The organism is Fibrobacter sp. UBA3718, from assembly GCF_002371935.1.
GTDB lineage: Bacteria > Fibrobacterota > Fibrobacteria > Fibrobacterales > Fibrobacteraceae > Fibrobacter.
On sequence record NZ_DFHR01000009.1, the window covers coordinates 57,672 to 115,342 of the forward strand.

Sequence of the window (57,671 nt, forward strand, 5' to 3'; positions counted from 1 at the left end):
CCATTTTAAGAAGCCTGACGAATGGCCCGCTTCTTTCTATGTGACCATGCAGAACAAGTCTGCACTAGTTACGGCGGCGAACAAGAACCCCACGACGGGTTATTATGATTACGACTTGTCGAACGCCCTTGGCGAAGCCCAGGAAACGGCTTTCGGCTTGGCAAACTCTTCGACTAACCCGCTCGACTACATCCTTGCTGCCCAGTGGAATGGCCATTCTGCTTATGATGCAAGCCTTCCGAGGAACAACCGCGATATCGCATGCCCGAGCACCAAGGGCACGACGGATGTCTGGGTTCTGGAAAACCCGAAGCAGGCGGGCAAGACCCTAGTTTCCTATACCGAACCGAATATCAAGTACATGTATGTGCTCGTGCCGGACGAAGCGGAGTGGAAGGCGACCGTCCCGATGTGGTCTCCCGATGGAACCTACGCGAGCCGCCAGCCGTTCAAGGTCGCGCCGGGTATGTGCGGATGGTACTACGCCGTGTGGATGGACGAACCCCTGCCGACATCCTTCATCTTCTTCAAGGACGATGACGCAGACTTGGAAGATGCCATTGGCTTGGACGGTTGGGAAGCGGATGTGCTTATCCCGATTCCGATGGAAGTCATCTATAACCAATATAATACTAACAAGGTTTACTTCATTGCCGATGTTGACTTGGCCGCAGAAAGCGCCGTCGACCAGATTTCGATTACGGACCCGGGCCTTGATGGAAACTGCTCCTACAACCTGGCCGCAATCCTCTACGATACCGATGCTAGCTTGCACGGCGCCTTTACCTGTGACGCTTACCCGCAAGCTGGTGCTAACAAGTGCTATGTTGCTACGGCGCCTTATGGTTATGGTGGCAACGGGGGGGCCAACACGGTTCCTTGTATCGGCGTGACTCCGGGAATAGTTGCTGACTTGCTTGACCCGCAGACGAAAAAACCGACCTACAATCCGGCGAGTGGCTGCTTCGTGAGCCAGCAAGCCTTTGACGTGATGTTCAAGCCCACTCCGGGCGTGAACTACCAGCACTGCCGCGACGTCACCTTCAAACTCACCAAGGATGGCCTGTGGGAATACGACAGCTATAACGAACCGACTGGCGCCTTTACCATCTTGAATGATGTGACTTGTGCTGCGAATGATCCCAATTATGCTACTTGTGTGGCTGCGTCTACACGCCGTGATGGTCTCGGAAACGTCGGTTACGGCGACGGTGGTGGTGCCAACAACCCAGATAGGAACATTTCTACAAAGGCTCTGCAGACGTTGGGCGTCGTGGCGGACTGGTCCGCTATCGAACCGACGACCGGCCTTCCGTACATTGACCTTTACCCTGTCTCTGCCGGTGAATTCGGCGATGGTACCCATCCTAACGTTTACGACAACAGCACCTGGGATACCCGAATCAAGGGCAGCAACAACCAGATGTTCTGCTTCGAATCCCATGCCAAGTTCACTTACCGTCCGGGAATGCAGTTCTCGTTCCGTGGTGACGATGACATCTGGGTGTTTATCGACAACAAGCTTGCCGTGGACCTTGGCGGTACGCACTTGGCCGCTCCGGGCTACGTTAACCTGGATCAGTTTACAGGAGCTAGCGGCGCCCTCGTGGCCGGAACGGACTACGAAATCGACATCTTCTTCTGTGACCGCCGTACCGACATGAGTAACGTGCGTATCAAGACGAACATGTACATCAAGCAGTCGACCGGTATCACGATTGACCCCAAACCGCAGGGCGATGGAGGCCTCGAACTTGATGTCTGCGTGCTCACGAGCGGCGGTGGCGACTGTGCCTCCGTGCTTGCCGGTACCGATGAAGGTTCCGAAGAATGTGGAGATAGTATTAAAACTGAGATTGCCTTCAAGATTGTCACCCGCAAGAAGGAGCCGGTGCAGGGCTGTGGCGACTGTGCCGCTTTGACTCCGGGAACCATCAACCATGGCGGTATCGACCTCACGAACCCGAAGGTGCCGAAGTTCAACCAGGAAAAGATGAACGGGCTTCCTCCCGGAACCTACTACCTCGCCATTACCGTGGATGGCAAGACTGCCTACCATAAGTTCAAAATCAAGGGTAACCTGGATATCGTGACGCAGGATGTCGAATTCCCGAATACCGACGGGGATGTCAACATCTACCCGGCCGGAACCAAGTGGAAGTTCGAGGGCATGGGCCTTGCCGGCACGCGCCTCCCGATCTATGTATCCGCTCCGGACGATCAGGGCACGGTCGACCTCGCTTCTGCAGCGAACCAGACCTACACGCTCACGCTTTCTGCGGGTGCCACTCTCTACAAGAACAAGGAAGATACGACTCCGCTCTCTGTGCCCTACAATGGCAAGATTGACGAGAACGGTATCGATACCCTCTGGGTGGAAGTTCCGCTCGCTGGTTTGACTGCCGCCGAAACGAAGGTTACGGCTTCCGTGCGCAACGCTGTCGCGACACTCTCGTTCTTCGCCCCGCAGCTGTCGTTTGCCAAGCCCAAGACGACCGACTCCCTCGGCAACGTCACGGAATGGACTACGATGGATCAGGATCCCGATGTGGATGAGGATGGCGATGAATACTTCCACTGGGTGAATGCCGACGTGGACTTCTACCTCATTGTCCGTAACCCGGCGACGGGAGCCCTCTGCACGGAATGTAATTTTGCCTTGGATATCCTGGATGCCTCCAGCGGAGTTTCGGGTGCTGTCAGCGCTCTGGTAGACGGTGTCGCCTTGGTGCGTATCCGTTCGAGCCAGGTCTACGATGACCCGAGTCAGCCCGCGGCGACCATGCTTGTGGGTGCTGTCGCGAACAACGCAGTCGCGGCTCCCTATGGCAACATGCATTTCTACAAACCGCCTGCACCGATGCCGCTCATTGTCGACATGTTCGACGTGAAGGGCGCTCCCACGGGCGAAATGAACATCTCGTCTAAGTTCTACAAGGAATCGGCGGACTACTTGGATGGTAGGGCGGACTCCATGGCGGTTATCTATGACCGTGCCATTCATCCGGACTCCATCCCGTTCTTCCTGTGCCTCAACTTCGACGAAAAGCACCTGGTGAAGATCAATCCTTATGATTTGGGTTATTCTACTAACCCGAAGGACAAGGAAATGTTCTGCTCCACGCAGTTCAGTGCTGCCGAAATCAAGGAAGCCTATGACAAGAGCCCGGATAACGGCCAGACGCTCGTGTTTGCTGTCGACGATCCGTTCACTGCCGATGTGAAGACTTTGGTACTGAACGAAGACAGGATTGCATCGTTTACGACCTACAAGTGGAAGGGCGATACCGTGAAATCGTTCTTCGAAGGTCACCTGACCGACCGTATGGCTCCGATTATCCTTTCGGCTCGCGCTTCGGCAGAAACAGACGGTGGCGTGTATGACCAGGTGAAGATTGTCGCTTCCGAACCGGTGATGGTTCTGGATGGCTCCGTGGCAACCTCGGCATTCAGCTATTATCTGAACTCTGCTGTCGATGAAGCGTTCAAGGAAGAAGAAGCCAAGTATATCCATGTGGAATCCCAGAACTCTCCCCAGAACAAGAGGGATACGCTTACGCTCCGTTACTACAACGATGACAAGCTGAAGCCGACTCCGCACGTGGGTGACTACATCCGTTTCCGTGCCGATAACGTTGTGTGGGCCGACTCCTCGAATGGGGCCGCTCCGGGTGCCGATACGCTCAGGCCTGCCGACGATGCTTCTTGGCACTGGAATTCTCCGACGAACTACAATGCTACGGACCGCTTGCCGTCTCCGTGGGTGCAGGTTGTGGGTGATGCGAAGATCGACGTGACCACGATTCCGTATAACGTTGCGGATCCGTCGGCCGTGGACGAAAATACCCCGGTGGGCGAAGTCTTCCCGGTCAAGACGAGCGAGAATATGGACGATGTCAAGTCGGCCCACCCGAATACGCTCGGCCACTTCGTGCAGTCTGACATGGGTTCCATCATCGGTGCCGATACATCTTTCACGAGGGTGTACCAGAACAATCCGCATGACATCTACTTCTTCTACGAAGTTGACTACTACACGAACCTCGGCTCGTTCGTTGCTCACCAGAGCGGAAAGATCTACTGTGACGATGCGTTCTTCTCGGCCGACCCGACCCAGGAAGGCGCCGTGGGCGACTGCGTGAAGAACCCGCGCAACTTCTTCGTCGCATGGAACATGCTCTCTGACAAGCACCGCCTCGTGGGTACTGGTGCCTACATCACCAAGTACTCGTCCTACGTGAAGCTCGGTTCCGTCGGAACCAAGGGCAAGAAGGAAAAGACCGAGGTCTGGGGCGTAAAACGCGGCACGGGCGTTGTTAAGAAGTAATAGCGCTTCTTCGGTCTAAAATGAACTTGCATCCCCGCCCTCAGGGCGGGGATTTTTCTACATTTGGACCATGCAAAAGATTAGCCTCCTGATTTGCCTCGCTGCGATAGCCTTGTCGTGGGCGGGTGACCCTACGGATATCGACTCCCTTTTCCGCGGCAAGGAATACAAGCCCGAACTGAGCTCTTCGCTGCGCGACACGACTGACATTTCGGCTCTCGCCGTATCGAAGGGTTCCGGAAAGGAATCCAAGGGAAATGGCTATTACGTTCTGCAGTTCGAGGCCGTGGGCGATTTCGATGCCGCCCAGCGTCGTAAGGCGCAGATTTCTGCATCGACGGGCTACAACATCCAGGTGGTGTTCGATGCCCCGTTCTACAAGCTGCGTGGCGGTGGATGGACATCGAGGAAGGCGGCCGAGGATAAGGCTCGCGAGCTTTCCATCTACAACATCAACGCGCTTGTCGTGAAGCTCAAGTAGCTTTTTAGCTGTTTCGCTGAATTCCGCGTAATGGGCGGGTCCCTAGTCTAGGAGCCCGAGTGCTTGCTTTTGCGCAAACTCGTCCATGGATGCCGGAAGCAGGGCCCTCTCCTCGGGAGAGACGTAGATGAACTTGCGTTCGTTTTGCGGACGCATGCTCCTGTCCCGCAACACTACGGGCGGGTTCTTCGTGGAGTAGAAGAACTTGCCTGTCTTGATGAACTTGTGGCGCTGGAAACCCTGCTTGATGGCGTCGTTCAGAGCCTGGAGGATCATCGGGCCTGCGCGATCGACATGGTGCAGTTCCAGCAGGCGCGACAATAGCACTTCCTCGTGGATGGGAGCTTCGTGATCTACATAGAATTTGAGCTGCACGATGAGCGACAGCGCGGAGAGTTCCGCGATGGGCTTGTCGTGGGCGGTTCCTTCGATTTTCGGGTGGACCACCTGGTAGGGCTTCGTCTGGATTTCGGCGACCGCGGAATCGTTCTCGGCTGTTCCCACTTCGGTCTCGGGTTCTTCGGGAGGCGGCGGTGCGACGCTCTGTTCGATGGCGATGGTCGTGATGATATGGCTCGCTTCGTCTGCGTTGGAAATGTACCAGAAGGGAGTCCAGATGTTGAGGACCTTCCAGCCTAGCTGGCGCAGGAGCACGGGGCGCACGTATTCGCGGTCTTCGATGGATTCGCGGAAGCGTTCCGTGGTGCAGTCGTCTTCGATGACGGCGAGGAACCTCTTGGGGTTGTTCGCGTCCACGACGACAGGGCCGACGGGTATGGCTCCGGAAGCGAAACTGGGCAAGACGTTGATGCCCTCGTTTTGCAGGAGCGCGATGACCTGGGAGCGGAGTGCCGAATCTGCCGGCTTGATTTCGAAGTCGGAAGGTTTCGCCTTGCGAAGCAGATGGGCCATCCAGTCACGCAGCATGGCAGACTTGGCGGTGGTCATCTTTTGCTTGTCGGTTTCGGTCATGAAAATCTTGAGTTTGTGGCGTGCGAGTGTCGCGCTGATGGCGATTTTCCCTTCGCTGGAGCTCTTGTCCATGGCTTCGGGCTCTGCGCAGACGAATATGACGTCACGGTATTTTTCGGTAGCCCTTTCTGGAGTCTTGATATAGAATCCGGTCGAGAGGTCGCTGTTTGCAAAGAATCTGGCGCAGGGGGCATCCTTGGTGAGAAGCGCCTTGATGGTCGACTCGATTTCGTGACATGTCACCTGGTGGAACGCGATGATTCCGAGAGTCTGCCCCGGATGCGTCTCGGCATGGTGAATGGCCGCCTTTGCAATGTCGATGACTTTGTCTGCAACCGTCTGGATGGAATCGCTCTTGCCGGAATCGCGAACCGGGGGCGGCAGCTGGCGGATGCCGTGGTTGTAGATGTGCTCGTTCGCAAATTCTACAAGGGACGGATCGGAATAGCTGTCCGAGAACCAGAGTTCGCGGGTCGGGATGCCGCGGCGCAACGAGGCCGTCATGATGCTTTCCTGGAAGAACGCCGTGTGTACGGGATCGATGTCGAGGTAGGCGTCAAAAGGCAACGGCTCTAGGGCCGGTGCGTGCGGGTTGCCGATGAGGATGACCTTGTTTGCTTTTAATGCAAGCGGGATGGATTCGGCTACGGAGATGCTGCCTGCGTCCAGAAGGACGATGGTGTCGAATTTCTTTTCGCAGACAAGGGCGTCTTCGATGCTCAATACCGAAAGTTTCTCGGTTGCGGTGGCGTGCGCTTCGCGGAAGTTCGCGTTGCAGAATTCGTCCAGCAGCAGACGGTATTTTTTGCCGAGCTGGGAATGGACTTTCGGGGCGCAGGAGAATACTTCGGGGAATTCCTTGCTGAAGCGCTGGACTTGGGAGGCCGCCCAGTAATATGCGGTGGCCTGGGGCAGTTCGCTGTTGACAGCCGCCGGATTCTGGACAAAGCGCAGGAGTGTCTTGCAACCGGTGCTCTCGAGTTCGCGGAACAGCGAGGAAAGCTTAAGGTGCGTGTTGAGGACGTTCCAGTTGTCTTTCCAGAGGTTGATTTCTTCGAGGCTCTTGTCGAGGTCGAGACTGTCGAGCGGAATGTCGAGAACAAGTTCCTTGGAGAGCACCCGCATGCCCGAAAGCAGTTCCTGCACGGCCTTGTCGAATTCCTCGAACCGCGGGAGCATCGGCTTAATCTGGTGCCAGTGCTCGAGAACCGTGAGCATCAGGTTGAACTGCGGGCTGTTCGCATGCTTTTCGCGGAAGTCGTAGATGTAGGTAATCTTCTTGTTCAGGTTGACCCAGTTCGATTTTTCGTAGAGCCAGTCGCGACCCAGCAGATGGTTGCCGAGAACGGCCGTGTCCTTGTAGGCGCGCTTGTTTTCTTGCAGCTCCAGGAGGGTATCGATGAGGTCGAGCAGGTGCGCATCCGAAGAAACTTCTTTTGGATGCTTGAGCACCTTCATGAGGCGCTTGCGCGAATTGCGGTAGCGGTCGGAAAGGCCCTTGAGCGTGACCTTGAGGCTGTCGGCAAATTCCTCGCGGGCGGCGAGGATGTTCTCGTCGACGGCGTCGTCCGTGTATATGTCGGAGGTCTGCCTGCGGTAGCGGACCCACTTGTCGCCTGCTTCGGGCAGTTCCTTGAGGGAATCCTGGTAGGCGCTCCAGCTGTTGGAACAGAGATCCCAGCCTTCGAATTCGGGCGTGTTTTCGTCGAAGTTCTTGCGGATAAGCGAAATGATTTCGGATAGCGCGGGCAGGTAGATGCCGGTGGGGAAGAACCCTTCTTCCTTGAACAGGTCGACAAGCGGCCTTATGACTTCGACTTTTTGGATGGTATCGTCAATGTTCTTGGCGATTTCGGCCTTCGCTTCTTGGGTGAGGCTTTCGGCCTTGATGTTTTCGAGGAGCTTGCGCGCTGCGATTCCGCCCTTGTTGAAATAGAGGTCGGAAATTTCTTGCAGGAGCCGCTGCAGGTTCGAAAATTCCTTGAAGGGGAGATTGTTCGATTCCTGGAAGATGGATTCGACGAATTTCGCCTTCGGCTTGGGCGCCTGCGCAAAGAACTGCAGGATGTCGGTCAGGCTCGTGCTGTCGGAGGGAGACTTCCCGTTGACCGCCTTGTAGTAGTTGATAAAGAATTGCCGCGTCTTGTTGATATCGGCGGCGACTTCTGCGCGCGGACGGCCGCTGTAGGAGCGGAAGTCGGATTTCCATGCCTGCGTAAAAGTCTGCCTGGAGATGGCGCGCCGCGTGACCACTAGCGTGTCATGTCCCTTCGCGAGGGCCTCGGCGACGATGTTAGTTGCGACCTTTACTTTCTGGGTGCCGGGCAGCGCCTGGATGGCGTAGCCGTGCGCATTTTCGTCGAGCGCGTCGATGGTCACCTTGGTCGTGTGCGAGTCCGTGGTGTAGAGGAAATGGTGGTCGGCCGGGTTGTAGATTTGGTCGAAGTCCGCTTCCTCGAATACGGATTCCCGAACCTGGAATCCATCTTCGCCGAAGAGCGAGGAGAGGAAGGGGTTGCTGTCGATTTTCTTTTCGCTTCCGAGGTTTCGCATCGCCATCTTGAGGCGGAGCCTGCTGCTATTTAAAAAGGCAAGGCAGATGCCATGGCGCGTGAACTTCCAGTTCTTTTCGGCGGCGATGGCCTTTTCGAACAGGGAAAAGTAAAGTTGGATGCTGAACTGTCCGTCGAGCGTTGCGTCTTCGATGCGCGGAAGCTGGACTCCGGCAAGCCTCTCGGAGAGGACCGTGTTCTCGATGGGAGGCCTGTTCGAAAGGTTTATGGAGTTCCCGTCTGCACTGGGCTCGAGCGGGATGAGCAGGCTCGGTGCAAGCGCGTTGCCGTCCCACTTGAGGAATCCGGCAAGCAGGTAAAGGTCTGGCGTACCGAAGTCCTCGGCTTTCTCCTTGAATACCGTCTTGAAGAGAGTCTCGCACTGTTTCTTCTGCTGAGGCGTGAAGCTTGCAGATACCGGGATAAAAGAGTCGAGCGGGATAGCGTTGGCGGATTGCTTCCATTTTTCGTAGAAAGTGTCGCTCGCTTCGCGCAGGAGCGGAGTCTGAAATTCGTTCTTCGTCGAAAAGAGCAGCAGCCTGTCCTTGGAATCAAAAAGGGCAGCCTCCTGTCGGACTTTCATGACGGTGGATGACGGTGTATTGTGCGCCATGCCTAGAATATACGTTATTTTTTTGTTTTTTAGTATTTACAGTTTGCCGGCTACGACTGAAATCGCCTCTTCTAGCGAGAGGGAGGTGTCTTGGGCTACAAGCGAGGCCCTGTAGCATACCCGGCCCAGCAGTTTTTCGGCTGACACTCCGGCGTCGCGGTCCTGACGCAGGCTGTGGGCGCGTTCGCGTTTCGAGAGTTTTTTGCCTGCGGCATCCACGATGAGCGGATGGTGCAGGTATATCGGTGGAACGTCGCGGCCGAGCAGGCGCATGAGGGCGATTTGCCTTGCGGTGGAATTTCGGATGTCCTCGCCGCGAACCACGTGCGTGATTCCTTCGTCGATATCGTCGACGCACACGGCGAACTGGTATGTCCACTGTCCGTCGCGGTCGCGGATCGGGAAGTCCCCGCATTGCTGTTGCGGATTTTCATCGAAATCTCCGAGAAACTTGTCGTGCCAGTGCACGACTTTGTTCGGAATGGAGACGCGGAGGCAATGGGGCTGGTCCGACATTGCCTCCGGGTTTGCCTGCTGTCGACATTTGCCCTGGTAGATTACTTCGCCGGTGGAACTTTTGGGGTTCTCTGCTTCCAGCTGTTTGCGGCTGCAGTAGCAGGGGTAGACCAAACCCTGGGATTGCAGCTTTTGGAGCGCCTCTTCGAAACGCTCCGGGTGCTTACTTTGTATGCTATCGCTGTCGAATCGGAATCCGAACCATTCCAGGTCTTCGTAGATGCTATCGATGTATTCGGGGCGTGCACGGCTTTGGTCGTGATCCTCGATGCGCAGGTGTATTTGCAGGTTCCACTTGCGGGCCGCGGCCCAAACGTAAAGCGCCGAAAGCAGGTGGCCTTCGTGAAGGTAGCCCGTGGGGCTTGGCGCAAAGCGGATTTTACCGTCCATGCGCAAAAATGTAATAAAAGCAGGGGGTGCGTGCGCTGTTTTTGGTGAATTTGGGGATTGAAAGCTCCTAAAATGAGGCTTTTTATCCCCTTTTTTGCGTGTAAATTAACATGTTTTGACGCTGATGGAGTACAAAATCACCCGTTGTTGGCGGAGGTTGGGGATTAAACTGGGCTAAAAAATGGTTTTTATCCCCACTGTGCGGGCTTTTTTCACGCATACGTTGCGTACAAAGTAATAAAATGGGAATTGGATGGGGTGAAAAAAGACTGTTTAATCCCCAATTTTCGGCTTTTGGTGTTTTTTTTGACGCAGAATCCGCTTTTTTTATTTATATTCAGGGCGTGAGGGCTTTCTGGCCCGCAAACAGGATTTTGGGTTATGCAAATGAATTTTAAGCGCGCTTTTAAGTTGGCCTTCGTCGCAATGGCGGTCTGTACGGCGTTCTCCTTCGCTGAAGATATTGTCGCGACGACCTCCAACGGTTCGACGGTCATCCTTCACGACAATGGCCGCTGGGAATACTATCAGAACAACGCGAATATCAGGGACGTGCGCGAATCCGCCGTGCCGAAGGATGCCCGTTTCGAGGTTTCCGTGCTTTATGAGAGTCCGGACAAGGTGAAGAAGAATGTGCGCATGGCGCTTGAGGCCGATTTCGCGACCGAGGAAGAAATCAGGGATAGCCTCCGCAAGGTGCCGAAGGGCGGCTATGTCTACTTCCAGGTGCCGACGAAGCAGATTAAACCCGGCCTTGTGCGCGAACTTACGTATTCTATTTACGATACGGGCAAGAACGCCATCTTTACGAAGACGGTTCGCGATTCGGAAGCGACGGCGAGTGAAGATGCCGGCATCTCGAATCTGTTGGTGGTCCCTATCTACGGTCGCCCGAAGGCAAAGGTCATGAAGGCCAGAGTCGAAGACCGCAAGAACCATGCCACGCTCGATATCGATATCCCGATTCGCTGATGACCGCCCCGCAAGAGGATATGCTGAAATTCGCCGTCGTCGATGTAGAAACGACTGGCGGTGCGGGTGAATCGAACCGCATTACCGAAATCGGGATTGTCCTGCTCGATGGCATGGAACAGGTGGGACAGTTCCACAGCCTGGTGGATCCGGGCGTGCCGATTACGCCGTTTGTCAAGAACCTTACGGGCATTACCGACGAGATGGTGAACGGGGCTCCGCAGTTTTCGAAAATAGCGGAAGAAGTGTCCGCGATGCTTGAGGGCAGAATCTTTGTCGCGCACAATGTGCAGTTCGATTGCCGCATGATTCTGACGGAACTCAAGCGCAGCTGCGTGAAGTTTGACCCGCCGAGGCTCTGCACCGTAAAGATATCGCGAAAATTTTTTCCGGGACTGCCGAGCTACAGCCTGCACAACCTGACGGATTCTCTTGGCCTCAGCGACTTTAGGCATCACCGTGCGATGGATGATACGCTTGCCTGTGCAGAAATCCTGAAACTGGCCTACAACAAGGTCGGGCCGGGAAAGATATTGAAAGAGGTGAAGAACCTCACGAAAGCGAAAAAAGCGAACGTTGTGAGATGACTGACGCTATTAGGGCGAGAGCAGCCCTGCGCGAAGTTTCATCTTTAGAATGCGGACGACGGATTTCTCGATTCTTGCAAGGAATGCCTTGTCGTTCATGGCGCGATCGAGAATGAATTTCTTGATATCAACCGCCTTGGCGGGGTAGGTGATGATGAACATGTCGTTGCCGGCATCGAGGGCGGCTGTCACGACTTTCTTGAATTCGGATGCGGGGTAGGGGTCGTTGAGCGGAGTTCCGGGGCCGCTGATCCAGCCGCGCAGGGAGCTTCCCCAGAGGTCGTCGGTGAGGACCACGATGTCGTCGTCGAGGTCGTGGGCCATCTTCACGAGTTTCTTCTCGAATACGGCGGGAGCGTTTGAAATTTTCGTGTAGCGGACGCTGCTCATCATGACGATAGGAATATCCGGGGAGAGAGCCCTGAAGAACTTGACGTATTCCTTGATTCTAGATTCGCTCGCATCGCTTTCGGCCATCTGCAAGTCGCTGTTCTTGTCGCTGTCATAGCCGGGAAAGTGCTTCGATGCGCTGATGATGCCGGAAGCCCGCATTCCCTTCACGAATGCGCGGACCTTCTCTGCATTCTCGATGCCGTTCCATGAGCGGTTCCAGTGCTCTATGAAGGTCTCCTTGCCGTGGGAATCGAATGCGGGGTCGAGGGTGGGGGCGAGGTTCAGGTTGAAGCCCGCGTCGTGAAGCGTCTTGCCGACTTCACGTGCCGTGCGCTCGATTGCTGCGGGCTCCGATTCTCGCATTTCTTTTGCGCTAGGGGTCTTTTCCCACTTGCGGTCGATGTTCACGGCCCGGTTCACGGTGCCGCCTTCCTGGTCGATGGTGACGAGCAGCGGGACCTTGATGCGCGAAGAAATCTTTTCGAGGTTCTTCCGGAACAGGTTCATGTTCGAAAGGTGCGGCTTCATTACGAGAATTCCGCCAAAGTTGTTTGTAACGGTGAAATTCGGCGGTGCCATGTAGACCATGATCATCTGCCCGATTTTCTCTTCGAGCGTGAGCGAATTCCAGAGCGGCAGGAGCTCCTTGGGAAGCCCGCGGGGGGCTTCCGCGGCGAAAGAACAGGCGAATGCGGCAAGCAAACCGAAAAAGAAAATCCGCAGGCGCATGCTGGCCTCGTGATGCTAGCCTTCGCTCTTGGCGGGAGCTTTCTTGAAGAACCGTCTGCCCTTGCTGAAGTCGCGCGGCGGGAAGTCGAACTTGATCTTGCCCTTTTCGAGCGTGAGGTAGGCGTCGAAGAGCCTGCGCGTCTTGTTGCTGCGGAAGCCCTTGATGAGCGCCGTTTTCTTGCCTGCAAGGAGGTTCTTGATTTCTTCGAGCGGGATTTCCTTTCCGAGGAGCACCTTGGGCAGGTTGAGACCCGAAGGCTGCTTGTCGATGTAGCTCTGGCTCACGTAGCCGGTGAGCGTTTCGAACACGTTGGTCCCGTCGACGGGGGATACCCCTATCTTTTCGCCGATTTCAATCTCTTCGGGCTTTTCTTCGAATACGAATTCGATCTTGTTCTGGTCGTTGATGATGAGCACCGCGGTGAATTCCGCACCGCGCTTGCTGCGGAACCCGGACAAGGGGCCAATCTTACGCTTGGTGAGGAGTTCCACGATTTCTTCGTCGGAGAGGTGTTTACCGCCAATTATCTTGCGGATGACGATGCCGTCCTCGGTGGTGTAGCGGCTCACGGTCTCGAACACCTTCTTGCCGTTCACGGGGCTGAACTTCGCCTCGCCGGTGGTGTTCTCTTCCTTGAATCCCTTGATGTTCTTCACCATGTTCTTCGTCATGTCGACGATGCCCTTCATGAAGTTTTCGCGGGATTCCTTGCCCTTGCTGATGAGGTCCATCTTGTATTCCCACTCGCCGGTGAGTTCCGGGCTCGTGAGCGCCTCGCAGTTCATGGCCGAGAGGACCTTGATAAGGTCGAATGCCTTCGCCGTCGGGATCATATCCTTCCCGTCACGGACAACATACTTGTCGCTTACCAGTTTCTCGATAATGGCGGCGCGTGTCGCAGGCGTACCAAGCCCGCGCTCCTTCATTGCGTCGCGCAGCTCGTCGTCCTCGACGAGCTTGCCTGCGCTTTCCATCATGGAAAGGAGCGTGCTTTCGGTGTAGTGCGCAGGCGGCTTGGTAAAGTCCTCGTTACTGCGCATGTCAAGCGTCTTCGCATTGTTGCCCTTCAGGGGCGGCACGTTTGATTCGTCGTCGCTGTCCTTGCCGTAGACCGCCTTGAAACCTGGGTCCACAAGAATCTTGCCTTCGGTAATGAACGTCTCGCCCTCAACGGTCGTGATGCGCGTCGTGTTCAGGTACTGTGCCGGCGGGAAGAATACCGCGATAAAGCGCTGGCACACCATCGTGTAGATTTTCTCTTCGGCTTCGGTAAGGCCCTTCGGGGTGACGCCCGTAGGGATGATGGCGAAGTGGTCCGAAATCTTCGTGTTGTCAAAGACCTTCGGGGTGCGCTTCACGTAGTTCTTGTCGAGTGCCTCCTGCGCGAACTTGGCGAGCGGGCCTTCGATTTTTGCGAGGGTAGCCTTCACGGGTGCCACGTAGTCTTCGGGTAGGCAGCGACTGTCAGTACGCGGGTAGGTCGTTGCTTTGTGGCGTTCGTACAGGGCCTGCGCAATCGAGAGCGTAGTCTTAGCGCTAAAGCCGAAGCGGTTGTTCGCCTCGCGCTGGAGCGTGGTGAGGTCGTAGAGCTGCCCGCACTTCTGCTGGCTTGGCGCGGTCGATTCCTCAATCTTGCCGGGCTTGCCCTTGCACTTCTTGAGAATCTCGTTCGCCTTCTTCTCGTCAAAAATCTGCTTCTTGCGGTCCTTGCCGTCGCCCTCGAACCATTTGCCCTGGTAGTTCACGCCGCCGTTGTCGAAGTCCGCATCGATGGTCCAGAACTTTTCGGGCTTGAACTGCTGGCGTTCTTCTTCGCGCTTCACGATGATGGCGAGCGTCGGGGTCTGCACGCGCCCGCACGGCGTAATCTGGAACCCGCCCATGCTGCTGTTGTAGGCGGTGAGCCCGCGACTCCCGTTCATGCCCACGAGCCAGTCGGCCTCGCTGCGGCAGAGGGCCGCGTTTTTCAGGTTTTCCATCTCTTCGGCGGTGCGCAGGTGCTCGAACGCGTCCTTGATGGCGGTAGGGGTCATGCTCTGCATCCACAGGCGCTTGATGGTCTTGCCCGTGAACTTGCCCTTGAGTACGTAGTCGAGGATGTAGAAGAAAATCAGTTCACCTTCGCGGCCCGCATCGCATGCGTTCACGATGGTCGTCACGTCCTTCCTCTTGATGAGCTTGCTGACGATGGAAAGCTGTGCCTTCGTGGAGGGGGTGGCAACGAGCGGGAATTTTTCGGGGAGCATTGGGAGAGTCTTCATGTCCCATGCCTTGTAGCGCTCGTCGATATCTTTCGGGTCGGCGATGGTTACCAGGTGGCCGATGGCGTGGCTCACGATGGTCGTGTCGCTTTCGTAGTATCCGTTGTTCTTCTTGAACGACTTGGCGCCGAGTACCTTCACGAGGTCGGCCGCAACGCTCGGTTTTTCTGCGATGATGAGGGTTATGCCCTCGCTGGCGGGTTTTGTCGCCTTCTTTGTCGCCGTGGTCTTGGCGGAGGCCTTTGCCGTTGTCTTTGCGGTGGATTCTGTCTTAGTCGTTTTCTTGGTCGTAGTTGCCATCGTTATTTCCATTTAAAGCGTCCGAACAGGCCGAAGAGCACGGCCAGCACGGTGAAGGGGGCGTGGATGAATTCAACGGGGATGCACCACTTGAGCAGGTGCTCCTGCCGGAAAATCCGGAGCCCGCGGAGTATTAATACCAGGTCGCCTATGCACTTGGCGACCGATGCGACGATTGTCGCGATGAGAATTTCGAAGCTGAAGGGCGACAGTGCCGCCGAGACGCACTGCATCACGAGGAACAGGAATACCATGCTGAGCACGAATACGATTTTCGGCGTATAGTATATGGTTGCCGAAGCCCAGCGCTTGCGCTGTTCCCACAGTTCCTTGAGGGTCTCTTTGCCGCTCGTGGTGACGAAGGTCGATTCGGCAACGCAGTAGCGCATGGCCCAGGGACGGTCGTCAGCGATTTTCTGCATCAGGAGGTCATCGTCGCCGCTCTGGATCTTGAGGACGTTCTCGAATCCGTGGACGCTCTTGAAGAAGCTCTTGCGGTAGGCGAAGTTGTTGCCGGTGCTCGTGAGCGGAAGGTGCATCGCGATGCCGGCAGTCCCCGCCACGCGGTAGATGAGCGTCTCGACCGCCTGCATGCATATGAGCACGCTCGATTTGCCGGGAACGGTCGGGATGTAGGAATGCCCAGCCACAAGTTCGATTCCCGGTTCGAATTCGCGCACGATTCCGGCAATCCAGGTGGGTTTCACGATACAGTCGGCGTCGGTAAGGCAGAGGATGTCGCCGTCGCAGATGTCGACGAGTTTCGAAAGGGCCTGCTTTTTGGGGCTGACGCCGTCGGGAATGTCGTTGATGGTGAGAATGTGAAGCCGCGGGTAGCGTGCCGCGTAATCCGCGAGGATTTTCGGGGTGTCATCGTCGCTGCGGTCGTCGGCGACCCATACGTCCCATTCGCCGTCATATTCCTGTGCGAGGACGGAATCGAGTGTCGCGCGGATGCCCGCCGACTCGTTCCTCGCCGAAATCAGGATGCTTACGCGCGGTTTGGGTTCCACGTCGGACTGCCCGTCGCGCACCGTGCCCAGGGCGCGGAAAAGCCGCACTTCGAGGGCTATGTAGAGTAGCGCCGATACGGACAAAAGGCCGATGACCAGGTATGTGAGCACTGTCCAGAACATTTTTTCGGGCAAAATTTAGTTCATCGCACCCTGATTTGGGACTGCGGGTGCCGGAACGGGACGTCGATTTCTCGATACATATATATATGTTATTGTGTCGGACGAAAGCGAAAATCCGCGAATTCGGTGAAAAAACGCGTTTTTTTGGGGGTGGACGTTATTCTTTCACGAGTTCGGGGTGCTTGTCGGCGATGCGCCGTGCGAGGTACACGAACGGTGTATCCATCAGGGAGGTTACGATGAAGATACCGTACCCGAAGACGAGGATTTCGCCGATGGTGTTCCATGGGAACACGCCCGCGAAGGCAAGCAGGTTGAACACCACCACGTTGATAAGCTGGCTTACGAGGGTGGAACCGTTGTTGCGGAGCCACAGGAACCCGCGCTTGTCACCGAACTTCTTTTCGGTCCATTTCCACCAGGCATGGTAGGCCCACACGTCGAACATCTCGCAGACGGCATAGGCGAACAGGCTTGCGAGCATCACGCGCGGGGTGTTCGCGAATACGGTGCGGATAGGGCCAGCCATCGTGTCGCCGTCGGCCGGAATGTAGAGGAACCAGCTCTGCGAAATCAGGATGAAGGTGATGTTTGCGAGGATTCCGATTTTCACGCAGCGGTTGGCTTCTTTTTTACCGAAGATTTCGCTCATGATGTCGGTCGCGAGGAACGAGGAGGCGAAGATGACGTTGCCGAGCGTGGTATCGAGCCCGAAGGCGTGCACCAGGATGAGCACCTCGATGTTTGCCGCGATGGTGCAGATGACGGTCCACGCGAAAAGGCCCTGCTTGCCGAAAAAGCGGAAGAAGGCGACGAGCCCTCCGAAAAACGCGAAGACGGAGGCGACAAGGATGATCTCGTTCTGGAACGGCACTTTACTTTCTCCGGTCGATGGCCGCAAACAGGCGGGTCTTGGCGATAGATTCGAATTCGGTGCCCGGCTTGCCGTAGTTCGCGAACGGGTAGAGCGAGATGCCGCCGCGGGGCATGAAGATTCCTTCGACTTCGATGTATTTCGGGTCCAAAAGCTTCACCAAGTCCTTCATGATGATGTTCACGCAGTCCTCGTGGAAATCCCCGTGGTTGCGGAACGAGAACATGTAGAGCTTGAGCGACTTCGATTCCACCAGGTACTGGTCCGGGATGTAGTTGATCTTGATTTCGGCAAAATCGGGCTGGCCGGTTTTCGGGCAGAGGCTCGTGAATTCCGGGCAGTTGAACGTGACCATGTAGTCGTTGCCCGGATGCTTGTTCGGGAACTTTTCGAGCACTTCGGGGCTGTAGGTGGTTTTGTACTGGGTCTTGTTGTTGCCAAGCAGCGTGACGCCTTCGAGTTCTGCTTCTGAACGCATGGAAGTCTCCTAGTTTTGTTTTAAGTCAGGATGGGTCTCGAACTGACTGGCGTAAAGATAAAAAAATCCGGGCTTTTTTCAAAGCCCGGATGAAGCGGGAAAATTCGGCTACAGCATCACCGTGATGTTATAGCTCGGTGGGGTGCGTTGAGTCCCGCCTTCCAAGCATCCACTGCCGCACTCGATGTGTCGAGCGCCCAGTCCGCTTCGAAGCTCTTGCTCTGGTTGAACCACATGATGGCGAAAATCCTCGGAAATTCCACGGGCAGTACCTTGAACATGTCGGCTATCCATTCGGCCTTGTTCCCGCCCGATTCCGTGCACGATGTCTCGGCGATAAAGATGGGCTTGTCGATGCCCGCGAGCGCATTGTACGACTTCCGGAAGACTTCCGAGAAGCTTTTCCAACGGGACCAGCATTTCTTGTCGCCCCAGTTGTAGCCGTCGATGGAGATGTAGTCCACGAAATCGTCGCCGGGGTAGGTGCCCGTGAAGGTCGTGTTTTCGCCCACGTTCGAAGAATTGGTCGTCCAGACCCACTTGACGTTTCCGACGGATTCCTCGCGGAAAATCCTTACGATGTGCCGGAAGGCTTCGGCAACGTTCTCGTCGGTGTTGCCGGCGCCATGCTTGCCGACTCCCCAGTCGTACCAGTCGCCGTTCGCTTCGTGGAGCGGACGGAGCCAAATTTCGTGTCCGTATTCCTTGACGCTTTTTGCAAAGTGCCGTATGAAGGAATCTGCCTCGCCCTCGTTTATCCTTCTTGCGTTGTAGCCGTTGGGCATCCACGTGACAACGAGCGTGGAACCGTTCTCGCGAGCCGTTTCGGCGAAGGGCTCTACCCAGTTCCAGGTGTTGATATCGAATAGCGCAAACAGGCTCACGAGATCGACATTCCTTCCCTGAAGAGCCTGGAAAGCTTGAATGTTTTCTTTCGTGGGCTGCGGGTGCAGTTCGTTGCCGCCGACCCATGCCCCTATGCGGAATTCTTTTTGCATGAAACCTCCAGTCAAAAACAAAGATATTTCATTGGGAGCCGGTGACGAAGCCTTTGTTTTTTAGTATTTTCCAAAGTGTATCTAGTGTTTTAAACGAGTGTGATTTGGAACACTAAAAAAATGAGTTTGTGCGTATCGAACGAAGGAGGATTTGATGACTGTGGAAGAAATTTGTAAGTGGCTGGAGGCTTCGAAATTCAGGGAAGGCGACAGGCTCCCTTCGGTCAGGAGTGTTTCGGAGCGTCTTTCTACATCGACTTGCACGGTGTTTCGCGCCTACCGCAAGCTGATTGACGCGAAGAAGGTTTATGGGGAACAGGGCAACGGCTATTTCTGGGGTGCGGCCAAGGTCGCCATGCCGGAACCTCCCGTGCGAGAACAGGTGGTTGAACGGCTGGAACGATTGCTCCAGGAAGACTGGAAATCCGGCAGGCTTTCGGCGGATGCCCCGCTCCCGACCATCAAGGAACTTTGTTTGCAATACGAGACGTCGGTCGGTTCCATGAGGCGCACGCTCGAAAAGCTGCAGGCGTTGGGAATCCTTTCACGCCGGGGCAGAGGGCGTTTCTATTTTCGCACGGCGCAAGCCCCGAAGGCGAAGGAAATCCTCCTGGTGATGCGTTCGAATCCGACGGGGGATTTTTATTGCCTAGGGGAGCGTGAACTGGAATTTATGCAGAAGGTTTACGCCGAGGCCGAAAAGCGCGAGCTGCGCGTGCATGTGCTGGGTTTCCACGAGGATTCAGGCAAGTTCTTGGATTCGGCGGGCAATGCCGTGTTGCCGGAGACATTCTGCGATGCGTTCGGCGCAATCCTTTCGACGATGCTCGTCTTTAAACCCCAGCGCCTATTCTCGCTGTTCGCGAGGACCCGATTCCCGATATCGGTGTGGTGGGAACATCCGCTTTCTGAAATCCCGCGTGCCCTCAAGAAGGAACCGCGGTACGCCTTCTTCAACCTCGCCTTCGGCGAGTTTCCGGGCCGTGCCGTGGGACGCTTTCTCCGGGAACGGGGCTGCAAGAACATCGTCTACATTTCGCCGTATCATTTGAGTTCCTGGTCCATCGACCGCCTGAATGGCCTCAAAAAGTCGGGACTGCATGTCTTCGAAGCGGTGGATGCCGAACGCGCGAGCCCGTTCGAGTTCAGCAAGGAACCTCCGGCTTTTTTTGAAAAAGTGGTCGCGCGCCTTGCGGGGAGTGTCCCGCAAGACACCGATGCCTGGGTCGTAGTGAACGACGAAGTGGGCTGCGCACTCCACCGGATGTTTGTACAACATAAAATCAAGCGCCCGCCTTACATGGTGTCGTTCGACAATACGGTGGACAGTTACCGCATCCGTCTGGATTCCTTCAAATTCAATCTTGATACGCTAGCCGAACAGTCGGTATTCCACATCGTGTCGCCCGGGGTCACGCTCTACAAGAAGGACGACTTCCGCGAACTTTCGGGCAACGTCGTGGAAAAGTAGCGGTTTGCCGCCCGATTCTGCGGTCCTGGCCTACCCCTGGGACCAGCCCGACCCGAGCAAGTAGAACGGCTAAAACTCCGAGCTGTCCGCCCTCCCGCATATAGTTTAAGCCTGAATATTGAAATCAAGTCTAGTTTTTATTAAATTTGGGCCACTTTGAGAATCGATATCGCACAGAAACTTACTGAACCCGAAGACCGCCGAGCAGTCTGGTCCCATGCCGACGCTCCCGAAATCTTCGACGAACTGCACCTCAAGGGCGATCTGGTAGCCGAGGTGCTGGTGAGCCCCGAAGGCCCCGGTAAGTGTCTCGTGACCGGTACGCTCTCCGGAGTGCAAACTCTGACCTGTTCCAGGACGCTGGACTTGTTCGACCGCCCGTTTACGACCGAAATCGTGGCGGAGGTCGAGAGGCTCCCCATCGCAAAGCAGGAGCTGGACGAGGACGATGCAGATGTCTTCGCCTACAAGATTCCCCAGGGGCAGGACTTCGTAGATGTATCCGAGTGCATCCGACAGCTGGTTTTACTGCAAGAACCGGTCGCGCCCGTGAAAAATCCTGACGAAGATTTTATCTTTGTATCAAACAATCCGCCCGACGAAGGTTCCGACGGGGCCGCAAAGCCCATGGACCCGCGCTGGGAGAAACTCAAGGCTCTCAAGAGCAAAATGGAAAATAGGAGTTAAAAATGGCAGTACCTAAAAGAAAAACCTCGACCGCCCGTCGTGACAAGCGCCGCACCCACTGGAAGATGGAAGTGCCCGCGATGGCTACCTGCGACCACTGCGGTTCTGCAAAGCGCCCGCACCGTGTGTGCCCGGTTTGCGGCTACTACAATGGTGTCGAAGTTGTCAACATGAAGGATGCCGAAGCCTAATTTGTTGATGCAGCGTTCAGTTGCAAGGAGATGTTCATGGTAAAAGTTGCTCTTGATGCTCTGGGTGGCGATTTCGCTCCCGACGTCGTGGTTGAAGGTGCGGTAAACGCCGTCAACAAGAATGCAAACCTGCATGTGGTCCTGTGCGGACCGGAGGCCGTGGTCAAGGCTAAACTCGAGTCGCTCGGTTACGCCGGCAACGGGATTTCGGTCATCGACGCTCCGGACCCTGTCGCCATGGACGAACACCCTGTTCAGGTTCTCAAGAAGAAGCCCCACTCCGGCCTGGTGACGTGTGTCGCCCTGCAGAAGAAGGGCATGGTCGATGCCTCCGTGAGCGCCGGCAACTCCGGTGCCATGATGGCAAGCTGCCTCATGCTTCTCGGGAAGTCTAGCGAAAAGTTCAGCCGTCCGCCTATCGGTTGCGTTATCCCGACCGCCGACCGCCCGATCATCCTGGTCGATGCCGGCGCGAACGTCGATGAACGCGCCTCCACGCTGGTGGATTTCGCCATCGCGGGTTCCGCATTCGCCGAGACCTACTTCGGATATCAGAACCCGAAGGTCGGCCTTTTGAACATGGGCGAAGAAGAACACAAGGGTCCGGCTGTGCTCCAGGAAGCGCACCAGCTGTTGAAGTCCGCCCCGTTGAACTTCATCGGCAACATCGAAGGCGAAACGCTTATCGAAGGCGTCGCCGACGTGGTGGTGACCTCCGGCTTCACGGGCAACGTTGTCCTGAAGATGCTCGAAGGTTTCTACGAACTCCACAAGAAGATGTTCGGTTTCATCGATACCCCCAACGGCCGTCGCTTCGACGAGATGTGGGACTACCGCATGACGGGTGGCGCTCTGCTCCTCGGCCTCAACGGCACGGGCATTATTGCCCATGGTCGTTCCGATGCTCTTGCCATCGAGAAGGCTGTGGAAGTCGCCGCTAAGTACGCCGAGAAGGGTGTCGCTAAGAACGTGAACGAACGCCTTGCGGCCATCAAGGACGAACCTGCCGAAGCAAAGTAAGTGCTTGACTGGAACTAGTTTGTCTGCAAAAGGCTATTAGGGACGGAACCGCAAGGTTCCGTCTTTTTTTTGTAAACAATTATTTTGTTGATTTCGCTTTCGAATGAATTTACTTTGTTATTTAAAATAAATTTATAAGAGGCGATAAGGTGAATAGTTGTTTTGCCAATATGGTAATGGCTTTGTTTATTGTGGCATGTAGCAATTTTAGATAAATTGCCATCGGGCAAAGATGGACGGTCTTATACGAAAACGAATTTAAAGAATCTGTTTGAATTTTGGAAGGAGTGGCTATGAGAAAAATGTTTTTATTTTTAGTGTTGCTTGACGCCTTGCTTGTTGGTTGCTCGGGTTATGATGTTGCCCATGGCGACTATGAAGGAACAGGTTCACTGCTTCATGAAATTGCAAACAACTCTGGCTATGATGTGAAAGTAAAATTCTTATGGCAATATGATGAAAAAAGGGATTCCGTCTTGATGGACGTTGCCGAAGGAGATACAATTGTTTTGCCGGAATCCGTAGGTCACCTGGCAGAGACTTTTGTGGAAGATTTCAATTTGGCTTATCCTGATGGGACCTTTGATGCTTATATAGAATTTGATGTTTTACCTGCCAAATGTGTTTCTTTTGTGGGCGATGTCGATGAGCAGAATGATATACGTTCGGAAAAATTTTCTGAATTTATTGACCCGACGGATGCCGATGGATTCCGGTTCAAAAGGTATACCATTGATTCGGCTTTATATAAGGATGCTGCTCAATGCCCCTAGTAGGGCTCTAAACTTGCAAAAATATTCCTTTTATCTTTCTTTTGCGGGGAAATAGTGCTTTTTGCTCCGGGAACCTTTGGAACGGGGGTGTATTTTCTAAATTAGGGGTGAAAATTTTCGCGGGTTTCCGCAAAGGATTGAAATGTCTAAGACTATTTTGCTTTTCCCTGGCCAGGGTGCCCAGTATGTAGGTATGGGCCAGACCCTCGCCTCCACTTTCGAACCGGCCAAGAAGATTATGCAGCAGGCCGACGAAATCCTCGGCTTCTCGCTTTCGAAGCTCATGGCCGAAGGCCCCGAAGATGTTTTGAAGAGCACCGACAACACGCAGCCGGCCCTCTTTACCGTGTCTGCGATGGTGATGGAACTTTTGAAGTCCGAGGGCTTTGCCTTTGACTACGTGGCCGGGCATTCCCTCGGTGAATACTCCGCCATCTACGCTGCTGGCGGTTTTAGCTTTGAAGAGGGCCTCCGCCTGGTGCGTACCCGCGGTGAACTCATGGCCAGTGCCGGTTCCAAGAACCCGGGTGCGATGGCCGCCATCATGGGCCAGGACGAAGCCAAGATTCTTGAACTTTGCGAAGCCGTGAAGGACGTGGGCGCCGTGGTGCCCGCCAACATCAACTGCCCGGGCCAGATCGTTGTCTCCGGTGCCGTCGCCGGCGTGAACAAGCTCGTCGAAAACTGCGCTGCTGCAGGCATCAAGGCTATCCCGCTTGCCGTGTCTGGCGCGTTCCACAGCCCGCTGATGCAGTTTGCCCAGGCAGGCCTCGCCGAAGCGATTGCCAAAACCAAGTTCAACGATGTCGAAAAGCCGGTTATCGCCAACGTGATTGCCGAACCGGTCACGAAGGGTGCCGAACTTGCCGAACTTTTGGTGAAGCAACTGGTATCTCCGGTCCGCTGGAACGACTGCATGAACAAGGCCATCTCCCTCGGTGTTACCCAGGGTGTGGAAGTGGGCTCGGGCAAGGTGCTCATGGGCCTCATGAGGAAGATTAGCCGCGACGTGAAGGTCACGCCGGTCGAAACCATCGAAGCCTTCCAGGCTCTTAAGGGATAAACCTTTCAATTACAGGGAACAAAAAATGGGTAAACTTACAGGTAAAAAGGCTATCGTGACCGGCGCATCCCGCGGTATCGGTCTCGCCATCGCCACCAAGCTTGCGAGCGAAGGTGCCGACGTCGCTATCCTTTCCACATCGGTCAAGGAAGAACTGGCCGCCAAACTTTCCGCCGAACTTGGGGTGCAGGTCAAGAGCTATGCTTGCGACGTGGCCGACTCCGAAACGGTGCAGAACGTGTTCAAGCAGATTATTGCCGACATGGGTACGGTCGACATCCTGGTCAACAACGCCGGCATCACCCGCGACGGCCTCTTGATGCGCATGAAGGACGAGGAATTTGATGCTGTGATTGCCACAAACCTCCGTTCCGTGTTCCTTTGCACCCGCGCCGTGGCCCGCACCATGATGGGCAAGCGCGCCGGCCGAATCATCAATATTTCGAGCATCAACGCCCTGCGTGGCCAGGCCGGCCAGGCGAACTACGCTGCCGCCAAGGCGGGTATCATCGGCATGACCCGTTCCAATTCCAGGGAATTCGCTTCCCGCGGCATTACGGTGAACGCCATCGCCCCCGGCTTTATCGGGACGGACATGACCGCCGCCATGGACGATGCCACCAAGGAAAAATATGCAGCCCAGATTCCCCTCGGACGTATCGGAAAGCCCGAAGACGTGGCCAATGCGGTCGCTTTTTTGGCATCTGACGACGCCTGCTACATCACGGGTCAGATTTTGGGCGTAGATGGTGGGTTGAACGCCTAGCCAATTTTTACTAAATTTAAACTTAAACAATCCAAACGGAGTAAACAATGACACAAGAAGAAATTTTCAAGAAGATTACCGACGTCATCGTCGCCAAGCTCGAAGTCAAGGCCGAAGACGTGAAGATGGAATCTGAATTCGGTAACGACCTCGGTGCCGACTCTCTCGACCGCGTCGAGCTCGTGATGGCTCTCGAAGACGAATTCGAAGTCGAAATCCTCGATTCCGATGCCGAAAAGTTCCAGAAGGTTGCCGACGTGGTTGCCTTCATGGCCGAAAAGAAGAAGTAATCGCTTCTGCAAACGCCCTGGCAATGGCGCTGGGGCTTTCGATGAAATTTGCTCCGGCCCCTGCGGCCGGGCTTTTTCTATTTTCGCAGACAGAAAGGAGATGCCTTTGCCAGAAGAAAACGTATTGAAGAAATTGCTGAAATTCTGGTTTCGCCAGAAGCCCGACGGCGGACTTGAGGCGAAGCTTGGATATCGGTTCCGCGAACCGGAACTCTTGGTTCAGGCGCTGGTCCACCGGTCTTACCTGACCGGAACGGATTTGCCCTACACAGAAAACAACGAACGGCTCGAATTCCTGGGCGATTCCGTGCTGAACATGCTAACGACGGAATTCCTGTACAAGACGTATCCCGATGACCCGGAGGGCGAACTCTCGAAGCGCAAGAGCGCGATCGTTTCGGGGCATGCCTGTGCGCAGTCTTCGAAGGAATGGGACTTGAGCGAGTATATCAAGCTCGGGAAGGCCGAGGCGAAGATGGGCGGTCGCGGCAAGGAGAGTATTCTTGCCGATGCCTACGAGGCCGTGCTCGGGGCGGTTTACCTCGATGGCGGGCTCGACGAGGTCCGCGCAATCCTCAACAGGTTCCATTTCCCGCGTGTGAAAGAAATTATTGTCGACGATGACTTTGTGAACTACAAGAGTGCCTTGCTCGAATACCTGCAGGGGAAGCGCCATACGGTTCCTGAATATGTTCTGGTGGAAGAATCCGGACCGGAGCACCAGAAACTGTTTACCGTCGAGGCGCACGTGAACGGCAAGGTCTATGGCCGTGGCCAGGGTGGCAACAAGAAAAAGGCCGAACAGGAAGCGGCCCACAAGACTCTTGAAATGTTGAAGGCTGAAGAGGCGGCGCAGGCGAAGGATGTTCCGGCCGAGGTGGCGCCCGTGAAACCCGTAAAACCCAAGCGGTATTATAGACCGTAGGGAGATAAAGATGAAGAATGGAAAAATGATTTTTTGTCGTGTGGCTGCCGTGTCCGCGACGTTGATGCTGTCTGCGATGGCCCTTACCGCATGCAACGAGCAGGGCGCCTCCAAGTCCGCGAAGGCTGCGGGCGGCGAGCTCAACTGCCCGGAACTGCCGGTCGATTCCACCGCCACGGGCGAGTTCGACCCCATAGCCTCGAAGGATGCCCGCCCCTGCGGAACGATTACGCTCTGGGGCTCCGCGATGCCGAAGTCGTTCAACATGTGGGAAGACTACAACAGCTTCTCTGCCGAGCTCATGGGCATGATGTTTGAACCGCTCGTGAGTCTGCACTCCACCGAGGACCGCGAAGTGGGCATTCTCGCCGACAGCTGGAGCGTATCGGAAGACGGCAAGACGTTCACCTTCCACGTAGATGCGCGGGCCCGGTGGAGCGACGGCAAGCCCGTCACCGCCGAAGACGTGCAGTACTACTACGACGTCATCATGGACGAGAAGAACCTCACGCCGATTTTCAAGGTCGGGCTTAGCCGTTTCGACCGCCCCGAGGTGGTCGACAGCCTCACGGTGAAGATGACCGCGAAGGAATCGCACTGGGGGAACTTCTGGGAAGCCGCGGGCATGCTCGCGTTCCCGAAGCACGCCTGGGCAGGGAAGGACTTCAACCAGATCCGCTACGAGTTCCCGGTCGTCTCGGGCCCGTACAAGATCAAGACCTTCCGCGAAGACCGCTATGTGGAACTGGAACGCCGCTCCGACTGGTGGGGCTTCCATAAGAACTGGAACCGCGGCAAGTACAACTTCCAGAAAATCCGCTACCGCTTCATGAACGATCAGACGAAGGCGCTCGAAGCCTTCAAGAAGCAGGATTTCAACGCCTACGCCATCTACACCAGCAGTATTTGGATGAAGCAGACCGACTTCGATGCCGTCAAGAAGGGCTGGGCCGTGAAGCAGCGTATCTTTAACAAGGAGCCCATCGGATTCCAGGGCATGGCCATCAACCTGCGCAAGCCGCAGTTCCAGGACGTCCGCGTGCGCCGCGCCCTTTCGATGCTCCTGAACCGTGAGGCCATGAACGAGAAGTACATGTTCGGCCAGTACTTCCTGCTGAACAGCTACTACCCCGACTTGTGGGAAGGCAACAAGAACCCGACGGCGCCGCTCTACACGTTCAATCCGGATAGCGCCCGTGCGCTCTTTGCCGAAGCGGGCTACAAAGTGAATGCCCAGGGCGTGCTCGAAAAAGACGGCAAGCCTTTCGCTATCAACTTTATCACCAGCCAGGAAGACTTGCGCCACCTCACGCTTTTCCAGGAAGACCTGAAGAAGGTAGGTGTTGTGGCGACCATCGAGCAGATGAGCCAGAGCACCTTGCGCAAGCGCCTCGACGATGCGGACTTCGATTTGTATTGGGTGAACTGGGGCGCTGGCCGCCTCCGCGACCCGGAAGCGAGCTGGTCTTCGGCAACGGCCCTGCAGAAAGGCACAAACAACTTGGCTGGCGTGCAGGACAAGGTGGTCGATAGCCTCATCAACTTGCAGAAGACGGAATTTGATTTGGCCAAGCGGAACGAGATTTTGAAGGCATTGGATAACCGCCTTGCCGAAATCGTGCCGTATGTGCTCATGTGGCAATGCGACCATCACCGCATCCTCTACTGGAACCGTTACGGCATGCCCGAAAAGGTGCTGGACCATTTCAACCGCGAAGACGCCATCCCCGTCTACTGGTGGCTTGACCCGGAAAAGTCCGCCGCCCTCGACAAGGCCATGAAAGCGGGCGAAAGCCTGCCGATTCCCGAATACGATGTGAAGTAGGCTATGTTGTCCTGGAGCGGAATTTAACCCGCTGTCATCCTGGAGGCCCCGAAGGGGCCGATAGGATCCATTGTTTTTCAATGGTCTTTTTTTGTACTTTCCCGCTTATGCAGAAGAAAGGATATACGTATATTCTATTTAATAAGAAAAATGGGACCTTATATGTTGGTGTTACAAGCGATTTGAAAAATCGAGTAATGCAACATAAAGAGAAGGTCTATGATGGCTTTACTAAAAAATATGGCGTAGATAAATTGGGATATTTTGAGGAGCATACGGATATGCGGCATGCTATAGAACGTGAAAAATCCATGAAAAACTTACTCCGAGAAAAGAAGATTGACCTGATACAGTCGATGAATCCCGAGTGGGAGGACTTGTTCTTTAAATTGTAGTGGACCCTATCGGTCGTCCTGCGGACTCCCTCCAGGGTGACAATCAATCAGAGCCTTGCTCCACAGGACCATTCGAGTATAAAAAAGAGACGTGCATCGCTGCACGTCTTTTTAAATGCTATGCGCTAGCAGTTTCGGTTAGAACCAGTAGGTGGCGCCGAGCACGAACTGCAGGTTGGAGGCGTTGATTTCGGCCGAACCGACCAGGGGTACATCGATGTCGTCGTAGATGTTGGTCATGCCGAGCACCACGCGGAAGTCGACGTCCACGAACGGGATAATCCCGGTTCCCAGGCCGAACACGAGGTCGAATTCGAAGGAGTTCATCGGCAGGAGTTTGTCGAAGTTCTTGATTTCGTCATCGGAAGCGTCTTCGGCGGACTGCGAAATGTTGAAGGAGAACTGCGGACCGGCCTCGATGAAGATAATCGGGAGCGGGGAGAAGCGAGCGAGCACGGGGATGTCGATGTTCCACTGGGTCACGCTGTAATCGGTGATGCCGTATTCGAATTCGTAATTACGCATGTCGGCCAGGACGTTCGCTTCCACCGTGAGGGGCAGGAGCGGCAGGGAGAACTTGATGGCGCCACCGAAGTTGAAACCGATGCCGGATTCAGAGTTGTCGGTGTCGTCGCCCCAGATGTTGTCAATGTCGCCGCCGGCGTGAACACCGAAGCTGAGTTGTGCGAAGGAGGCGGTCGCCGCGAGTGCTGCTGCCAGGATGATTTTCTTGAACATTAGGATACTCCTTGGTTTTGTTTGTATGCTAACAAAAATAATATAAAAGTAAGCGAAAGGCACGGGTTGGACGCAAAAAAAGCGCCCGCATGTGCGGACGCTCTCATTTTTCTTGAATTTTTGCGCTAGAAGTTGAAAATGACGCCCATGTAGACGCCGTCGGCGTTGCCGCCGAGGTGGAACGGGCTCTCGATAGTTTCGTAACCCCTGTACTTTTCGTGGCGGAAGATGAACTCGGCCTTGACTTCGATCATCTTGTTGATGGCGTACGAGGCGCCGAGCCACAGGTTGAACTGGCGGGACTTGCGGTCGCCGTAGCCGTGGTACTTGTCTTCGCCCTTCACGTAGTATTCGCTTTCGGAAAGGCGGTACTTGAGGAGGAATCCGAGGTAGGGGGTGAGTCCGACATTGGGGATGGTGTAGGCCGCTTCGGCACCGAGGTGGAGGTCGAGCCCGCGTTCATGGTCGTCGTATTCGAATCCCCAGAGGAAACCGCCTTCGGTCCCGAACTTGAATCCCTTGAGCTTGGTCGGCACGGAGAACTGGGCGCCCAGGTACATGGAAAATTCGCCGTTCGAGGGGGCGTGCGTGCCAGGACCGTCATATTCGTCTTCGCCTACGGGGAGGTTTAAGTCGAGGAATGCGGTTACCATGGGGGCGACTTGGTAGCGGCCGCCGATGGTGAGGTCGCGGAGGCCTTCGCCGCCGTTGACGCAGCCGGCGCAGTCGTCTTCGTTCCAGAACTGGTAGCCCCAGCTGGTAAAGGAGATTTCGAGGCTCTTGATCATCGTAAACCGGCCTCCGACCTTGAGGCCAGCCTGAGACCAGTTGTGGTCCTTGTCGTAGTAGAGTCCCGCTTCGAAACTCCCGTGGCTGGAATCCGGGATGGGGTAGTAGTCCCAGGTGGCAAAGCCTGCGCCTGCGAGCAGGGCGACTGCCAGGATGAATTTTTTGAACATCTTTTACTCCTTGATGAATCTTGCGAAAATTTAGAAAAATGCATACTCTTATTCCAAGTTGGAATATAGGGGATTGTCTTTTGGGCGATAAAGGGTGCGCACGCTCACTGCCGTGCGGGGGTGTGATGTCCGTCGCTTTAAATTCGGGAACATATAATATATCTTATTGCAAATAGAGGGTCGAGATGTCATTTTTGGGACGTTTTTTAACAATTTCGCTGTTTTCCGTAACGCTTCCGGCGTTTGCGGGTGGGTTCTATAGCCTCTTTTCCCTGAACTCTAGCCCCGGCAACCTGTATCTTTCCCAGGATGCGAAAGCGGGCTGCAACAATCCCGCATGGCAGATCGAGGTGAACATGGCGTCCTACACGGGTGGTCCCCACGGAATCAGCGGCAATGGCGGCTTTTTCCAGGCGTCGGGCGGCCAATGCCTGGGCGTGGCCGATGACGGGAATCCGCAGGCGCTCTACGACTTGGTCCAGGAACATTGGGGCAATGCCGAGAAGAACCTGATGCTTGCTTCCGATATCGACCTTCACGAATTTGACGAGACGACTCCCGCCGGGACGTGCCTTATGAACCACGTGCCGCTTGATTTTTCGACAGCGCATGTGATTTTCGACGGCAACGGGTTCTGGGTAAAAAACCTTTGCTATGTGCACGATGTCGCGTCTGGAGCGATGACGCAGCCGGCCGGTTTCTTCAGTTCCATCAAGGAGCACGAGGCCGTGAACGTGAACTTCAAGAATGTTCGCATGGTGGTGTCGGATTCGCGTGCGGACCGCGATGTGGCGGAAGCGGGCGCGGACTACTATCCGGTCGGTGCGCTTGCCGGTTATGTGTGGATGTCGACGGTGCGTCGCGTGAGCTTACAGGATGTGGATATCCAGGCGCCCGTGGCGGGGGCCCTTGCGGGCAATATCAGCGCATCGACGGTTTCGGACATTACGGCGAACGACGACATCCTTATTCACAACGTGCTCGAACTCTCGAATGAAAAAGGGAACTTTGCGGGCTCTACGTTGTTTGACTGGGGCAGCCGCTATTCCGTGTTCCTGGGTGGAATTGCCGGCTTTGCTTTCCAGGTGGACTTCAAGAATCTGACGGTCCGTGCCAAGGTGCAGGATTCCTCTTCGGCTGCGACGCAGTCCGCTCTCGGTGGTGTTGCCGGGCTCTATGCGTATGCGGGCTTTGTCGATGCGACGGTAGACAGCTCGTCGGTCGTTATGGACAACATAAAGCTCGATTCCAGCGACAGCGGCAAGGCGTATACCAAGATTTCGGGCGGTATGGCGATGGGCGGTATCTTCGGCGAAGCGGGAATCACCTATGGCACCAATGGCCCGTATTCGTCGGCGGTGGCGAACCTCTCGATCGTGAATAGTGCAGGTGTTGTCGGAATCAGCGAAAGCAATGCGGACAGTGTCTTTGCAGGCGGGCTTGTCGGGCGGGTCTCCGTGTTCAAGGGGGCTTCGTTCTCGCTGCAGAAAGATACGGTGAAGGTGATGGTGAAGGATTCCTTGACGCGCGCTGTTTCGCATGCCTACTATGCGGGTGGGCTTTTGGGCCTTGCGGGAGAAACCGATGCCGCTAACCTCACCGACGACAGTTTTGTCTCCATCGTGGGTTCCCGCGCGCAGGGTTCTATCTCGGTGGCAGGGTCTGCGACTGCGGTAGGGGACGGGTTTGATGTGAACGCCTACCTCGGCGGTTTCGCGGGGATTGCTATTTTGTCTGTAAACGGAAAGGGGCTTTTGGGATGCCGTAGCGATGTGGATATCCGTTCGAACCTGAAATCCTCTTATGAAGGCGAACTGGTCAATAGCTATTTCCCGGCATACGACAGCATTTTCGTCGGTGGGTTCTTCGGGATTGCCGATATCCTCGGCAACGGCACCAAGAATGACCTCGAACTTTTGAATTCGACCTATACGGGCTCTATCTCGGTGGCCGACAGCGTAAGCCCTGTTTACGTGGGCGGTATTCTGGGGGCGTTCTTCAATAGGGCGGTCAGCGGGGGAACCAAGTCCGTGTCGTTCCGCGATGTCACGGTAGATGCTTCGGACGATAACCTTATCCGTATCGACGCTTCGGGATCGAATTTCGAAAAACCTTCCGCTTCGATGGTGGGCGGCATCTGCGGCTATTGCTATGCGCTGCGCAGCATGCAGAAGTCGGGAGCCTCCGGCAATATTGCGGTTCAAGGCGCGTTCGGTACGGACAGCCTGCTGGCAGGTGGCCTTGTGGGTGCGACCGTCACCTATGCCGACGTCGAAATGAAGAATGCCTTCTATGTGGGGAACCTCGTTCCCGTCGATGCGGCTCCCGTCAAGATGGGATACCTTTTCGGAAAGCTCGATGCCACTGCGAAGGTCGACGTGTTTTACGCATACCATTATGGCGAAGATGCGGTGGAATACCCGTATGGCGCCTTCAAGTATAGCGGCAACGATGCTACTGCATCCTGGAAGGTTCAGAACGGCCAATACGCTTCGGGTTACGTAATCAGGAATGGCGCGGTCCGGTCGCTTGACGAAAATAGCAACGGTACGGAGGTTTCTGCGACGATGCAGAAATCCGCTTTCGCCGGGTTCATGAATACGGACCAGTCGCCCTACGTGTGGGCTTTTGAGCAAGGCGAAAATGGGAGCCTTCCCTTTATCGCGTGGGGCCCGCATTCGGCCGTGGCGCCGATTTCCGTGGTGGCCTTCCATGTGAATTTCATGGATAAGGACGGCAAGACGCTTGTCGGGACGCAGACGGTCAAGAGCGGCGAAGCCGCGGTCGCGCCCGAGCCCCCGGAACACGAAGGTTACACCTTTGCAGGCTGGGACAAGGCTTTCGACAATGTGGAATCGGACTTGACGGTGACTGCCCGCTATACGATCAACAGCTACAAGGTGGTGTTCAAGGAAGGCGAACGCAAACTGTTCGAAAAGGAATTCGAGTACGGGACGATGCCCGTGTACGATGGCGAAACTCCGACGAAGCCCGCGACGGAACTGCATACGTGGACGTGGACGGGATGGGAACCGGCTTTGGCGCCGGTGAAGGGAGATGCGGTTTACCATGCGACCTTCCGTGCCGTAGAAATCCCGGTTTCGAGCAGCAGCGCCGAAGTTTCTAGCAGTAGCGTGCCGGAATCGAGCAGTTCGCTCCTGTCGAGCTCGAGCGTGCTCCTTTCGAGTTCGAGCGAAATGCAGCCCGCAAGTTCTTCCGAAGAAGTTGCCGAATCCAGTTCCAGCGGAGAATACGAAATTTCGAGCTCCAGCGAAGAAGTCCCGGAATCGAGCAGTGGAATCGAAATGCCGGAATCCAGCAGCGACCGGGCGGTGGAACCTGCACACATTACGATGGAAGCCCATTCCTGGCAGCTGGTGAGTGTCGCCGCATTTAAGGATATGGAATCCTTCGGCGAGGAATCGGCGTTCTACTGGTGGGACGAACGCAATCCCATCGGCGAATACTGGCAATACCGCCGTTATGACGAAACCGAGAAATACGATGCGACACGCGGATTCTGGTTTGGAACGTTTGAAAGCAAGACTATCGAACTCCGGAACAGCGACCCCGAGGAGGCTTCCGATATCGAATGGGAACTCGATAGCCTCTACAGCGGCTGGAATCTGGTGGCGAATCCCTACAGCTGGAGCATCATTCTCGATGCGGATGATTACGGCGATGTCAAGTTCTGGCAGTGGAATCCGGAAACAAGCGAATACGAAATTGCCGATACCCTTGCGCCTTACGAGGCCATATGGGCGAAGGTCTCTAGGCCGGTGACGATTCGGATTCCGGCAAAACCTGCTGCGAAGTCGGCCCCTGCTGTAGCCGGGGCTTCCAAGCGGATGCTTGCGAAGTCCGCAAATGGAAATGGCGGCTGGAATTTGCGTGTGATGCTGTCCGACAAAAACGGCAAGCGCGACAGCTGGAACTTTATTGGCGTGGGTGATGAATCGACGCTGGCGGAACCGCCTGCCGGCATGGGCGATTTTGTGAACCTCTCCATTGTCGAAGACAACCAACGCCTGGCAAAGAGCGTGAAGGCCCGCTCCTGTGCCGCAGAAGTTGATTGTGAATTTGTATGGAACATGGAGGCGAGTGCCACGAGTGCGCGCAAGGCGTCCCTCTCCTTCGAAGGTCTCGAAGATGTCGTGGCCGCGGGTCTCCGCGTGTTCGTTGCCGTAGATGGCAGGACGTTCGAGGCCACGGACGGCAAGGCCATGGAAATTTCACTAGAGAAAAACGCCAAACCCGTGACGCTACGTGTTTCCAGGGAGAACGTGGCCGTAGCGGGGGCGGCGAAATTCTCGAATTTCCGCTTTGTGCAGCAGGGCTCGCTAGTCGGCGTGTCTTTCGATGCGGCACCCGGCCTGGCGGGCAGCGAAGGCCGCGTGGACATCGTCTCGGTGAACGGAAAGGTTGTTGCAAGCGAACGGCTGGTGGCCCGTCGTGGTGAAAATACCGCTTACATCGCAACATCCGTTAAGGGACTCTACTTTGTACGGGTTCGCCTTGAAAATCAAGTCGGAATCCATAGAATTGTACTAAAATAGTACCTCTTTCTTTAGAAAAAAGATAGATTTGTAACAGGCCCCTTCCTAAAAAAGGAGAATGTTATGAGTTGTTCCCGTCGTTTGCTGCCCCTTTTGGGTGCCACGTTTTTCCTTGCGGCTTGCGGTGATGACAATGGCGAGAGTATCCTGGACGAGCTGATGCTTGCCGATTATGTGGTGGACGATGCCGACGGCCTCAAGGAATGCAACGAAGACCGTGATGGCATGACGGCCTACCTGAAGGATGCCGATTCTCTCTTGGTCTGCAAGAAGGGAAACTGGATCGCGTATGATACGACTCGGTTTGGCGATGAAAAATCTTCCAGCAGTGCGGTGAGTTCTTCGTCCGATGGCGGAAGCGGGATTGAAGATGAGTTTATTACGGGCATGAGCCCGTTTGAAACCCTCGCGGCAGTTTCTGTACTGGAACTCGATGGCGAAACGCTCGAAGAGACGGGCCGCGTATACAGGGGATGGTCTACAGGCGGCCTCGGCGGTTATGAGGTGCATGGGGTGACGCTTGCTTCGCAATATGCTGCTGTCGAAATTAGCGGCAATTACCGCCTTGCTGTATCGGGCAGCGTGACAGACATTCCCGTCACCCTGAAAGCTTTGGTGGATTTCTCTGAAACCAGCTCGGTGAACGTGAACTTGCTGACGCATCTGGAATACGCGCGCGTGCGTAGCTTGGTGGCGTCGGGCAAGAGTGTCGCGGACGCGAGGCAACAGGCGGAATCCGAAATCCTGGACGCTCTCGGCATTGAAGGCTCTGTCGGAAATTTCGGGGACCTGGATATCGCTTATTCCGATGACGGCAGCGCCATTCTGCTGGCTGTCGATGTAATCATGCAGGGCGACGTGAGCGACGTGCAGCTTCTGCTCCGGTTGAAAAATTTTGCAGGCGATATCGAACGCAATGGCAGATGGAACGATTCGACGGCCAAGGCAGAAATGGCGGATTGGGCGATGCAGGCGGACCTGGGCGGAAAGCTTGCCGCTGTGCGCAAGAATATGGAATCGTGGGGTTTGGACGAGGTTCCGAATTTCGAAAAGCATGTGCGCATGTTCTGGGTCAATGTCCTTGGACTTGGTAAATGCGATGCGAAAAATGAAGGTAAAAGAGTCGAGATTGCGAATGAGCTCAGCATCTACTATGGGTCGCGATACCGCTTCCTTTGCAGCGACGGCGAATGGGTCGCAGATATCAGGCAGGATTTCGAAGATTGGGAGGCTGTAGAAGATGGCTCTATCAGGTGGAGCGAAACCGGAGATTGCTACAAATACGATGAGTCCCTCGAAAAGTGGGTGGTTGCGACCCCGCGCGAATATATGCTCGGGCTGGGTGGCTGCACGGAAAAACGCAAAGGGTTGGTCCTGAAAAGCAACATGGACTATTCCTATTACATGTGCTCCGATATTGGCTGGCGGACTGTATCTCAACTGGATTTTGACACCTACGGCCATGAGTGCGGGACGGATAACGAGGGCGAAGTCAAGCTGCTTGGCGAAGAGGGATATACGGTCTATTATATTTGCAAGTCGTATGGCTGGGAAGAGGCGGAAGAAATGGACTATGATACCTATGGCCTGGACTGTGCTTCGAAAAATGTCGGCGATGTCAAGTATGGAACCGTGACGGGGAATGTGAGGTATTACTGCACGGCTAACGGCTGGGTGGATTTTGAAACATGGAGCTGGAATGTTCCTACGGAAACTCGCCTTAGACCGGATATAAAATATGGCACGCTGGTCGACCCCCGCGATGGACAAAAGTACAGGACAATCGTTGTCGGATCCCTGGAGTGGACGGCCCAGAATATGAACTATGCGCCTGTCGAGGGTAGCTACTGCTATGATGACAATGCTGATTATTGCAAGGTGGCGGGGCGCATGTATGACTGGCAAATTGCAGTGGACTCTGCATGCCCTGAGGGGTGGCATTTGCCTACCCAGGCGGAATATAAAACACTGGTAGATGCTATGGGAGGCTCGAGCAAGGTCGGCCCCAAGTTGAAAACGACTAGCGGTTGGAACGATGGATGGAGTGGTTCTGATTCTGTGGGGTTTGCTGGTATTCCGGCGGGCTACCGGTACAATTCCCATTCCTATGAAGAGGGATACAGGACGGGATTCTGGACGAGCGAAAGAAAGGATATTCTGAGCTATGCTTATTTCCTTCCTTTGAACAATAGCAGTGTGATAAACTTTAGTTATGATAGTATTGATGACTATGCGTATTATGTCCGCTGCGTCAGGGAGGTCGAAGAATGACGGGTCGATTTTTTATGGATAGCTTTTTGAACAGGAGTTTCCGTATGGACAGGAAATTTGCCTTCTTGAAAACAGCGGTCGCGCTTTCTGCGATACTCCTCGCTGTGTCGCCGTGGGCGGCCGGAACGTCTAACCAGGAAGAGGAAGGGAAGGTCTATTGCGTAAAGCGGACCGGGTACGACGGCGAATACTACGTGCAGCTGTCGCAGCAACAGGCCGGCTATCAGCCTGCCGAAGGTGAAACATGCAGCGCTCTCTGGATTGGCCCTGAAGACGGAGGAGAGCAGGGAATTTACGAAACCTTGTATGAGCTTATCAACCAGGAGGATGCCCCTATCATGGGTCTCTTCTTGGCGTCGGATGTCGACTTCGGTGGCTATGACGAATCGCAGCAAAAGTGCAATCAGGAGTTCCGTCCGTTTGTTTTTGAAGGGGTAAGCGGTGCGATCATCATTAGGAGCAAGGACAGCAAGACATACACGGTGCGAGGTCTTTGCCGCATATCGGAATACTCCAGTGATTACGCTGCCTTTGTCGCAAGGAGGGATGGGGGCGAAATTACACTTGAGAATGTCAATTTCGAGGATGTCCATCTGGAGAATGATGAATACGCGGGACTTCTTATAAATGAAGCGTCTCAGGGCACTGCTTCGACTTTCGGGGTGGGTTCGTATGTATACACGAACGTTTCCGTGAAAGATGCCGTTATCAAGTCGTATTCCTTTGCTGGGGTCTTAGCTTCGCAGGCCGTGAATGTAAGTGTTTATAATTTCCAGGGCGAAAATATTTCCGTTTCGTCGGTGGCGACTGAAAATCCGAATGAATATGACCAAGTGATGATCGGCGGTCTCTTTGGAAAAGTGGATACGCTTGCTTCTATGGAAAGTGTCGTTGTCAAGAATTTGTCCGTAACGCATCATCGGGATGCGAAATTTAGCGATGGTCGGAATGAAAATGGACTTATCCTTGCTTCGATCGGGGGTCTTGTCGGCAAGGCTTCTGGAGGCACTTTTGCGAACGTGGCTATAGAAGGTCTTGAAGTTGCGGACCAGACCGAAGCGGGTGGAAGCCGAGTCGGTGGCCTTGTGGGTTATGCAGATCCTTTGCCGTTTGGCACTTCCGGCTATGCTATCCAGATGACCAATACTTTCACCGTGGGCGATATCCGCTGCGATGGCTCGACACCGTGCGAAATCGGGTTTGGAATAGGTTCTATGGCGTTGGGACAGAATCCTAGCCAATATGAGTGGTTCTTTAATTTCTATGCAAACTATCATTATTCCGATAATTCCGGTGACGCCGCCGGCTTTATGGGTGAAATTAGCAGCGATTTTCTTGCCAATCCAGAGACGGCTGCGAATGAATTCAATACCGAGGGCACGCTGACTCCAGGCAGTCAGGCCACGGCTCCGCAACCTATGACTGTTGCCCGGGGCAATTTCCGCAATGCGGTCGGCGATCTCACGGCGGGTGTTTTCGATACGAGTTCCTATGTGGTACGGATCGAGGAAGAGGATGGCAGCGATGGCAGCGAGTTTATGAACGGAGTCATATCCAGTTCTGCCATGAAGTCGGCAAGTTTTGCCGCTGCGATGGACACCTACGGTCGGCGCTTCTTCACGGAAGTGTCCAATCTCTCGTGGCAATATGGCGACAAGCTTGCGACTCCCTATATTTCGGGCTTGCCGGGGTATGCTGACCAGAGTCAGGTCATTGTTGATGATGTTTGGGTCTACTTCTTGATGGATTGTGTCGAATCTGGCTGTCTCACCGAAAGTGAGGAGCGGATGCTTTCCAACTACGGCAACTATCGTATGAGCAATATTAATGAGAATCTCTTTAGGTTCGAAACGAATGATGGGCGCATCAACCAAAAGTGGGCCGAGTTCGCCTACGAACTGACGCAGGACAATCCTGATCGCGCTCCCGTATGTTGGGTGATGTCCAGGGGCAAGGTCCCGTTTGCTGTGGATAATGTCTATACGCAGAGTCAAAACTATACGCTTTCTACCGATTGCAATGCGAATGCGGTTTCGGAAGCCGAGATTTTCCTTGGCGAAGGCGTGGATTACATGATGTCGCCCGTGACTGTCATGACATTCTCCAAGGATTCGGCGACGGGCACATTGACGGAAGTGAGCAGCATGGCTAGCGATGGAAGTGCCCCCATGTTCTTCGAAATTGGCCAGGTCATCTATATCTATTCCTCTACGCCGGCAATTACGGATGGCTCCAGGTTCAAGGGCTGGAAACTCCGTGCCGCACTTGCTCTCACGACTGATCAGGATGTCCTGCTTGAAAGGGCGAGGGCGGGCATTCTTGTCCCGTCGGACGAAAACGGCTATTTCGACCTGGGTTCGGTGAACGACGAACTTATGGAAGAATTTTTGAAAACGCCCGAAGGCAAGAAGGCGATGCAAGAAGACGAGGGCGAAATGAAACCCGTCGTTGCGGTGCTCATCTATCCCGAAGGCTTCGAGAAGGCGAACGGAATCACGGATTCCGGCGATTCGGGCAATGACGAGCCCGGTAAGGAAGGCGATGCTGAATTTGAATTGCTCGAAATCGTGAAGCCGCGAATCCTGAGTTCCGGCAACGCTATTCAGTTTGTCGCGCAAACGGGGAACTTTAGGTATGTGCAGGATTACCCCTTTATTGCCATCATGATAGAAAATGACGATGGCGAGCTGATCGTAAATGATACCATCTATAACGGAAGTTGGTGGCCCGAAGAGACGCGCTGGACCAAGTACCCGCTGGCATTCGGAAACTACCTGCTGACCGCGACAATCTTCAATGGCGATCAAAAGGCGACCTATATGCAGGATTTCGAGGTGAAGTCGACAATCGCGGACGGCAAGGCCGATTCCTGGCACATGGTTTCGCTTTGGAATGTCGATTTCGATAGTTACAAGTGGTCGGACGATGGAATCTTCTACTGGTGGGACGAATCGAATGCTGCGGGAAAGTTCTGGCAGTATCAGGAACTTTCGCCCAAGGATTCCTTGGTACAGGGCCGCGGCTACTGGTACAATTCGCTTGACGGCAACGCTCTCAAGCTGAAGGATTCCGCATTCGTCGATGACCTGACCTGGAAACTGGACAGCGTGAACAGCGGTTGGAACCTTGTCTCGAATCCCTACGGCTGGTACCTGGATCTGGGTGTAGACGATGAGGAAGAAGAGGAGGAAGGGGACTACAATCAAGAAAATTCGTGTGACGAGAAGTGGGAATGGCTTGAACACGAAAGCCACATGGGTGGAAGGTTCGACAAGGAGTTCTACGAAAGCCAGAAGGGATGGGTTGAGGAATATTGCAGGAGCTTGTTGCCTGCCGTGGAATTCTGGCGCTGGAATCCGACAACCGGCAACTACGACCCGGCCAGAATTCTTGCTCCCTACGAGGCGGTGTGGGTGAAGGTGAACAAGCCCGACTCAATCTCCAAATGGGAACTTTCATCGGACCCCTACTTTGCCGACTCGCTCAATATGGATGGCGAAAATGTGCTTACGAAGTCGCTGAACAAGAAGTTCGTGCTTGCGAAAGCCGCCGGCAAGAGCGGATGGGCGCTGCAGGTGAAACTCTCCGATGCGCGGGGCAAGATGGATAACTGGAACGTGCTCGGCGCGGGCCGTGTCGCCTTGCGTTCCGAGGAACCGCCTGCCGGCATGGGCAACCGCGTAAACCTTTCCATCGTGGAATCGGGCAAGCGGCTTGCGAAGAGCGTGAAGCTTGTTTCTGAAGGTACCTACGATTGGAATGTCGAACTCTCGGCGACCAGCGACCGCATGGGTTATCTCGAAATTGCGGGTCTCGACGACCTTGCTTCGAAGGGCCTCTCCGTGTATGTGACAATCGACGGCAAGACGACGAAGATGGTCAATGGCACAGCCATGAAGGTGATGCTCTCTACGACGCCGAAGGTCGCGAATGTCCATGTGGGTGACGCCCCGAAGGCCGTGCTTGCGCGCACGCTTGATGGTCTCAAGGCTATGCAGTCCGGTACGACGCTCCAGGTGGGCTTCGATGCGGGATCAGGCCTCGCGGGTAGTGCCGTAAGTGTGGATATCGTAGACCTGAAGGGACATGTGGTGCGCTCCGTTTCTACGAAGGCGCTTGCAGGGGCCAACAGCGTCGCCGTCGAAACGCCGAAGCCCGGTGTCTATATGCTCCGCGTCCGTGCGGGGAATGTGGGCGGAATGGGTCGCTTGATGGTGAAGTAGCAGAGTCCTGTTTTTGAAGGTGGTCCTTTATGAAGACGCTCGTCGTTGTTGGTTTCGTATTAGCCCTTTCCCTGTTCTCCGGATGTTCTATATCGGGGAGCTACGGGCATGTGGAACAGTTCGAGATGGAGGCTCTCGCGTCGCCCGAATTGCGCGGTGCGGGAGGCTTTAGGGAACCCAACACGACAGCGACGCGCCTGACGGCGAATGTCCACATGGGAAACCCGGAGAAGGAACGGCTTTCCGGCATTGTCAACAAGAAGGGAAATTGTGGCAACCTTGCGGACTGCGAGGAATACAAGGATATCGAGGTCAATGAAAACGTGGATGCTACTTACAGGATGGGATTCCCTGTTTTGACCGCTTCCCTGGATTTCGTGTACAAGCATAACCTGCTCATGCTGGGAGGGAGCGCCTCCATTGACAAGGGCGTGTTCGGCAACGCGTTTATGGGACTGAATACGAAGTATTTCGAAATCGGGGCTGCGGCGGGCTTGTGGATCCACCGACGCGAATTCACCTATTCGGGAACGGACTTTTTCTGCGTGCATTATTTCTTGGGCGGGGATGAGCTCGAGAAAGGTTCCTTTGAGTCTTCGACGAGTGTCGGGCAGGTGGCTGTCTATGGCGGTTTTGCCAGTGCCTACTATGGCCCGCTTTCCCTCAGTTTCTCGTTCAGCGTCTATCGCCCCGACCCGGCCTATTCGAAGTCAAACGACAATTTGCAGGCGAAATTTGCGTTCCCGCGGGTGATGACGGAATACATTGTCGCGGGCTACAGGCTCAACGACAGTTGGGAATTCCGGGTGGGTGCGGCCAACACCTTCGGAGAATTTCCCGGTTGGCATTGGTCTGTCACGGGCGGCGTGAGCTACTATCCCAAGTAGTTGCTATCGGCCCGAGTGGTATATTTGAGACCACAAAAAAGGAACCCATGCGGGTTCCTTTTTAGTTATTCTGTCGCGACAGTTGATTACTTGATAATCAGCATGCTGTCATCCCACGCCTCGTGCTTTTCGAGGCCCAGGAGGTTCGCGGTCGTTGCAGCGATGTTGGAGAGCCCCCAGTCGCCTTCCTTGAGGGAAAGCTTGCCGCCCGTTACGTTATCGTAAAGGATGCAGGGAACCTTGTTGAGCGTGTGGCTCGTCTTGGCCTTGAAGGTGCCGTCCTTGTTGACCTTCGGCATGCCGGTCTTCTTGTCGATTTCGTACATTTCGTCGGCGTTACCGTGGTCAGCCGTGATGATGGCGACACCACCGAGGGCGTCGATCACCGGGAGGAGTCGTGCAAGGCCGATGTCCACCGCTTCGATAGCCATCGTAGCGGCGCGGAAGGAGCCCGTGTGGCCCACCATGTCGCCGTTGGGGAAGTTGCAGCGGAGCGTCTGGTACTTGCCGCTCTTCAAGGCTTCGATCATGGCGTCGGTGATTTCGGCAGCCTTCATCCACGGGCGCTGTTCGAACGGAACAACGTCGGATTCGATTTCGAGGTAGGTTTCGCCGTCGAACTTGCTGGAACGGTTACCGTTCCAGAAGTAGGTCACGTGGCCGTACTTCTGCGTTTCGGAGCAGGCGAACTGCTTCACGCCGGTTTCAGCGAGCCATTCGCCGCTGGTTTCCTTGATGGCCGGAGGCGGCACCAAGAAGCGGTTCGGGAGCTTGAGGTCGCCGTCGTACTGGAGCATGCCGGCGTAGCAGACCTTCGGGAAGCGTACGCGGTCAAATTCGCTGAAGGATTCTTCTTCGAAGGCACGGGTGATTTCGATGGCGCGGTCGCCACGGAAGTTGAAGAACACCACGGAGTCGCCATCGTTGATGGTGCCGACCGGCTGGCCATCCTTAGCAATCACGAACGGGGGCAAGTCCTGGTCAATGGCCTTGGTTTCGCCACGGAGGGTTTCGATAGCCTGCGTAGCGTTGTCGAAGTAGCGGCCTTCGCCGAGCACGTGGGTCTTCCAGCCGAGTTCCACCATCTTCCAGTTAGCGTTGTAACGGTCCATGGTAATCTGCATACGGCCACCGCCGCTAGCAATGCAGACGTCGAATTCCGGGCTGCGGAGTTCGTCGAGGAACTTTTCGAACGGGCCGACGTAATCGAGTGCGGAAGTTTCCGGAACGTCACGGCCGTCGAGCAAGATGTGCACGCGGACCTTCTTGAGGCCTTCCTTCTTGGCCTGGGCCACCATGGCCTTCAGGTGAGAAATGTTGGAGTGGACGTTACCGTCGCTGAAGAGGCCGATGAAGTGGAGCACGGAACCGTGGTCACGCACGTTCGCGGCAATTTCCTTCCAGGCGTCGCGGCCGAAGATGTCGCCGGAGACGATTGCGTCCTGCACGAGGGCGGCACCCTGGTTGTACACCTGGCCCGCACCGATAGCGTTGTGGCCCACTTCGGAGTTACCCATGTCTTCGTTGGTCGGCATACCCACGGCGCGGCCGTGAGCCTTCAAAAGCACGTTCGGGTACATCTTGAAGAGGTTGTCGAGAGTCGGGGTGCGGGCGGCCTTGATGGCGTTGCCTTCGACCTTATCGGTGATACCAAAACCGTCCATCACGATGGTGACGACGGGTCCCTTGATACCGGGGAAGTTGGAAAGCTTCTTGAGCATAGTTTACTCCGTATTAATGTTTACGGCGCAAATATAGAAAATGCGCACCGCATAAGAGAAAACCCTCCCGCAACGGGGAGGGCTTTTGAAAAGCTTTTAGCAGTCGATTACTTGTAGTAAATGAGAGTCACGGAACCCTTGGTATTGCTTTCGAACATGGGCTTCTTGATCATGACGGGGTAGGTCTTTCCATTTGCCACGACTTCGAGCCAGAGGCCGGAAGTGAGCTCCTCGTCATAGGCACGTGTTGATGCCTTGAACTTTTCGAGGCAGACGGGCTGGCCGGGGTTGGCGACTTCCGGCTGCAGGCCGGTGGTCTGGCTGTTGTCTTCGAACACGGAGACTCCGGCGCCCGGGACAAGAGATGCTTCCCTGCCGGAAATGTGCAAGGTGACATGCGGATTGTCTGCGAGACCCGTTTCGAAGTTGAGCGCATTCTGGGAACTACCCGTGGTGTTGGAAAGTTCGACTTCGTTTGCGGTCACCGGGGTGCAGGTTTCCGGTTCCGAAGCAGAAGATGATTCCGGTTCCGGAGCCTTGCATTCGCTTTCGTTACGCGTGAAGGTTAGCTGGTTGTAGGTGTTCGTGTAGGTAATAGTCTTGACCTTCGGATCGACCGTGTGCTTGGTGCTTGAGAATACGGTGATATAGAGGTTGAAAACTCCGCAGCTGCTAAGCTGTGAAAATTCAAAGAACTTCTGGGACAGGGAGATGCGATCGGTGGGTAAAACCTGGCCGTCGAGATTGATGGCGATGGGTTCCTGCATAATCTTTCCGTCGCCTGTGGGCTTGCCCACGGCAAAGTGCACGCTGTCGATGCGCGTCACCTGGTTCGTGTCGCCTTCGAATGCACCTTCGGAACTGAAGAAGTCCGGGTCGATTGTGATGACGCCGCTCAAAGAACCCTGCATGCCGTTCATTCCGGACATTACCGTAACGGAGGGCTCGTTGAACAGGACCGGATTTAGAGAGGATTCCTTGGGAAGTTCGACGGGCTTGGAGGACGAGGATCCCGGACCGACCGGGTTGTCTCCGCCTTCACCGCCGCAGGCAGTGAAACTGAAAAGAGTGGCGGCCGCAGTTAGGCCGAAAAGAATCTTTTTGGAGTTCATGAGTGTACCTCTGTTTGTTTTTCTTGAAAATAAACAAAAATAAGCCAAAATGCAAAGGGAAAAACGTAAAAAAAGGCGAAAAACAATAAAATGTGCTTAAAATCGCCATTAAAAGCCTTATTTTGACAATTGACGGCGCTTTCGGGTCAGCAGAGCCTTTCCGTGAGCCTTGTAAACCGTCTGATGCTCCTGTTGTTGCGGACCGCGGTCGCGAACGCCCCCGGTGCAGAAAGTACCCACACGTGCCCCTTCGCTCGGGTGATTGCCGTGTATATCAGGTTCCGCTGGAGCATCATGTAGTGGCTCGAATCGAGAATCACGATGACCGCCGGGTACTCGCTTCCCTGGCTCTTGTGGATGGTGCAGGCGTAGGCGAGCGCGAGCTGTTCCAGTTCGTCGCCCTCGTACTCGACGGTCTTGTCGTCGTAGAACACCGTCACCTTGTCGTCGCTCTTGTGTACCTTGAAGATTACGCCCACGTCGCCGTTGAACACGTTCTTGTCGTAATTGTTCTTTATCTGCATCACCTTGTCGCCGTCGCTCCAGGGGACTCCCATAATCCTGTGGCGTGCGACTCCGGGGTTCTGCAGTTTTTGCAGGAAGGCGTTCAGCTCGAAGATGCCGAGCGGGCCCTTGCGCATGGGGGAAAGGATTTGTAGGTCGGCCTTCTGGTCGATATCGATTTTGCTCCGCACGCCCGTAGCGAGAAGGTCCGCGATAATCTGCTTGGCCTGCTCGGGTTCCTCGAACGGAATAAAATGGAAGTTCGGGCCGTCGATGGGCGAGGGGACAATGCCCTGGTTTATCTTCGCTGCCTTGTCGGCGATGTCGTTCCCGCCTGCCTGCCGGAATATGTGCTGCAGGCGCGTCGTCGGGATTTTCGGGCAGCGGATGAGGTCGTTCAGCACGTTGCCCGGGCCCACGCTCGGGAGCTGGTCCGCGTCGCCCACGAGAACGATGCGGGTCTTCGCGTGAATCGCCTCGAACAGCGCCGCCGCAAGCCAGGTATCGACCATGCTGAACTCGTCGATGATGAGCAAATCGCAGGGCAGCTTGTTTTCGGCGTTGCGGTTGAATTTCTTTGTGGCGGGGTCCATCTCGAGCATGCGGTGGATGGTACGGGCCTTTAATCCGCAGAGGTCGCCCATGCGCTTGGCGGCGCGGCCCGTGGGGGCGGCGAGGAACACGCTCTCGTCCATCTTCTGCGCGAGGTGGAGGATCCCCTTCAGGATAGTCGTCTTGCCGGTGCCGGGCCCGCCGGTGATAATCGATATGCGGTAGGCGAGCGCCATCTGGATAGCTTGCCGCTGGATGGGGTCAAACGCGAACTTGTGCTGGTGTTCCCAGTCCATAAGCGCCCGCTCGAAGCCCGCGGTGGGGAGCGCGTTGCCCGCAAGCCGGTACAGGATGTTGTCTGCAATGCTCTGTTCGGCGCGGAATATCGGCGGGTAGAAGCAGTCATCGTCGACGCGCTTGATGCGTTCGCATTCGCACAGGTAATCGAACTGCTGCATAAGCCCGTAGACGGCATCGTCGTCTTCCATCGGAATGCGCAGAATCCGGAAGGTCTTTTCGAGAAGGATATCCTTGGGAAGGTACACGTGCCCTTCGCTGAAACTCGATTCCTGCAGCACGTACATGAGGGCGGACTGCAGGCGCTTGGGACTCTCCTTCGGGATGCCGACCTTCATCGCGATTTCGTCGGCCTTCAGGAACCCGATGCCCCAGATTTCTTCGCAGAGCAGGTACGGGTTCTCGGTAATGCGGGCAATCGTTTCGGCGCCGAACTGGTTCCACAGGCGTTTCGCGACACTGCCCGCGATGCCGTGCCCGTACAGGAACAGCATCGTTTCCCTGCTGTGGCGGTTTGTTTGCCATGCGGCGAGGAAGGCTTCGACCTTCTTTGCCGGGAACCCCTTGATTTTTGCCTTGCGGAATATTTCGGGATGGTTGTCGAGGATGTCCGCGGTATCGTCGCCGAACACCTTCACGATTGCCTCTGCCGTCTTGGGGCCGATGCCGCGGAATATACCCGAGGCGAGGTATGCGCCGATATCGCTTTCCTGCGGGGCCGCGACCTTGTACGAGGTGCACTTGAACTGCCTGCCGTACTTGGGGTGGCGCCCCCATTCCCCTTCCATCAGGAGCTTTTCGCCACTCCCCAAATCGGGAAAAGTCCCCGTCACCACGACGGGGGCTTTTTCGCCTTCCACGGTCACGCGGAAAACGGAAAACCCGCTATCGGCGCTGTGGAACGTAACGCTCTTGATGGTTCCTTCGAGCTGCATCCGCTAGGCTAGAACTCCTTATTCCGGCTCGTAGTCGTTCTTCTTGTCGATTTCGCTATCCCACTTGTCGGGGTCGAACTGCTTGTTGGAGGCGAGCTTCTTGCCGCGCAGGCACAGGAGCGCGCCGAGCACGGCAGCATTTTCGATGGCGAGCACGAGGGCTGTCTTGTAGTCAAGCCCGAATCCGAGCGGGGCGCCCTTCAGGTTTTCGGGGCTCACCCACAGGATGTAATCGAAGCAGATGAACGCCATGAACATGCACGGGATAAGCGCAATCACGTAGTTCTTCTTTTTGCTGCGGAGGTAAACTGTTGCTACGCACAGGCTGCACACGGCCATGAGCTGGTTGCTCCAGCTGAAGTAGTTCCACAGGATGTTGAAGCCCTGCGGGTTCAGGTTGCTCCAGAAGATAATCACGAGGCAGATGGCGAACATCGGCACGGTAAGGAGCAGGCGCTTCTTCGGGTCGGTCTGGTCGATGCCGAAGAGTTCCGAAATCGTGAGGCGAAGGCTACGCAGGCTCGTGTCGCCGCTCGTAATCGCAAGGATGATGACACCCACCACCACGAGGATGGAAATCGGGGCGAACGGGATGACGGTAGAGACGAGAACGCTCAGTACCTTCACGCCGCCTGCCGCCATGAGCTCGGGTTGCATGTGGTAGATGAACATGCCGCCCGCGGCCCAGATCATGCCGATGAGGCCTTCGATAATCATCATGCCGTAGAACGTCTGGCGGCCAGTCTTCTCGGTCACTTCGGTGCGGGCCACGAGCGGGCTCTGCGTGCTATGGAATCCGCTGATGATGCCGCAGGCAATCGTCACGAAGAGCATCGGGATAATGGGCTGGTGTGCCGGATGCTGTGTGAAGTTCGAGGCGATGTCAGAGAGGTTGAATTCGCTAAGCACATTGAGGTGCGGCGCGATGCCGATCATGATTCCGAGGGAGGCGAGAATGAGCAAGCCGCCGAAAATCGGGTAGATGCGGCCGATAATCTTGTCGATGGGGAAGAATGTGCTTGCGAAGTAGTAGGCGAAAATCACGCCGACCGCTACCCAGAAGAGCGTGGGGGAGACTGCGGAGCCCGCGATGATGGGCGTGTTGATGAGCTGCGCCGGCGTGTTAGTGAACACAGCTCCCACGAGGATGAGCGCCACGGAAATGAGCGCCATCACCACCTTCGAGGGGCCCTTGCCCAGGAACTTGCGCGAAAGTGCCGGCACGTTGTAGCCGTTGTTGCGCATGCTTATCATGCCGCTGAAGTAGTCGTGTACCGCACCGCCCAATACGTTACCCAGCGGGAGGATGATGAACACGATGGCTCCGAACTTGATGCCGAGAATCACGCCGATGACAGGGCCGATACCCGCGATGTTCAGAAGCTGGATGAGCATGTTCTTCCAGTGCTTCATCGGGACGCGGTCAACGCCGTCGGGGTTAGCGAGTGCCGGAGTCTTGCGGTCGTCAGGGCCGAAGACATGTTCGACAAACTTTCCGTAGGTAAAGTATCCGCCAATCAGTATGGCGACACCGATAAGGAATGTAATCATGTTATGCCTTCTTGTTTGTTAAAAATCTATTCTTCGGACTGCTCGGCTTCCTGGCTCAGTTCCTGTTGGGCGTCATCGCTTGCTTCTTTTGTGGCTGCGTCCTTTTCTGCAGTCTCGTTTGCCTTCTCTTCGTTCTTTGCTCCGCGCACGTAGCCCTTGTCCTTCGCAATCTCATCCGGCGTCTTGTCTTCGCCGAATTGCTGGCGCAGGTAGAGAATATTCGTCGTGAAGCTCGACTTGCCCGCATAATCGAATCCTGCGACCGGATGGAAGCTCTTGCCGAGCTGGAGAGCAATCGCGATGCCGAACTTGAATCCGTTATTGCCTTCGACAGAAATGTTCGGGTTGAGGGTCTGGCCGTAGTATGCGGAAGGATTACCGAAAGCGTCCTTCGCCTGGCAGGTCAGCTTGCCGGAAGATTCCATGGTCGCGGACTGGTAGCCGAGCGTCATCATGACTTCGAAGAAATTGAAGGGCTTGTATCCGATGACTACATCGAATGTTGTCGCCGAAATGTCAAGATCGAGCTGTCCGGTATAATCCTTGGGCTTGTAGCTGATGCTGCTGGAGTTGTATCCGAAGACGAGGCTCACGTCGAGGCCCTGGGCCGCCTTCGGGAGCATGTACTGGAACCACCTGCCAACGCTGTACTGCAGGCCGAAACCGAGCAGGCTGAACCCGCGCAATTCGCTGATGGCGGGGAGCCACATCCCGCGAACGACGGCACGGGCATGGAACATGCTGACTCCGAGTTGCAGGTAAGGGTAGGTGAAGACTCCGAGACCGTTCAGGGTCTCGTTACCGTAAACGAAATTGTTCGTATTCAGCGGGTCTGCGGTCTTGTCCCAGTTGCTTCCGAAAATCGTGGGCACATCGCGCGTCTGGCCGAGAGCGTCCTTCTCCTTGAAAGTGCGGTCTTCGTCGTTGATGGGGATGAGGGCAATCGGCAATCCGAATTCGAAGGCGAGGCTCTGCGGCACATTTGCGCTTACATACCAGTTGCTGTTGAGCACGTTGCCCAGATTCTCGATGATGGGCTTTACGTAACCGGGACGGTTGAATATGCGTGAATCTCCACCGGGGCGGTTTTCGAACGCGGCGATTGATTCGTAGATAGTTGCCCAGCCTTCGCCGTCTGCAGCAGATGCGATGGATGCGGCCCCTAGGAGAATTGCGATTGTGTACTTGGCAAACGTTTTCATACGCCGCCAAATCTAGCTAAAAGCGAGATGTCGGGCAACGGTGAATCCGGATTGGAGACTTAAAACTGATATTGGACGTTCATTCCGACAAAAACGAATGTCTGCCACATGTAGGAATCGAGATCGCAAAGTTCGCTTTCCTTGGTGTAGACATTCTTGAACCAGTTTTCGTAGATTTTGATGAACGGAACCATTGCAATGTTATCTGAAATAAAATACTTGATATTTGCGATAAGCCCGATACCGGATCCCATGAATTCGGCATCGTAAGCGTCTTCGCCTATGAAAACCGAATTTTCGGTGGTTACTGCGGTGTAGGAATACGAAGCCCCGACTCCCACCTGGAAAAACTCCGGCCAGAAGAAGTTGTAGATGAACTCCATGCTGATTCGCCAGAGGAGGCTGCTTTCCTTGTGGGTTTCATCGGGGAATCCGTTGAGCGTCTGTTCGGATTCCCAGATTTGAAAGTTGAACGTGAGCGTGAATTCGCGGATGTTCGCGCCGATGGTGAAGTCGGGGTTCGCGAGAAACTCGAGTGCCGGAGCGTGGACAATTTCCTTTTGCCCCAATGTGTCCTTCATCGAAATAACGCGGTTGTTGAAGTCGCCTTTGGATGCGACTGCTCCGATGCCCGCGCTTACAAAATATGAACGCGGCCAGTCTCCATCCGCGAAGGCGGAGACGCCGACGAGCAGAATCAAAATGGCAACGAGTTTCTTCATGATTATTTTGCGTAGTAGAACATGGCGTCGATGCACTTCTTGGCGGCAACGCGAACCGATTCGTCAAGCTCGACATGCTCGGCCTTTTCGGGATGGCGGAGCGTCTCAAGGATGTTTTCGAGCGAGTTGCTCTTCATGTACTTGCACATGCTGCAGCTGCCGATAAAGCGCTTTTTCGGATGCTCGTATTGCATGCGGGCGTTGAGGCCGCATTCGGTGAGCAACAGGAACGGGGTCTCGTCGGGCTGTTCCTTGATGTAGTTCACCATTTGTCCCGTGCTTCCGACGTAGTCGCTCAGGAGGGCGACACCCGGGTGGCATTCGGGATGGCTTACCACTTTGAGCCCAGGATTCTGGCTGCGGAAAAAGTCGATAAGTTCGGAATCGTAGGTCTCGTGCACGTAGCAGCAGCCGTTGTGCAAAACGATTTCTTTCTTGATACCGCGCTTGTCGAGGTCGGCCTGGATGTTTTGGCCCATGAGCCTGTCGGGGACGAAAACGATCTTGTCCGTCGGGAGCCTCTCGATAATCTTCATCACGTTTCCACTCGTGACGCACACGTCGCAGGCGGCCTTCACGTCGGCGGTCGTGTTGATGTAGCAGACGAATGTGTGTTCCGGATATTTTTTGCGGAGTTCCCTGACTTCTTCTCCGGTGATGGAGTCGGCGAGGCTGCATCCGGTGAGCGGACCCGGGATGAGCACGTCCTTTTCGGGGTTGAGAATCTTGGCTGTTTCGCCCATGAAGCGCACGGCAGAAAACAGGATGGTCTTCTGCGTCACCTTGGTCGCATCCTCGCTCAGCTTAAAGCTGTCGCCATTGTAGTCGGCGACGCCGAGGATGATTTCGGGGGCCACGTAGCTGTGCGCGAGGATGACCGTATCCTGGTCTTTTTTGCGCTCGTTGATTTCGTTGATCAGCGGGAGCATCTGCTCGCATTTTTCCTTGGTGTAGGTGCAGAGCACGGCTCCGGGCTGGATGGACTTGAGTCGGTTGTAGAGTTCGTCTGTCGTCATGGGAAATCTCCGCGCCAAAAATAAAAAAATAGGGAGGCCTCTTGCGGCCATGGGTCAGTATCCGGCCCATTCCGCGCTGATGGAGGGGCTCGCCTTGCGGATTTTTTCGTCCTCGGGCGAATCCTTGCCGGGGGCGATGTCTCCGTTTTCGATTTTCGACTTGATTTCGTCGAAGGTCCGCGGCGGGACCGATTCGGGGGAACTGTCTCCCAGCACCTTGCACGGTGCGTTTTCGGATTCCTTCGCCTTGTCCTTCACCGGCGTGTATTCGCGGGCGGCGGGGACGGTGTAGAACTTGTCCTCTTCGGGGCACCAGGCGGTAAGGCACTTGCCGTAGCAACAGCCGGAATCGAGGCCGATAAATCCGGGACGGTTTACGAATCCCATCTTCGCCCAGTGTCCGAACACGACGGTCTTATCCCATTTCACCTGCTCGAACCATGGCTTGTCATTCCAGTTGCGGATGGAGAGCAGCACTTCGGGACTCATGTCCTCGAGTCGCGCCTTTCCCGGTTCGAGCCCCGCATGCACAAGGAGCGCGTGCGGCGTGTCGCGCCACAGGGGCCAGTTTTTCACGGTGTCGCGGATGAACTCCCACTGTTCGAGCGGGAGAGCCCTGAAACGTTTTTTTTGTTTCTCGGTCCAGGTTTCTTCGGGAGAATCCATCATGCGGATGAGGTGCTCCTCGTGGTTGCCTCGCACTGTCAATATGCCGAGCTTGAGGACCATCTGCATGGCACGCCACATGTCGGGGCCCTTGTTGATGATGTCGCCCGTTTGGTACAAAGTATCATTTTCGCGGACGAATCCGAATGCGTCGATGATGCGCTCGAGCTCGTCGGCACAGCCGTGCACGTCGCCGATGTAGAGGGTCCGCTTCATGCTACAGGTGAACCGCCTGCTTGAGCTTGTTCATCTCGTCGGCGGTCAGCTCACGGAATTCGCCTGCGGGCAGGTCGCCTAGCTGGATGTGGCTATAGCTTACGCGCTTGAGGTCGCGGATTTCGTAGCCGACGGCTCGCATCATGCGGCGGATTTCGCGGTTCTTGCCCTCGATGAGCACGAGCTCCGCAAATCCGTTTTCGAGATACACGTCGGTCGCAAAAGCGATTTCCTCGGTTGCTTCGGGATCGTCGGGGTCGCGGATGTCGACTCCGTCGACGAGCTTCTGCGCGGCAGATTCGGAAAGCGGACGGGTCGTCCACACATAGTAGCTGCGCGGAATTTCGTAGCTCGGGTGCGTGAGCCTGTGCAGGAGTTCACCGTCGTCGGTAAACAGCAGCAGGCCGCGGCTCTGCAGGTCGAGTCGCCCCACGTACTTGAATCCCTGGTAGCCGGGAGGCAGGTAGTCATAGACGGTGCGGCGGCCTTGCGGGTCGTCCTTGGTGCAGACGCATCCGGCAGGCTTGTGGAAGGCGATGACCTTTGTCTTTTTGGGAAGGGTTGCCTTTTTGCCGTCGACGGTCACGGTGTCCGAAATCTCGTCTACCTGGTGTCCGAGGTCGGTAATCGTTTCTCCGTTCACTTGCACGCGCCTTTCCTGCATTAACGTATCGGCTGCGCGGCGGCTTGCGATTCCGCACAGGGAAATAAACTTGTTGATTCGCATCTAGGCTTCCTCGCCGTCCATCTGGATCTTGAGTTCTTTCAGTTTGCGCCAAAGGGTCGCGCGGCTGATTCCGAGGCGCTTGCAGACTTCCGTGCGGTTGCCGTTGCAGACGCTCAGCGCACGCAGGATGTGCCTGCGTTCCATCTCTTCGAGCGAGAGGATCTCGTCGGGGCCGTCGGAAGAGTCTGCGGTACTTTGGGGCGGTTGCCTGGAGGTGGAATCCGCATACGAAATGGCGAGACCCGTATTGGACGGGTTTGGCGAGTCCTCCGTAGCTTCGTTGCCTATGCCATCCTTCATGTGCGGAATGGCGACTGTTTTTTCGCGGGCTTCTTCCTGCACGTTTTCGGGCAAGTCCTCCAGGCGGATGACTCCGTTCTCGGAAAGGACTATCGCATGCTCCACGATGTTTTCGAGTTCACGGATGTTGCCGGGGTAAGGGTATTTCGCGAGCGCGTATTGTGCGGCGGGCTCCACGTCGTGGATGTCCTTGCCGTGGGTTTCCTTGTACTTCAGGATGAAGTATTTTACGAGCGTGGGGATAAGCGGACGGCGTTCCCTTAGGGGCGGAAGCGAGAGGTGGAACGTGTTGAGCCTGTAGTAGAGGTCTTCGCGGAAGATGCCTTCTTCCATGGCGGCCTGCAAATCGCGGTTGGTGGCGGCGATGATGCGTACGTCTAGGTAGCGCGCTTCGGTTTCGCCTACGCGGCGGATTTCGTGATTCTGCAAGAAGCGCAAAAGCTTCACCTGGGTCGCGGCGGAAAGTTCGCCCACTTCGTCAAGGAACAGCGTGCCGCCGTTCGCGGATTCGAACAAACCTTTCTTGTCTACGGTGGAACCCGTATAGGAGCCTTTCTTGGCGCCGAACAGCTCGCTTTCCACCAGGTTCTCGGGTATCGCCCCGCAGTTGACTGCCACGAACGGATCGCTTGCCCGCTTGCTGTAGCGGTGGATGACGTTTGCGAGGAACTCCTTGCCCGAACCGGATTCGCCCGTGATGAGGACCGTGCTCGTAGTGGGCGCAATCTTGTATGCCGTCTTGAGGATTTTCCTCATTTCGGGGGTGTCGCCCAGGAGGCTGTCCAGCACCTGCGACTCCATCAGCTGGTTGGTCGTCTTGTTCTGGCGGAGAGTCTGGATTTTTTTGGTGGTGTCTTCAAGCTGCTCCACGGTTGCGGGTTTCATGATGAAACTGTTCGCACCGCGGTTGATAGCGCTTGTGGCCCCGGGCCAGTTCTTGTTGTCGCAGAGGACAAAAATCTCGATACCGGGCTTGCGTTCCTTGAGATAGCTCACCATGTCCATGTTGTCGAGCGTAAGGAACGGGACCTCGATGAAGGCGAGGTCTATGGGCGCGGCCTTGACCAGCGGCATCAAATTGTTCTTATCGTCACAGAAGGCTAGCTCTGTGTCGGGCAAAGTCCACGAACGTCGAATGTCGCTGATAAACTCCTTGTCGGAGTCGGCAATCAGGATATTCATCGGCATCGGTTACTGATGGCTCTTTATGATTTCTTCAATCTTTTCGCGGAAGGGCTGCAGTTCGAAGGGCTTGTTGAATGTGGCCGCGACATCGAAATGCTTGGCGGTAATCAGGTAGTCGTCCGCAGCGGTACGTCCGCCTGCGCTGACTGCGATTGTCCTGTCTCCCAAGCCCATACGGCGGAGGTCCAGGATGACTTCGTAGCCATCGACGTCCGGCATGATGATGTCGGTAACGATGACATCGTATTTCTTGTTCTGGTAGAGCACCTTGGCGTCCCTGCCGTTGCTCGCAGTTTCCACTTCGTAGCCCTTGGCTTCGAGGGCTGTCTTCATCATCAGGTTGAACTGCTCGTCGTCGTCAATGATCAGGATGGTGGACATGATGCATTCTCCGGTTGATCGTTTGCTATATCCCAATATAGATTAAATTTCGTGCCTTCGCCTAATGTTGTTTGCACTGTGAAATGCGCTTTGCCCTCTTTTAGGAGCCTGAGAGCCGAAGAAAGGCCGAGTCCGAGCCCTTCTCCCGGTGCCTTGGTGGTGAAAAACGGCGAAAAGATGCGCTCGAGCGTCCCGGAATCCATTCCCGTCCCCGTGTCGGCGATGGTGAATTTCGCATAAGTTCCCTTTTCGATGGCGTCCGAGAAGGGGAGAACGAGCGTGTTTTTCAGCGTTTCGCGTTCGAGTCTGAACGTGAGTGTCCCGCCGGTAGACTTCATCGCGAAGATGGCGTTGTTCGCGAGGTTTGTCAGGATTCGGTCGAGGGCGGCGGGCAATCCGCTTATCTTGAGGTCGGGATCTACGATTTCGGTGGAAATGTGGATGTTCGAGGGGAGCGTCAGCTGGAGCTTCTTTACGACATCCTCGATGATGAGGAAGGGCGAGAACACCATGGCTTCGGGTGCGGTTGTCGTCTTTTCGCGCAGGGCGTTCAGCATTTCGTTCAGGGAGTCCTTGGCGCGGTTCGCCGCCTTTGTCGCTTCGGCGATGAAGCTGTTTACCTTGCCGAGTTTCTCGTATTCCTTCTTGGGCACGGCGTCTTCGGGGATGCTCACGAGGATTTCCTGCGCGAGTTCGCTGAAGCCGATTTGCGAACCGAGGATGTTCTTGTAGTCGTGGGCGAAGGCGCCGCACATGGTTCCGAGTTCTTCGAGTCTCGAGTGGATGTTCTTCTGTTCTCGCAGCAGGTCCCTTTCGCGTTCGAGCCTGCGCTGCTCGGTCAGATCCTGCTTGAGCCCGATAATCTTGTAGGGCTTCTGGTTCGCGATGATGGGGATGAACTGGTTCCTGTAAATGAAAATGGTCTTGTGGTTGTGGATCCGGTTGTTGGCCTCTTCTTCGCTAATCTCGTTGTGGTCTTCGTCCTCGTAGCTTGTGTAGATGCTGGGAATCCCGAGTTCGCGGGCCTGTTTCTCGTAGCTTGAAATCTTGTCGGAATTATCCGTCGTCTGGATCTGGTTGCCGCGGTGCTTGATGTCCGTGATGTTCTGGGTCATGTAGACGCCCTGCTCGTTTTTGGACCAGAACTGGAAGGGAAGTGCGTTGATGAGGGCAAGACTCAGGTTGTTCTGCTCCTTGAATTTTTTCTCGGAACTGTCGAGGCGGTCCTGGTAGCGGATGAGATCCTGCTTGTAGTCGGCGAACTGCTTGTTGTATGATTCGATTCGCTGCCTGTAGATGAGCGAGTTGGATTGGTCGCTGAGCAGTATCATCCACATGTAGGTGGTGAGGGTCACCCGAACTTTGAAAAGCGAAATGAAGAACGTGTGGCGCTCGTCGTTGATGACGACGTCCTTGGTTTCTTCACGGATTTCGATGTCGTATTTGATGTCCGGGATGAGGTCCTGGATACGGCAGAGGTTCATTTCGGATTCGGATTTCTTAAAAAGAAGCTGAGCGGCCGGGTTGCTGTCGACTATTTTTCCGTCGGGAAGAAAATGGATGGTGGAATCGCTCAGCTGCGCTTCAAGGTTCTTGAGAAGCCAATGTGAACTCTTGTTCTTGAAAGAGATGGATGTGAAGTACTGGCAGCAGAGGATCGTGAGTATGACTGTCGAATACTGGTGCCATTGCAGGAACACGGGGAAGTGCCCGTCTACGTTGAACGAGAACGAGATGGGAATGAGAAAATCCATGAAGAACGAGATGACGACGAAGAAGATGAAACTTGCCACCATGTAGAACCGGATTTGTGCGGCGTCCTTGTCGCTGGTCTGCATGCTGCTGCGGAGCATCTTGTATAGCGAAAGCATCGTTTCCGGGAACACGAAAAGGAAGAACAGGATGGAATAGGAAATAAAGAAGGGATACTTGTGGAACGGCCTCATGCCAAAGACGGAAAAATCCGTGATAATGGAAGGCTTGATGCAGAAGATAACCGTGACGGCGATAGCGCTTGCACCGCCGATGGCGTTGAGGAGCCTCCAGAAGTTTGAACGCTTGATGGTGAGGTTCTGTTCGCAAATGTGGTAGACGGCGTTTCCGAGCTGGACCCAGGCGATTGCCTGAAGGCCGAACGTAATCTTTGCGCCGATTCCGATATTTGGACCGCTGAAGAACATGTTCCCGATAAGGCTGCCGGTATTCCAGTGGACGCAGATGAGTAGCAGCTGGTAGATGGGCTTCGGGAACTGCTTGATGCGCACCTTCTGTCCCAGCATGTAGGGAATCAGGAAGGTGAGCAGAAGGGCGATAGCCGACAGGATGGTGCTGATGGGGGAACTTGAATAGAGAATTTCCGGCATGTCTGTCAACCTGTCGCTACGTTTTTACTTTGTCCGCTTGATTCCGAAGGTCTCCGTCTTGTCGTAAGAATTCGACGTGTCGAAGCGTTCCTTCGTTTTCATGTCCAGATCCGGGTTGGGAAGGAACTTGCATTCCAGTTCGGCCTTGTAAATATAGGCTCCCGTTCCGACGGCCCGGCCCTGCTGTGACTTTACGCCTCCGGCAGGCGAGTTGACCCATTCTACAAAGAATGTCACCTTGTTGTTCGTGGAGAAGTATTCGTCGGAATTGACGGTGTAGGTGCCGGAAGCGCGGTTCACGTAGCTTCCGAGATTCGTGTAGATGGGAATGTTGTATTTGACCTTGAGGCTTCTCCAGTAGGCCGGCTCGTTCAGCGCTCCGCCACGCGGGACGGTCAGGTCCATGGTCCAGACGACGCCGGTGAGCGGAGTGACTGTTGTGTCTATTCCGGTTTCTACGACAACTCCGTTTTCGATGCGGTCAAGTTTGTGGTTGCTCGGATTGACAATGTAGAGGTTCAACGTCTTTGTAGAATTGATGAGCGAAGCGGCCTGCGAGCTGATGTCGGCAACCTGCTTTTCGAGGTGGATATCGAACTTG

At 55.3% G+C, this 57,671-nt stretch carries 42 protein-coding genes (2 of these 42 cut by a window edge); 19 read left to right on the forward strand and 23 right to left on the reverse strand.

The annotated features are described in order from the left end of the window. Window positions 1–4,327: the 3' portion of a fibro-slime domain-containing protein gene (locus tag B4A77_RS02825; RefSeq protein ID WP_290738108.1), read on the forward strand. 89 nt of this gene lie to the left of the window's left edge; the window shows 4,327 of its 4,416 coding nt (coding positions 90–4,416); the start codon falls outside the window, past its left edge; its stop codon occupies window positions 4,325–4,327. A 70-nt stretch (window positions 4,328–4,397) separates the two neighbouring features. Next, a complete protein-coding gene (locus tag B4A77_RS02830; RefSeq protein WP_173365803.1) occupies window positions 4,398–4,808 on the forward strand; it encodes an SPOR domain-containing protein in 411 nt (136 codons plus the stop codon). Window positions 4,809–4,850: 42 nt separating this feature from the next. Here B4A77_RS02830 and B4A77_RS02835 read toward each other — a convergent pair whose 3' ends face one another. Then, the gene (locus B4A77_RS02835; RefSeq protein WP_290738111.1) at window positions 4,851–8,945 is read right to left on the reverse strand and encodes a hypothetical protein; all 4,095 of its coding nucleotides are present in this window, start codon (window positions 8,943–8,945) and stop codon (window positions 4,851–4,853) included. A 36-nt stretch (window positions 8,946–8,981) separates the two neighbouring features. Further along, window positions 8,982–9,851 carry a glutamate--tRNA ligase family protein gene (locus tag B4A77_RS02840; RefSeq protein WP_290738114.1) on the reverse strand — a complete coding sequence of 290 codons (870 nt, stop codon included), beginning with the start codon at window positions 9,849–9,851 and terminating at the stop codon, window positions 8,982–8,984. Between the two features lie 381 nt (window positions 9,852–10,232). Between B4A77_RS02840 and B4A77_RS02845 the strand changes: the two genes are divergently transcribed. Beyond that, window positions 10,233–10,823, forward strand: coding sequence for a hypothetical protein (locus tag B4A77_RS02845; protein WP_290726046.1), 591 nt, complete (start codon window positions 10,233–10,235; stop codon window positions 10,821–10,823). Window positions 10,824–10,843: 20 nt separating this feature from the next. After that, window positions 10,844–11,410: a 3'-5' exonuclease gene (locus B4A77_RS02850; protein WP_290729896.1), complete on the forward strand. Its 567-nt coding sequence runs from the start codon at window positions 10,844–10,846 to the stop codon at window positions 11,408–11,410. A 9-nt stretch (window positions 11,411–11,419) separates the two neighbouring features. Here B4A77_RS02850 and B4A77_RS02855 read toward each other — a convergent pair whose 3' ends face one another. The 6 genes from B4A77_RS02855 to B4A77_RS02880 form a co-directional block, all read right to left on the reverse strand. Continuing rightward, window positions 11,420–12,532 (reverse strand): glycoside hydrolase family 3 N-terminal domain-containing protein, encoded by a 1,113-nt coding sequence (locus tag B4A77_RS02855; RefSeq protein ID WP_290738117.1) that lies wholly within the window; start codon window positions 12,530–12,532, stop codon window positions 11,420–11,422. A 15-nt stretch (window positions 12,533–12,547) separates the two neighbouring features. Beyond that, window positions 12,548–15,094 carry a DNA topoisomerase III gene (locus tag B4A77_RS02860; protein ID WP_290738120.1) on the reverse strand — a complete coding sequence of 849 codons (2,547 nt, stop codon included), beginning with the start codon at window positions 15,092–15,094 and terminating at the stop codon, window positions 12,548–12,550. Between the two features lie 2 nt (window positions 15,095–15,096). Next, window positions 15,097–16,230 carry a glycosyltransferase gene (locus tag B4A77_RS02865; RefSeq protein WP_290726038.1) on the reverse strand — a complete coding sequence of 378 codons (1,134 nt, stop codon included), beginning with the start codon at window positions 16,228–16,230 and terminating at the stop codon, window positions 15,097–15,099. Between the two features lie 157 nt (window positions 16,231–16,387). Continuing rightward, the gene (locus B4A77_RS02870) at window positions 16,388–17,104 is read right to left on the reverse strand and encodes a queuosine precursor transporter (RefSeq protein WP_290726036.1); all 717 of its coding nucleotides are present in this window, start codon (window positions 17,102–17,104) and stop codon (window positions 16,388–16,390) included. Between the two features lies 1 nt (window position 17,105). After that, on the reverse strand, window positions 17,106–17,582 hold the full coding sequence (gene queF, locus B4A77_RS02875; protein ID WP_290726034.1) for a preQ(1) synthase: 477 nt from the start codon (window positions 17,580–17,582) through the stop codon (window positions 17,106–17,108). A 116-nt stretch (window positions 17,583–17,698) separates the two neighbouring features. Next, window positions 17,699–18,580, reverse strand: a complete 882-nt coding sequence (locus B4A77_RS02880; RefSeq protein WP_290738123.1) for a glycoside hydrolase family 26 protein — start codon at window positions 18,578–18,580, stop codon at window positions 17,699–17,701. Window positions 18,581–18,734: 154 nt separating this feature from the next. Between B4A77_RS02880 and B4A77_RS02885 the strand changes: the two genes are divergently transcribed. From B4A77_RS02885 to B4A77_RS02935, 11 genes are all read left to right on the forward strand, one after another. Beyond that, window positions 18,735–20,051: a GntR family transcriptional regulator gene (locus B4A77_RS02885; RefSeq protein WP_290738126.1), complete on the forward strand. Its 1,317-nt coding sequence runs from the start codon at window positions 18,735–18,737 to the stop codon at window positions 20,049–20,051. Between the two features lie 156 nt (window positions 20,052–20,207). Then, window positions 20,208–20,738: a YceD family protein gene (locus B4A77_RS02890; protein WP_073113399.1), complete on the forward strand. Its 531-nt coding sequence runs from the start codon at window positions 20,208–20,210 to the stop codon at window positions 20,736–20,738. A 2-nt stretch (window positions 20,739–20,740) separates the two neighbouring features. Further along, a complete protein-coding gene (gene rpmF, locus B4A77_RS02895; protein ID WP_072813504.1) occupies window positions 20,741–20,929 on the forward strand; it encodes a 50S ribosomal protein L32 in 189 nt (62 codons plus the stop codon). Window positions 20,930–20,965: 36 nt separating this feature from the next. Then, entirely contained in the window at window positions 20,966–21,949 is a 984-nt protein-coding gene (gene plsX, locus B4A77_RS02900) for a phosphate acyltransferase PlsX (RefSeq protein ID WP_290738129.1), read from the forward strand. A 293-nt stretch (window positions 21,950–22,242) separates the two neighbouring features. Next, window positions 22,243–22,722 (forward strand): hypothetical protein, encoded by a 480-nt coding sequence (locus B4A77_RS02905; RefSeq protein ID WP_173382346.1) that lies wholly within the window; start codon window positions 22,243–22,245, stop codon window positions 22,720–22,722. A 142-nt stretch (window positions 22,723–22,864) separates the two neighbouring features. Further along, the gene (gene fabD / locus B4A77_RS02910) at window positions 22,865–23,785 is read left to right on the forward strand and encodes an ACP S-malonyltransferase (RefSeq protein WP_290738132.1); all 921 of its coding nucleotides are present in this window, start codon (window positions 22,865–22,867) and stop codon (window positions 23,783–23,785) included. A gap of 25 nt (window positions 23,786–23,810) precedes the next feature. Beyond that, entirely contained in the window at window positions 23,811–24,551 is a 741-nt protein-coding gene (fabG, locus tag B4A77_RS02915) for a 3-oxoacyl-[acyl-carrier-protein] reductase (protein ID WP_290729911.1), read from the forward strand. A 47-nt stretch (window positions 24,552–24,598) separates the two neighbouring features. After that, a complete protein-coding gene (gene acpP, locus B4A77_RS02920; RefSeq protein WP_173382343.1) occupies window positions 24,599–24,841 on the forward strand; it encodes an acyl carrier protein in 243 nt (80 codons plus the stop codon). 106 nt (window positions 24,842–24,947) lie between these two features. Then, window positions 24,948–25,766, forward strand: a complete 819-nt coding sequence (rnc, locus tag B4A77_RS02925; protein ID WP_173382342.1) for a ribonuclease III — start codon at window positions 24,948–24,950, stop codon at window positions 25,764–25,766. A gap of 10 nt (window positions 25,767–25,776) precedes the next feature. After that, on the forward strand, window positions 25,777–27,591 hold the full coding sequence (locus B4A77_RS02930; RefSeq protein WP_290738135.1) for an extracellular solute-binding protein: 1,815 nt from the start codon (window positions 25,777–25,779) through the stop codon (window positions 27,589–27,591). Window positions 27,592–27,698: 107 nt separating this feature from the next. Continuing rightward, window positions 27,699–27,986, forward strand: a complete 288-nt coding sequence (locus B4A77_RS02935; protein ID WP_173382341.1) for a GIY-YIG nuclease family protein — start codon at window positions 27,699–27,701, stop codon at window positions 27,984–27,986. Between the two features lie 138 nt (window positions 27,987–28,124). Here B4A77_RS02935 and B4A77_RS02940 read toward each other — a convergent pair whose 3' ends face one another. Further along, a complete protein-coding gene (locus B4A77_RS02940; protein WP_290738142.1) occupies window positions 28,125–28,724 on the reverse strand; it encodes a porin family protein in 600 nt (199 codons plus the stop codon). A gap of 125 nt (window positions 28,725–28,849) precedes the next feature. Continuing rightward, window positions 28,850–29,683: a transporter gene (locus B4A77_RS02945; RefSeq protein ID WP_290738145.1), complete on the reverse strand. Its 834-nt coding sequence runs from the start codon at window positions 29,681–29,683 to the stop codon at window positions 28,850–28,852. Window positions 29,684–29,877: 194 nt separating this feature from the next. Between B4A77_RS02945 and B4A77_RS02950 the strand changes: the two genes are divergently transcribed. The 4 genes from B4A77_RS02950 (at window position 29,878) to B4A77_RS02965 (ending at window position 41,620) form a co-directional block, all read left to right on the forward strand. After that, window positions 29,878–34,239: an InlB B-repeat-containing protein gene (locus B4A77_RS02950; RefSeq protein ID WP_290738148.1), complete on the forward strand. Its 4,362-nt coding sequence runs from the start codon at window positions 29,878–29,880 to the stop codon at window positions 34,237–34,239. A gap of 63 nt (window positions 34,240–34,302) precedes the next feature. After that, window positions 34,303–36,510, forward strand: a complete 2,208-nt coding sequence (locus B4A77_RS02955) for a fibrobacter succinogenes major paralogous domain-containing protein (RefSeq protein ID WP_290738150.1) — start codon at window positions 34,303–34,305, stop codon at window positions 36,508–36,510. 44 nt (window positions 36,511–36,554) lie between these two features. Next, window positions 36,555–40,733, forward strand: a complete 4,179-nt coding sequence (locus B4A77_RS02960; protein WP_290738152.1) for a hypothetical protein — start codon at window positions 36,555–36,557, stop codon at window positions 40,731–40,733. Window positions 40,734–40,762: 29 nt separating this feature from the next. Next, complete coding sequence (locus B4A77_RS02965) at window positions 40,763–41,620, forward strand: hypothetical protein (RefSeq protein WP_290738155.1); 858 nt, start codon at window positions 40,763–40,765, stop codon at window positions 41,618–41,620. A gap of 86 nt (window positions 41,621–41,706) precedes the next feature. On the opposite strand, the gene gpmI is transcribed toward B4A77_RS02965, so the two are convergent. The 13 genes from gpmI to B4A77_RS03030 all read right to left on the reverse strand — a co-directional run. After that, the gene (gene gpmI / locus B4A77_RS02970; RefSeq protein WP_290738158.1) at window positions 41,707–43,341 is read right to left on the reverse strand and encodes a 2,3-bisphosphoglycerate-independent phosphoglycerate mutase; all 1,635 of its coding nucleotides are present in this window, start codon (window positions 43,339–43,341) and stop codon (window positions 41,707–41,709) included. Window positions 43,342–43,448: 107 nt separating this feature from the next. Beyond that, the gene (locus B4A77_RS02975; protein ID WP_290738160.1) at window positions 43,449–44,453 is read right to left on the reverse strand and encodes a hypothetical protein; all 1,005 of its coding nucleotides are present in this window, start codon (window positions 44,451–44,453) and stop codon (window positions 43,449–43,451) included. 146 nt (window positions 44,454–44,599) lie between these two features. Next, window positions 44,600–46,741, reverse strand: a complete 2,142-nt coding sequence (locus B4A77_RS02980; protein ID WP_290738163.1) for an ATP-dependent RecD-like DNA helicase — start codon at window positions 46,739–46,741, stop codon at window positions 44,600–44,602. An 18-nt stretch (window positions 46,742–46,759) separates the two neighbouring features. Further along, on the reverse strand, window positions 46,760–48,292 hold the full coding sequence (locus B4A77_RS02985; RefSeq protein WP_290738166.1) for a carbon starvation CstA family protein: 1,533 nt from the start codon (window positions 48,290–48,292) through the stop codon (window positions 46,760–46,762). Between the two features lie 26 nt (window positions 48,293–48,318). Then, window positions 48,319–49,494, reverse strand: a complete 1,176-nt coding sequence (locus B4A77_RS02990; RefSeq protein WP_290738169.1) for a DUF6588 family protein — start codon at window positions 49,492–49,494, stop codon at window positions 48,319–48,321. Between the two features lie 59 nt (window positions 49,495–49,553). Further along, window positions 49,554–50,216 (reverse strand): hypothetical protein, encoded by a 663-nt coding sequence (locus B4A77_RS02995; RefSeq protein WP_290738172.1) that lies wholly within the window; start codon window positions 50,214–50,216, stop codon window positions 49,554–49,556. Between the two features lie 2 nt (window positions 50,217–50,218). Next, window positions 50,219–51,232, reverse strand: a complete 1,014-nt coding sequence (nadA, locus tag B4A77_RS03000) for a quinolinate synthase NadA (protein WP_173364968.1) — start codon at window positions 51,230–51,232, stop codon at window positions 50,219–50,221. A gap of 54 nt (window positions 51,233–51,286) precedes the next feature. Continuing rightward, on the reverse strand, window positions 51,287–52,114 hold the full coding sequence (locus tag B4A77_RS03005; protein WP_290725992.1) for a metallophosphoesterase: 828 nt from the start codon (window positions 52,112–52,114) through the stop codon (window positions 51,287–51,289). A 1-nt stretch (window position 52,115) separates the two neighbouring features. Next, window positions 52,116–52,841 carry a pseudouridine synthase gene (locus B4A77_RS03010; RefSeq protein WP_290738176.1) on the reverse strand — a complete coding sequence of 242 codons (726 nt, stop codon included), beginning with the start codon at window positions 52,839–52,841 and terminating at the stop codon, window positions 52,116–52,118. After that, complete coding sequence (locus tag B4A77_RS03015) at window positions 52,842–54,329, reverse strand: sigma-54 dependent transcriptional regulator (protein WP_290729934.1); 1,488 nt, start codon at window positions 54,327–54,329, stop codon at window positions 52,842–52,844. A 3-nt stretch (window positions 54,330–54,332) separates the two neighbouring features. Further along, complete coding sequence (locus B4A77_RS03020; protein ID WP_290729936.1) at window positions 54,333–54,707, reverse strand: response regulator transcription factor; 375 nt, start codon at window positions 54,705–54,707, stop codon at window positions 54,333–54,335. Further along, entirely contained in the window at window positions 54,692–57,070 is a 2,379-nt protein-coding gene (locus B4A77_RS03025; protein WP_173382122.1) for a PAS domain-containing sensor histidine kinase, read from the reverse strand. The genes B4A77_RS03020 and B4A77_RS03025 overlap by 16 nt, the downstream gene beginning before the upstream one ends. 24 nt (window positions 57,071–57,094) lie before the next feature. Beyond that, window positions 57,095–57,671 carry the 3' end of a glycoside hydrolase family 9 protein gene (locus tag B4A77_RS03030; RefSeq protein ID WP_290738180.1) on the reverse strand. 5,222 nt of this gene lie beyond the right edge of the window, so 577 of the gene's 5,799 nt are visible here — the last part of the coding sequence; the start codon falls outside the window, past its right edge; its stop codon occupies window positions 57,095–57,097.

Coding starts and splice junctions, on each gene's coding strand:
- B4A77_RS02830 (WP_173365803.1), top strand. CDS start 4,398: ATGCAAAAGATTAGCCTCCTGATTTGCCTCGCTGCGATAGCCTTGTCG.
- B4A77_RS02835 (WP_290738111.1), bottom strand. CDS start 8,945: ATGGCGCACAATACACCGTCATCCACCGTCATGAAAGTCCGACAGGAG.
- B4A77_RS02840 (WP_290738114.1), bottom strand. CDS start 9,851: ATGGACGGTAAAATCCGCTTTGCGCCAAGCCCCACGGGCTACCTTCAC.
- B4A77_RS02845 (WP_290726046.1), top strand. CDS start 10,233: ATGCAAATGAATTTTAAGCGCGCTTTTAAGTTGGCCTTCGTCGCAATG.
- B4A77_RS02850 (WP_290729896.1), top strand. CDS start 10,844: ATGCTGAAATTCGCCGTCGTCGATGTAGAAACGACTGGCGGTGCGGGT.
- B4A77_RS02855 (WP_290738117.1), bottom strand. CDS start 12,532: ATGCGCCTGCGGATTTTCTTTTTCGGTTTGCTTGCCGCATTCGCCTGT.
- B4A77_RS02860 (WP_290738120.1), bottom strand. CDS start 15,094: ATGGCAACTACGACCAAGAAAACGACTAAGACAGAATCCACCGCAAAG.
- B4A77_RS02865 (WP_290726038.1), bottom strand. CDS start 16,230: ATGTTCTGGACAGTGCTCACATACCTGGTCATCGGCCTTTTGTCCGTA.
- queF (WP_290726034.1), bottom strand. CDS start 17,582: ATGCGTTCAGAAGCAGAACTCGAAGGCGTCACGCTGCTTGGCAACAAC.
- B4A77_RS02880 (WP_290738123.1), bottom strand. CDS start 18,580: ATGCAAAAAGAATTCCGCATAGGGGCATGGGTCGGCGGCAACGAACTG.
- B4A77_RS02885 (WP_290738126.1), top strand. CDS start 18,735: ATGACTGTGGAAGAAATTTGTAAGTGGCTGGAGGCTTCGAAATTCAGG.
- rpmF (WP_072813504.1), top strand. CDS start 20,741: ATGGCAGTACCTAAAAGAAAAACCTCGACCGCCCGTCGTGACAAGCGC.
- plsX (WP_290738129.1), top strand. CDS start 20,966: ATGGTAAAAGTTGCTCTTGATGCTCTGGGTGGCGATTTCGCTCCCGAC.
- B4A77_RS02905 (WP_173382346.1), top strand. CDS start 22,243: ATGAGAAAAATGTTTTTATTTTTAGTGTTGCTTGACGCCTTGCTTGTT.
- fabD (WP_290738132.1), top strand. CDS start 22,865: ATGTCTAAGACTATTTTGCTTTTCCCTGGCCAGGGTGCCCAGTATGTA.
- fabG (WP_290729911.1), top strand. CDS start 23,811: ATGGGTAAACTTACAGGTAAAAAGGCTATCGTGACCGGCGCATCCCGC.
- acpP (WP_173382343.1), top strand. CDS start 24,599: ATGACACAAGAAGAAATTTTCAAGAAGATTACCGACGTCATCGTCGCC.
- B4A77_RS02930 (WP_290738135.1), top strand. CDS start 25,777: ATGAAGAATGGAAAAATGATTTTTTGTCGTGTGGCTGCCGTGTCCGCG.
- B4A77_RS02935 (WP_173382341.1), top strand. CDS start 27,699: ATGCAGAAGAAAGGATATACGTATATTCTATTTAATAAGAAAAATGGG.
- B4A77_RS02940 (WP_290738142.1), bottom strand. CDS start 28,724: ATGTTCAAGAAAATCATCCTGGCAGCAGCACTCGCGGCGACCGCCTCC.
- B4A77_RS02945 (WP_290738145.1), bottom strand. CDS start 29,683: ATGTTCAAAAAATTCATCCTGGCAGTCGCCCTGCTCGCAGGCGCAGGC.
- B4A77_RS02955 (WP_290738150.1), top strand. CDS start 34,303: ATGAGTTGTTCCCGTCGTTTGCTGCCCCTTTTGGGTGCCACGTTTTTC.
- B4A77_RS02960 (WP_290738152.1), top strand. CDS start 36,555: ATGGACAGGAAATTTGCCTTCTTGAAAACAGCGGTCGCGCTTTCTGCG.
- B4A77_RS02965 (WP_290738155.1), top strand. CDS start 40,763: ATGAAGACGCTCGTCGTTGTTGGTTTCGTATTAGCCCTTTCCCTGTTC.
- gpmI (WP_290738158.1), bottom strand. CDS start 43,341: ATGCTCAAGAAGCTTTCCAACTTCCCCGGTATCAAGGGACCCGTCGTC.
- B4A77_RS02975 (WP_290738160.1), bottom strand. CDS start 44,453: ATGAACTCCAAAAAGATTCTTTTCGGCCTAACTGCGGCCGCCACTCTT.
- B4A77_RS02980 (WP_290738163.1), bottom strand. CDS start 46,741: ATGCAGCTCGAAGGAACCATCAAGAGCGTTACGTTCCACAGCGCCGAT.
- B4A77_RS02985 (WP_290738166.1), bottom strand. CDS start 48,292: ATGATTACATTCCTTATCGGTGTCGCCATACTGATTGGCGGATACTTT.
- B4A77_RS02990 (WP_290738169.1), bottom strand. CDS start 49,494: ATGAAAACGTTTGCCAAGTACACAATCGCAATTCTCCTAGGGGCCGCA.
- B4A77_RS02995 (WP_290738172.1), bottom strand. CDS start 50,216: ATGAAGAAACTCGTTGCCATTTTGATTCTGCTCGTCGGCGTCTCCGCC.
- nadA (WP_173364968.1), bottom strand. CDS start 51,232: ATGACGACAGACGAACTCTACAACCGACTCAAGTCCATCCAGCCCGGA.
- B4A77_RS03005 (WP_290725992.1), bottom strand. CDS start 52,114: ATGAAGCGGACCCTCTACATCGGCGACGTGCACGGCTGTGCCGACGAG.
- B4A77_RS03010 (WP_290738176.1), bottom strand. CDS start 52,841: ATGCGAATCAACAAGTTTATTTCCCTGTGCGGAATCGCAAGCCGCCGC.
- B4A77_RS03015 (WP_290729934.1), bottom strand. CDS start 54,329: ATGCCGATGAATATCCTGATTGCCGACTCCGACAAGGAGTTTATCAGC.
- B4A77_RS03020 (WP_290729936.1), bottom strand. CDS start 54,707: ATGTCCACCATCCTGATCATTGACGACGACGAGCAGTTCAACCTGATG.
- B4A77_RS03025 (WP_173382122.1), bottom strand. CDS start 57,070: ATGCCGGAAATTCTCTATTCAAGTTCCCCCATCAGCACCATCCTGTCG.